Raw genomic sequence first — 57,671 nt, forward strand, 5'->3', positions numbered from 1 at the left:
CGGCTGCAATCCATGTCACGCCCGAGGCACTGGACAACGGGCCGATTGCACGGTTGAAAGACGGAGATATGATCCGGCTTGATGCCAATGACGGAACATTGACAATTCTTGTTGATGAAAAGGAATTCAACAATAGACCAATCAAACACCCTGATCTTTCAGCCAATGAATTCGGAACCGGACGCGAACTTTTCCGTGTCTTCCGTGAATTTGTCGGGCGGGCCGATCAAGGAGCAAGTGTTGTCGTCGGGCCTTTGAGCAAATAGCTGGTTCAAACTTTTCTATTCATAAAAAACGCTCCGGATTTGAACATTCCGGAGCGTTTTTCGTTTATTTCATGAACTGACATCCATCCAACAAATGTTGGAAAGGAAATGTTGCAATCACATCAGAACTTTGGCAATGGCAAATTGTTTGCTTTGCACGCAGCCTTCAACGTATTTGCCATTAACATTGCAATTGTCATCGGACCAACACCGCCCGGAACAGGGGTGATGAAGCCGGCCACTTTTTCTGCGGTTTTATATTCGACGTCACCGACGAGACGGGTTTTCCCCTGACCTTTTTCAGGTGCGGGAATGCGGTTGATGCCGACATCAATGACAGTTGCACCGGGTTTTATCCAGTCACCTTTGATCATTTCCGGTTTACCGACAGCGGCCACAAGAATATCGGCGCTACGGCAGACATCATCAATCTCGCGGGTGCGGCTATGGGCAATCGTTACTGTCGCATTGGCAGCAAGAAGGAGCGCTGCAACGGGTTTTCCAACAATATTCGAGCGGCCGACAACCACTGCATCAAGGCCTGAAAGATCTTTACCCAGTCCATGTTCAACCATCAGCATGATACCGGCGGGAGTGCAGGGAACGAATGCATCTTCGATTGCACCGGTCATAACTTTACCGGCATTGATATAGTGAAAACCGTCAACATCCTTATCCGGAGAAATTGTCTGTATCACATGATCGGCATTGATATGGGCTGGCAATGGCAATTGCACCAGAATACCGTGAATATTTTTGTCGGCATTCAATTCCTTGACGAGGGCAAGCAAATCCGCCTCGCTGGTTTTTTCATCCAGTTCATATTTGTTGGATAAAAAACCACATTCTTCAGCGCGCTTTTCCTTGGACGCGACATAAACTTTACTGGCAGAATCTTCCCCCACAATAATAACCGCAATTCCCGGTTGGATATCGTGTTGTTCACGTAAAACAGCTGTTTCCTGTTTTACCTTGGCAAGGATATCTTCAGAAAGCTTTTTCCCGTCAATCACATTGGCCATAAAGGAATCCTTTCACTAGGCTTTTTGTTCTGCTTTAGAGCATTTTCCTGAACTAGAACAGGTCATTGTGTCAAGATTGTACATGTTTGGCACAACGGAAGTGAAAAATAACCACTTCAAGCACAAGTGCAGCGCAAGTGCGGGAAAAACCGGTTCAGCTTTACCTGATGTCGTTCATTATCCGGAAGGCATAAAGGGCACCGGTTGCAATTTGAAAGAGTGGTCAAATTTTAAAGGAGCAAAAAATCCGTTTTTTATACGGAAAAATCTCCGGAATTGATTTGAAAGGAACAAACCTTGCTGGCCCGATAGAAATACAGCAAAGGCTGAATAGGAAGACAGCAACGGCTATTTTTAATGACAATTGGCGTTATGGGAGGTTTGTGTGAAAACGAATATCACTCAACAAACGAAGATATGCGATTTTTATAAAGAACCGCATATCTTTTGTTCTATTTCAAAAGCCACCCGAGAATCGGTGCCAACAAGACGTTGACAATACCGACCATCACCATAACGAGGCCGGCAATCGAACCTTCCTCGCGTCCCATCTGGTGGGCGCGGGCGACACCTGCACCATGCGCGCCCATGCCGAAAAGGGCACCGCGAGCAATTGAAGAGCGCAGCGGCAAATATTTGACAATAACCTCGCCTAACGCTGCTCCGAGAACGCCGGTCAACACAACAAATACTGCTGTCAAATCCGGAATGCCGCCAATGTCGCCCGAAACTTCCATGGCAAAAGGTGTACTGATCGAGCGCGGCATCAAACTTAGCCGCAAAGCAGGGTCCAATTGCATAAGTGTTGCAAGTCCCCATGCCGACATCATCGAGGCAAAAGAACCGACGATAATGCCAATAGCGAGAATGAACCAGTTTCTGGCAATGATGCGGCGTTGCTGCCAGATCGGAACTGCAAAGGCAACGGTAACCGGCCCCAGAATTGCAACCAACCAATGCGTTGCTTTAATGTAGTGGGCGTAATCGCCTTTAAGCAGAACAACAACAATCATCAGCAGCAGTGGCGTTACTGCCAATGGTGTCAGCCACCAGTAAGAAAAACGACGGTAAAAAGCTTTAGCCGCCATATAGAGGAGAATTGTAACGAGTGACCAGAAAACAGTTTTGAAAACCGGACTCGTATAAAGCTCGATATCCGCCATATAGCGTTCAAGGTCGGTTTCAATGTTTGACATGGCGCATTAACATCCAACGGTAACAAAGGTCTATGGTCAAGGCGGTAATGCTCATAACAACAAAGGTACCGCCCAAAATAACGACCAGAATTTTGATACCTAATAATCCGATAAATTCTTTGTGATTGAGAAGAGCCAGAACAGCCGGAACGAAAAACAAAAGCATTTCGGCAATAAGCCAATCGGCAGCACGTTTCATGCTTAATATGCTAAGTTTCCCGCTAGCCAGTGCAACGAGTGCCAGCACCATGCCGATAATTGCCCCCGGAATCGGTAGGTTAAATGCCCAGGTAATAATTTCGCCAATAACCCAGAACACGCAAATGAGCCCGATCTGGGCAAATATGTTGTGATGAAAAAGATGGCGCGTTTGAATTGCTAGACGATGTATCATTTTGTACTCCTGACGGAGCGTTAGATAAGTGATGAAGTGCCATTCGTAAAATGAATTGAATTCATGTTAACTATTCCTATATAGCATAGTCATGCAGATCAGAACCCTTGAAGCTTTTATAGAAATTATTCGGCAAAACGGCTTTTCCGCTGCGGCGAAAGTTTTGAATGCCACTCAATCAACAATTAGCAAATCTTTGGCCCAGCTTGAAAACCAGTATGGAACCAAATTAATCAATCGCAACAAGGGAAAAATGCAACTTACGGCTGCGGGTGAATATGTCTTTCGGCATGCCCAGCGGATACTTGCCGAAGAAACGGCGATAGAACGCGAGATTGCCGAATTGAAGGGCTTGAAACGCGGTGTGTTGAAAATCGGACTTCCGCCGATTGGCAGTTCGGAGCTTTTTGCTCCGGTTCTTGCGCGCTATACGTCTTCACACCCGCAAATCGACATCAATATTGTTGAACACGGAAGTAAAAAATTGGAGGAACTGGTGCGGACAGGAGAAATCGAACTTGCGGGTTCTCTGGTGCCGATTGCAAGTGGTTTCGATTATCAGGACGTGCGTAACGATCCGGTTGTTGCGTTAATGCCTGCAAGCCTTGCAGGAGATCGTAAAAAAATCACAGCCAAAGAGCTTGCCGAATATCCGTTTGTGCTTTTCGCAAGCCAGTTTGCTTTAACGCCGCTTGTGATGGAGGCATTTCACGAAAAGGGGCTGGAGCCGGTGGTCTCGGCACGCTCGAGCCAGATCGACTTTTTGTTCGGCCTTGTTGCAGCCGGTATGGGAGTGGGGTTTTTGCCAAGGATGATTGCAGAAAAACGCAATGTCAAAAATGTTAAAACCGTCGAAATCACCGATACAGCGATCGAATGGCATATGGCATTGATCTGGCGCAGTAACAATCACCTTTCCTATGCAGCTCGTGAATGGTTGCGTCTATCACGGCAATATCACGGCACGCCGTGATCAATATGCTCGAACGAAGTTTGTACGAAAATTCGACAAAAGGAGGGCTGTTTAATTACAAATATCGGGAAGTTGCTTTTAAAAATTTTTTAGAAAAGCTGTTATTATTTTGTTTTTCTTTTAATAAAAATGCCGTAATCCTTTGTTCTTTCCATGAAAAACGGTCACTATAAGCATTGATATCAATGCACTAAAAAAGAACGGGCGAAAACGTCATAATTGGGATCAGGCGTATGAAAACTCAAAAACGACGGTTTATTGTTGTAGGAAATGCCGATTTACCGCGAGATCTTTCTCGAGAAATAGACAGTGCCGACTATGTTTTACGCTTCAATCAGCCACGTTTGCTTGATGGTTGGAGCGGTTCGAAGACAAGTTGTTTGATGATGTGTAATTCTGGCAAACCGATGCAGGAAAAGCTGGAAGACCCGACTTTCCTTGAATGCAAGTTTTTCAAACAGGCAGAATTGATTACATTTGTCTACCATCCTTATATCATGAAAACTTATTTTTCCCGTCCGCGTTTGCTGTCGCAATTATTCAAACATCGTCGGGTCGATTGGACAAAGCAGGCAATTAAAGTCCTCGGTGAAGCGGGTAAGGATATTCTGATAAAATCTGCACAATTCTACCTTGATGCCTGTGCCGAAATTGGCATTAAAGACGAAAAGCTGAAGGAATGGTTTCCTTCAACCGGCTATCTCGGAATCTGGGATTTCCTACACCACTACGATTTGACCGAGTGGGAAATTTACATATGTGGCTTCACCTGGAAAGGTTGGAAACATCACGCCTGGTCAGCAGAAGAAAGATGGGTTCGCGAACGTGTCAATGAAGGAACATGCCATTTCCTTGAATGACAAATTTTAAGAGCAAGCGGTATAATTCACATTGTTTTCCTTTCCATTCGTCCCTAGTATGGAAGCCGGGCCTTAACCGCCCGTTTTTAAAACTTTCGGGTCGAATATGAACGGTTCAGAGAAAACCATCAAAGCGCTGATTATCCATCTTGATCGTGCGGATGAGCGACAGATACAAGTTGAATTACTCGAAAGAATGCTGCCTTGTCCTGCAATGGTGTTAGGAGCTGTTGATAGTCTTGACCTTGATGACAAGACGATTTTCCAATTTTACAGAAAACAGCTTTATCGTCCTTTTTATCCCTTTGCTTTGTCAAAAAACGAAATTGCGTGTTTTTTGTCGCATAGACGCGCCTGGCAAAAAATCGTCGACGAGGGAATGGATGCAGGATTTATCATTGAAGACGATGTTGCTCTGGACGAGCGATTTGACGAAGTTTTCCGGTTTGCTGTCGAGGAAGCCAATGAAGAAAGTTTCATCCGTTTTCCTTTTCGGGTGCGCGAAACAGGAAAAATAATCGCTGAAAAAGGCGATATTAAACTTATCAGGCCGACAGAAATCGGTTTGGGGCAGGTTGCCCAACTGGTGGGCCGTAGTGCTGCCCGAAAACTACTTGATGCGACAGCCACATTCGATCGTCCGGTTGATACGACCGAACAATTATATTGGAAAACCGGCGTCCATCCGGAGGTTATTCTACCTCCTGTGGTTCGCGAGATTTCTGCCGAACTTGGCGGCTCGACGATCAAAAGCAAACATTCTCTTTTTGCCCGCCTTTATCGAGAAATAGCCCGCCCGCTCTACCGGCATCGCATAAAGGTTCTATCGAAACGTCAGGAAGGTTGATATGGCTGTTCCCATACTTCTTTATCATCATTTAGGTACGCCGCCCAAGGCAGGTATTCCGGGGCGCTCCAATTATGTTACGGTTGAAAAATTTATAAGGCAAATGCATGTCCTGAAACGTATCGGCTTTCAAGGATTGTCACTCAAAGAAGCAATGCCTTATATTCGGGGCAGCAAAAAGGGGAAAGTGGCGGCGATAACTTTCGACGACGGTTTTTTATCTGTTTATCAGGATGCTATGCCTGTTCTTGATGAATTGGGGTTCAGTGCAACCAATTTTTTTGTCTCTTCGCGTATGGGGCTCGACAATTCATGGGATAATGAACGTTCACAGCGCGACAAGATAATGACATTCGACCAAATGAGAGATTGGACGGCGCATGGGCATGAAGTCGGTGGCCATACAAATGACCATCCGCATTTAAAAGATATTCCGATTGAGGAAGCAGAGCGCCAGATAATCGAAAACAAGGCAAAACTTGAAGAAGAACTTGGCTCGCCCATTATATCTTTTGCCTATCCCTTTGGTGACGAAAATGAAGCCATCCAAAAAATCGTAAAAAATGCCGGTTATCGTTATGCTGTTACAACAGTCAAATCGCGTGCACGGGGAAACGAGGGGGATTTTGAATTGCCTAGACACAGTATTCGCCGCAATGACACGATTTTGCATTTTTTAGCCAAGTGTCTTCTGCGCTAGCGGGGCATAAGTTACGCTTTCACAGCATTTTCATTGTTGTTGGAATAAAATTCGATTAAAAAAATGCCGGGCAATAAAACCCGGCAAAAATTTAAACAAGGGCATTTCAGAAACAAGCTTTCACTGGAAGCCGAAATGTAATTCGGTTTTAATCATTTATGGTTAATAAAAGGTAAAGGGACGAGGTGCACAGAAAAAACATAAAATATGTCGGCGCGCTGGTTGTACTGTTGGGAATTATCGTTGTGGCGATTTTCCTGCTGTTGCCGGCTCTCGTTTCGACCGATGCGATCCGCATCCGCCTTGCACAGGATTTAAGTGCATGGACGGGTTATAATGTGCAATTGCGAGAAGCGCCGAAACTTGATCTTTTCCCTTATCCTAAAGCATCGTTGGCCGGTGTGATACTCACGCCGACAAATGATGATACAGCACCACTTATGGAAGCAGAGCGCATTGAAGTCGATTTATCACTCATTGATGCTTTGTTCGGGCACATCACATTTTCGCAAACCCGCATTATCAATCCACATTTTGTTATGGAAGAGCCGGTCAAAACAGTTACCGATTTTTTTGACGCACTTTCAAGGTCGCAAGGTAGTTTCGGAGCAGCCGTTCGTGAAGCCCGCGAAATTGTTAACAAGAATCCTGATCATCCTGATATAAACCGCCTTCTTAATCAACCATTCGGGCGGATAGTGATTGACAATGGAGAGCTGCTCTATCGCAAAAACCTCGGAGGGATGGCAGAAAAAATTACGGCACTTAACGCTGTGCTTGAATGGCCGGAATCAACAAGAGCGGCAAGTTTTCGTGCCAATGCCATGTGGCACGGAAAAGCAACCGATTTGCGTATTGATGCGATGCAGGCGCTGATATTTTTTTCCGGCGGTACCAGCGAACTTAGGGCCAGCCTTAATTCTTCAAGCGGCGGTATCACTTTTGAAGGGAAAGGGCGCCTTTCCGAAAGCTATATTTTTGACGGACGAATTGCAGCCCGTTCTCCGGGCTGGAACAAGACCATGGATTGGCTCGGTTACCGTCAGGTGCTGGGTCAAGGATTGAAAGCGCCGGTTGTCTGGGAATCGGATTTTTCTGCCCAACCCGGTCATATGCAATTTAACAATGTCAATTTCAAACTAGGAAATGATAATGCCCGCGGCGCACTCGCCACCGGTTATCAGGATCACCTGCCTGTCATCAGCGGGTCACTTGCTTTTGACAAGCTCAATCTTGACACATTGGTTGCAACATTTTTCCCGGATGAGGAAAAAAACGAATTTCTTGATCTTTCGGTTCTTGACCTGATTGGTCTTGATATCCGCATGTCGGCACCAGAGGCGCGGCTTGGAACAATAACCCTCAATAATCTTGCAGCTGCCATACAGATCAGAAGCGGGCGGGGAATTTTCGATCTCGGCAATGCCAATGCATTTGGCGGAGCCATCCAATCCAATATCCAGATCAGTCGCGATAATGATAAAGCCAGCATTGAAGGCCGCGTTTCAGGAAATTCTCTCGACCTCCAATCAATAGCGCAGGCTTTCGGTCATCCTTCCTTTGTCAATGCAAAAACCGGTCTTATCCTGACAATGCATGCCCCGTTCAGCCGGTGGTCGGAAGTTGTTTCCAAAATGCAAGGCCATCTGACATTGAATATGTCGCAGGGCAATATCAAAGGCTATGATATTGAAAAGCTGCGGACAGCGATAGGCGGCGGTGATGAAGCGCAGATTGAAAATTCAGCGGATGCGTCGACGGATTTTGACAGATGGGATATCGAAACAACGATTACTGATGAAAATCTTGTTATCGATAAATCGGTCATTCAAATGGGCAATTGGCAACTTTTGACCAAAGGAACGGCAGATATTCAAACTGAAGACAATAAAAACAATGGTTACGAAATTAAACTTGATGCGGTCTTGAAAAAAGTGCCACGCTCCGACAAAGCTTGCTCCGATGTTACCTGTCTGATGAACAGTCTTGTCAAACCGTTAGGTTTTTCAATGTCTGGCAGACGATTTCCATATGGCATTGTCGATCTTCAGCGCAATAATGCGTCAGAAAGGAAACTGGACTAAAAGCAGTTTCGAGGCTTAACCACCAGCACCTATTATTATCGGTTTTAAAAAAATGGTAAAACTTTTAGCACTGTCAGTTGGTCCGATAAAAGCAATAGGACCAGAAAACTTGCCAAGCGGGATTGACAAAAAACCGGTTGACCTACCTCTGTTTCTTACCAAAACCGGTTTTATCGGTGACGAACAGGCAGACAAGAAACATCATGGTGGAGCGGAAAAGGCCGTTCATCACTATGATTTTGACCATTATGCTTTCTGGAAAAACGAGCTTGGGCATAAAGCGGTCTTTGATACGCCGACTGCCTTCGGGGAAAATCTGTCAACCTCCGGTTTGAGCGAGAAAGATATTGCTGTCGGGGATGTTTATCGTCTAGGGAAGGCTATCATAGAAGTTTCGCAAGGAAGACAGCCCTGTTTCCGGCTCAATGTAAGGTTCGGTGTCACCGATATGTCGGTGCGCACGCAAAAAAGCGGGCGAACGGGCTGGTATTATCGTGTGTTACAGGAGGGGGAAGTAGCTCTGCAAGACGAGCTTCAACTTATCGAACGGTTGCACGAAGAGTGGACGATTTATCGTTTATGGAAGGCTTTTTATGTGACCAGAACCGATTATGAAGAATTGTCGCATATTGCTTCATTGAACGAATTATCACCAAGCTGGCGCTCTCTTGCCCAAAAGCGGTTGGATAATCACGATATAGAAGACTGGACAAAGAGATTATATGGAGCAGCGAAATAATAATCCGGTATGCGCTTTTTCGCTTCAGTGCTTTATTGGTGATCATAGCTTTTACTTGTCTACACCTTCAGCCTTATTAACGTGGAAAATAACAAGAGTTTTCATGTTTCCTTGCGGGGTTTGATGTTGCTATCCGCAAAATAACGCGTTGCGGGTAAATTGGAATTTGATTCAGCGTTTGTCACCTGTTCGTCATATAAACATCGTGAAAAGCCAAGGGATCAAGGCATTTTGTTGCAACGGCTGAATAAACCGGTTTTCCAAAAAAATGCGAACCAAAAATGACATGTCAGGCGAAGCACCTGAATATCTAAAGGAGTCTGAAGGACGCATAATTTTAAAATTTTTTGAAAAATTAAAAATATAAAAGAATATTTTTTGAAGATGTTTTTATAAAATATAAAAATTCACTTAATTTAATCGAGATGAAAAATAGTCATGGAAAACAAAATATTCCGATTTGAATTTTAACGTTTAATTGTTGAATTTAATCGGAATAACATATTTCAAATAAGTTATGCGATGCACATCACTTTTTGTTTTTGAATTCTGTTTTTACCTTACTGTCAATTCAGGTGATTATGCATTATGATCTACTCCAATGAAAATCCATGAACGTCGCTGACGGGATGGAGTGTGGTTCATATTGCATAGGATAATCAAGGAGAATAGATGTCAGAACTTTCACAAAATAAATCGGTTCCCTTGCTTAAGATGAATGATGGCTTGTTCATTCCACAATTGGGCTTCGGGGTTTTTAAAATTCCCGAACGCGATACCAGAGACGCTGTTAAACAGGCAATAAAGACAGGCTACCGGCACATTGATACAGCCAAAGCTTATGATAACGAAGAAGGTGTCGGGCTTGGTGTTGCCGATTCAGGCATCGACCGCAAAAATATTTTTATTGCCACCAAAGTCTGGAATAGTGACCAAGGCTATGACAATACGATGCGCGCTTTTGAAGAAAGTGCAAAGCGGCTCCGCATGAACGCGGTTGATCTTTATCTTATCCATTGGCCCTTGCCAGCGCGTGATCTGTTTGTGGAAACGTGGAAAGCTTTGATCAGACTCAAACAGGAAAATCGTGTCCGGTCTATCGGCGTTTGCAATTTCCGTATTGTCGATCTTGAACGGCTTATCAAGGAAACAGGTGTTGCCCCCGCAGTCAATCAGGTGGAACTGCATCCGCATTTTCAACAAAAGCAATTACGCATTTTCCATGATAAAAACAATATATTGACCGAAGCATGGGCACCTCTCGGACGCGGCCAATTTTTTGATGATCCTGTGCTGAAAAAAATTGCAGATGAACATCATAAAACTGTCGCACAAATCATTTTGCGCTGGCATATGGAAATGGGCACGATTGCAATTCCAAAGTCCGGCTCTCCGGAACGTATGGCCGAGAATTTCAATATATTCGATTTTGCGCTTACCGCGGCAAATCATGACGCTATTGCCGCGCTTGATAAATTGGATGGACGTATGGGGCCGGACCCGTCCGAATTTCAGGCATGAATCTTATGAAAAATTCAGGCTGAAAGGTTTGAGAAAAACAGAATTTTAAAAGCGGAAGCTGTTTCAAGCTTTCGCTTTTTGTTTAGACATCCAATGTCCGATTTTTGGCGTGCTTGCTTATATTTTATTGCCAAATGATTTCCTCAATTTTTACAATCTTGTTTGATGAGAATGCCGTTGCCGATTGGTGATATGGTTATCTAAAATCCGATAATTGATGGCTTTGTTCCGATCACTGTAATAGGAGTGTGCCCCCGCGGAATTTGAAAATGCTTGGCGATAACAAAAGCAGCCATATTCGACTTTTTAATTCAGGAAAAATCGGGCTTTTCACATTTGTGAAGTTCGATTTGTTTACCGACAAAACGGATAATCAAAATTTAAGAAATTCCGCAAGCCGCCTTCAATCGGCGGAAAGAAGATTCCACAAAATTCAGCCGGTAAATTGAAACGGGAACAAATAGGCATATCGGAAACGGACGAAGAAATCATAAAAAGAAGGGGCCTGAAGGCCCCTTTTAAAGTTATGACTGCCGGCTTTCGTTTGACAAGGAAATCCGGTCAGATAATTCAAATATTAACGCATCGAGCTATGAACACCATAACCGTCTTTGCTCATAAACTCGTTATTTCCGGCACCGACCGAACCAATTCCGGCAGCAACTAGAATAAATGTGAAAAGAGCAGCAACAGTCACCAAGGTGGCTCTCTTGGCTGACATTTTATCTCTCCGATCAAATGTGATTATCAAGTTTTAATTTGTGTGTTGTCATATAGCGAAGTTTCTTTTTCGACAATGAATGAACAGCGCTTTATTCGGAGTTTTTGCCGATTAAAGTAAAAAAAAGTTAAATCTGTTGCACTTAGGTGACGAAAAAATTTTGACGAAAATCAACCGGTTATTTCTTGTTTTCTTCGATTGCGACACTGACAGTGCGTCCCGAAACAAGGTGGATATTGTCAGGTACCGGATCAAGTTTGATACGCACCGGTATACGTTGTGCAAGGCGAACCCAGTTGAATGTCGGTGCAACATTGGCAAGCAGGCTTGTGGTTTGCGTGCGCTCGCGATCTTCGATGCCTGCAGCAAAACCTTCAACAACGCCGGTCAACACAGTGCTTGATCCCATAATGTGGATGGTTGCACGACTGCCGATATGAATGCGGTCGAGTTTGTTTTCTTCAAAATAGCCGGATGCATAAAACGAATCGGTATCGACAAGCGCGGTAACTGGTTTGCCTTGCGTAACATATTCACCAGGTTCCAGAGAAAAATTGGTCAGTTTACCATTTACAGCAGCACGAACTGTCGAACGTTCAAGATCGAGTTTCGCCGTATCAAGTTGAACGATTGCCTTGCGCAATGTCGCTGCGGTTTGCAATTCCTGCATAGCGGCCGTCTCCAATTGTTGGCGGGTGATGGTTTTATCATCCAGTTTCTGGTCACGCTCGAGATCGCGTTTTGCCTGATCGTGAGCAGCTTTTGCATTGTCAACCATGGCTTGTGCATCTTCAAAAGCTAAAGAAAAACGTGCCTGATCAATCTTGAAAAGAACATCGCCCTTTTTGACATGTTGGTTATCGACGACATTGACCTCGGTTACAAAACCGGAAACATCAGGCGCGACACGAACAACATCGGCACTTATTTTACCGTCTCTTGTCCACGGGTCATTCATGTAATAGTTCCATAACTGCCAGAGGAGGAGGCCGGCCACCAGAGCCATGACAAGGGTGAAAAATATACGACCGGAATTGGCTATAAGCTTGTTCATATCCGTTAAATCCGAGTTACAATGAAAGAAAGAATACTCAAAATGATGAAATAGGTTGCCGCTGCAAAAAGCGCGTGGTGCCAGATGAAGCGTTCCAACCCTTTGCGCAAGATGAACCGCTGGAGAGCAACATTCAAAAAATAGCTGACAAGCGCCAGAATTCCGATTGTCGGAATATAGACACCATAAATATCAACCTCGGGGTTCATGAGTCATGTCCTTTGAAAATCGGAGGCAAGACCGCTTTGTAAGGCTTTGCATCACCAAACAAATTTTGCCGCAATCCGGTTAATGCAAACGAGATCTTCTGATGATCTTCCGAATCCGGAAGTGCAAGAGTCCAGTTGAGTGTTGTATCAATTGCTTCCAGCAATTCTTTGCCTTCGGGCACGTCGGTGCTATTTACTTTTACGCGATAGTAGAACGCCAGTTCCTCCAAAACATTGGCAAGATTTTGTCGATTGGTTGGCCCTTGTGAATCCTTCAAATGTTGCAATTCGATTGTATCAAGCCCCACACGGACATCTTTGAGAATATCGGTCTGGCGAACGCGTGAATGGATCGGGATCAAGGCATAACGTGGCGCAATCAAGCCATAGCGGTAAAGCATACGGTGTAACAATTCGTTATAGGCTTTGGTATTTGTCGGCCTTTCGGCAACTTCGATAATATCAAGCCAGCTTGCACGGATGAGGCGAAAAGCGCTCCATTCCGCACCGACGGAGCGTACGATGGAAGCCGTTGCTGCTGCAACAATAATTCCCAAAATCATTGCTGTATTGATATTGATGAAATTATAAAAATCACCACTCAATCGTGATTGCAGCAATAACAGATTGGGCAGGTTGACTGTCATTGTCATGCCCATGGCAAATTTTGAAGGGATGGCCATCATGATGCCGGCCGGTACCAGGACAAGTGCCAAACAAAGCATGAGCGGCAAATAGCCGTCCACAAGTGGTAAAATGCCGAATTGCAGGACAAATGCGATAACAAGAACCAAAAGAATTTGTTTCAGCATCCCGCGGATTGCCGGAACAGGATCGTCTTTGGTCGCAAAAAGGCTACTAAAAATACCGGTCATCATTGCAGCGGTAGCGCCTTGTGTCCATTCGGTCATACGCCACAAAGTCACAATAATGAAAATGGCAAGGATTGCAGAAAAGGCTGAAAGAAAGGCAATGCCGAAGTCATAGTGGATAGACCGGACTTCGCCCAGAAAATCGAAACGGTGCCAACGCAATTTGTGTTGGGTGCCGTTGACGATATCATTACGCAAATGCAGACAGTCGGAATAGATTTCCATAATATCAACAAGGCGTAATGTCAGATTGCGCGAAACAAGATCAAGCCATACTTTCGACCGGCCAATATCATCCAATATGGATTGCCTCAAAGCTTTGATGCGGGCGATGCCTTCCGGCTTCATTGGCTCGTGGGTTTTAAGCCAGGCAGCGGTTTCTTCAATCAATTCGTCAAGTTTGGTGCTGTTGCTTTTGCCGTCACATTGCTCTGTAATCAATTTGTTGCGCCGGTTGATAAGATCGTTGCAGCTCGCAACCATCGGTAATAAAGAAACCATGCGGCTTTGCAAAACGCGCATGGCATTGACAGTGGATGGCAATGTCGAAGAGTCATAAGTGACATGCGTGGTAAAGGCGCGCAAATCAACGGCATCAATTGCCAGTTTTTGGCGTCTTTTTAATGCGTCTTCGCTTTTGCCTTGTCCTCTAATGTACATAATTGCAAGATCGGCACTATTTCTGAGCCATTTATCAATACGCTCTGCCAGAACCGGCCCTGCATGACGGGGAAAAACAAGGCGGCCAACTAGCGCGGCAGAAATGATGCCGACGCCGATTTCTTCCACACGACTTGCCGAATAATCAAAGACTGTTTCCGGCTCGTCGACGATCATAAATCCGATAATGCAGATGCTATAGCCGGCAAGCATCGAGACGTAAGCGCGCGGCGACCGGTCCAATACGCTGATGAACAAACAACAGCCAAGCCAGAGGGCAAGCCCCAAAGTCGTAAGCTCGGGTGAGGGGATAAGCATGGGCAACATGATAACGGTTGCCATGCCGCCGATTACCGTTCCAAGAAGTCGATAAAATGCTTTGGAAGTCAAAGCCCCCGATAGCGGGTTGGCAACGATATAAACGGCTGTCATCGTCCAATAAGGGTTTGGAAGATCGCATAAAAAGGCGATATAAAGAGCCAAAGCCGCGGCTGCAAAAGTTTTCAGGGAAAAGACAACATCCCAAACAGTCGGTTGTTTAACGCTAACAGTCATAAATTTTCAAACAAACACAATAAGCGGGCAAAAAGACAATTCCCCTTTGTCCGGAATAACACAATAAAGCTGCTTTCCTACGAGATCACTAATCTGACAGCGTTGAGAGAAGGTAGTTTCTTCTCATATTTAGTTTTATTTTTTTAAAGTTTCTAGTCACCTTTATGTAAAAAGTAACTACGAATTTTGAAACATTCACTATATTGTTGAGCTTGATTTTTTTAAAAGGCTGGAAAACCGGCCTTAAGAGCCCCTATCGACCGGCATTTTGAAAAATTCCCGACGGGTGGATAAGTTGGTGGGTGATGGGGCATTCGGAAATTTTAAAAGCTTTTTTAAAAAAGCACGGGCAGAAAAGTGAGAAGCAATGCGCGCCAATTATAAATTACAGAGACTTTTTGTCGAAGAACCGTTGTCAGCCTGCGGGAAACTGGATCTTGATGAAACCCGTTCGCATTATCTTAAAAATGTACTGCGGATGAACGAAGGAAGCGAGCTTCTGCTTTTCAATGGAAAAGATGGCGAATGGCGTGCAAAAATTTATGAAATCAAAAAGAAAATTGTAGTGCTGGAGCTCGTTTCAAAAGAGCGTGGGCAGGCCGCACCTGCCGATCTCGTCTATTGTTTTGCGCCGCTTAAACACGCCCGCCTTGATTATATGGTGCAGAAGGCGGTGGAAATGGGGGCATCGGTTTTGCAACCGGTTATAACCCGTTTCACACAAGTGACGCGGCTGAACGAAGAGCGTATGCAAGCTAACATCATTGAAGCATGTGAACAATGTGGTGTTCTTTCTATCAGTTCTTGCCGCAGTCCGGTTTCACTTGGAGAGCTTTTGAAAAATTGGCAGCAGGAACGGCATCTTATTTTTTGTGATGAAGCTGCTGATACGCAAAATCCGCTTGAAATATTGAAAAAGATGCCGCGAGCTCCACTTGGTGTGCTTATCGGGCCGGAAGGTGGTTTCAGTGATGAAGAACGCTCTCAACTCAAGCAATTTCCGTTTGTTCATGCGATCCCCTTGGGACCCAGAATTTTGCGAGCGGATACCGCTGCGGTTGCGGCCCTTGCAGTTATTGATGCAACTTTGGGTGATTGGCGCGACGACGAGCGGTCTCTGATATGAGGGCAGTGGGACTTGAAATTGTGGTACTTGAAAGAGTGATGAAAACGATTAAAAGATAAGATAAATTACAAAAAATTGGAAATTGTGAGTTATGGCGCGCGACATTGAAGATGAAACAGCAATCAACGGTTTTGATGATCTGGTAAACTATCTTGCGGGTGGCGCGAAAACTTCCGATAAATGGCGAATTGGGACCGAACACGAAAAATTTCCGTTTTTTGTCGAGGGTAACCGCCCTGTCCCCTATGAAGGTAAAAGGAGCATTCGTGCCTTGCTTGAAGGCATGCAAGCCATGCTCGGCTGGGAACCGATCCTTGATGAAGGAAAAATTATCGGATTGTTAGAGCCGACGGGTGCTGGCGCCATTTCTCTTGAACCGGGTGGGCAATTCGAACTTTCGGGTGCACCAGTCAAAACAATTCACCAGACTTGCCGCGAAGTAAATGCCCATCTTGCACAAGTCAAGGAAATTGCAGCACCTCTTGGTATCGGCTTTCTGGGACTCGGCGGTAGCCCCAAATGGCGTCTTGACGAAACGCCCCAAATGCCCAAGTCACGTTACCATATTATGACCAACTATATGCCGAAAGTGGGCAAGCACGGTCTTGATATGATGTATCGGACCTGCACAATTCAGGTTAATCTGGACTTTTCATCGGAAACAGATATGCGCCGTAAAATGCAAGTTTCGATGAAATTGCAATCGATTGCCACAGCACTTTTTGCCACTTCGCCATTCACAGAAGGAAAGCCGAACGGCTTCATGTCATGGCGTTCGGAAATATGGCGTGATACCGATAACCGTCGCGCCGGCGTTCTGCCTTTTGTTTTTAACGAAAATTTCGGTTTTGCCGATTATGCCGCATGGGCCCTTGATGTGCCTATGTATTTTGTTGTTCGTGACGGACATTATCATGATTGCACCGACATCACATTCCGCCAATTCATGGAAGGTGCTTTAAAGGGAAAAGTTGACGATTATCGCGCCAATATGGGCGATTGGATCAACCATCTTTCAACATTGTTTCCGGAAGTTCGGCTCAAACGTTTTCTGGAAATGCGTGGTGCCGATGGTGGCCCGTGGCGTCGTATCTGTGCACTGCCGGCTTTCTGGGTTGGCTTACTCTATGATGAAGAGGCACTCGATAGCGCCTATGAGATGACAAAAGATTGGGGCTATGAGGAAGTTCTTGCTATGCGCAACCTTGTTCCCGTTGAAGGGTTGAAAACACCTTTCCGCAATACAACTATTCTGGAAATTGCCCGTCAGGCCCTTGATATTTCCCGAAAAGGTCTCGCCAACCGTAAAAAATTGAATGCCGATGGTGACGATGAAACATGTTTTCTCGATCCCCTCTTCGAGGTGGCAATGACCGGAAAATGCGATTCGGAAAGACTGATATCCAAATTCCATTCGGTTTGGGGGGGTTCGGTTGATCCGGTCTTTTTGGAATATGCATATTAAGCTTTCGGGTAAAGACTAAGCGGGCGGCATCAATCTATCTGGCTCTCGCTTTTGAACTGTGCTCGGTTTTGGTACTGCATCCGCTTTTGGAACTGTCTTCGCGTAATTTGAAAAGCCGGAACGGGGAAATTAGGCATTTTATCACCTCTATTTTGCGGTTTGTTGAAGGCAAAGCCGGCTTTAATCAACAGAGAATGTTGATTGTCCCGATTTATGAAGAAACGCTTTTCCGTTCCTGTAAAGTTTGCGGATTTTGAAAGTGATTAAAAGCATTATTATAGAAGTTATTTTTTAAAAAAATCCGGATTATTGCATTTTTAAGAAAAATAAAATCCTGATTGTCTTGTTTTTGGACATATCGAATGCCCATATCAATATTGAGTAAACAAGAGAGGAAAGGGATTTCTCAATGCAGCATGTCGATATTCCATCAATGACGGATTTTAACAAATTGCGAGAGGTGAGAGCTGATGCATGTGTATCAATATACTTGCCGACTACACCGATTACATCCGAAATTGGTGCCAGTAAAATTGAATATGCAAATCAAGTGAAGGAAGCGTTGGCGCAATCCCAGTCTTTGACTGACAAAAGACGTCTGTCAGCGATGGAAAACCTGTTGACCGGTCTTTCCGATTATGAGGAATTCTGGTTGAAGCAGGCACGCAGTCTTGCAGTTTTGGCAACCCCCGATCACATATGGACTTTCCGCCTTGCAAACCGGTTGAAGTCTTTTGTCGAAGTGGCTGACCGTTTTATGCTGAGCCCGCTTCTTCGTTCGATTACTTTTGCCCATACGGCTCATGTCGTGGTTATTTCTGAATCAACCGCGCGTCTTATTGAAATAGCAAATGATATCGAACCATTCGAAGTCAAGGTGCCGGATATGCCGAAAAATATGAATAGCGCAACCGGTACGGGAAACGAAAAAATCAGTTCCAATACGGCAGCCCGTTTGACCCAATATTGCCGTCTTGTTGATTCTGCTTTGCGTCGTTATTTGACGCGGTCGGACATTCCTTTGATTGTTGCCGGAAGTGATGCGGCAATCAATGCTTTCCGTTCCGTTTATAGCGGCAGCAACCTGATCGGAGAGATTGTGAATGCAGGGCTTGACCGCGCAAATCCGACAGAAATCGGTGATCTTGCCCGTCCGGTTCTTGATCGCTATTATGAACGGCAAGTTGCCGATATACGCTCTCGTTTCGAACATCTGACGAACGAGGGGCGTACCACAACCGATATTGCACTTGCTGCACGTGCAGCAACATTCGGCCAGATTGATACTCTGCTTGCCGATATGGATGAAATGGTTCACGGCACTGTTGACGAAAAAACCGGTGCGGTTACTTTCGGTAAGGAAGGGCCGGATACCTATAATGTGGTGGACGAGATAGCAAGCCGCGTTCTTGCCAATGGTGGCCATGTGCTTGCAGTGCGCAAGAGCGATATTCCCAATAACCAATCGCTTGCAGCGATTTTCCGTTTCAGAATGTAGGAAATACAATTTTTCTGGTGCCGCTCCTTCGTTGAAGGGGCGGCTTTTTCAAAGCTGTAAATTCTTTTAAAACACATTATCAATTCAGAGCCTGAAACAAATTTTTGTTTCAGGCTTTTTGATTTTTCCAAACAGGCTGTCATGTGCCCACCGATTGATTGAATTGGGGGCATAAATAGAACAGCAGTGACGGACTTGCTAACGAAGTCGGATAATCACCCGCGCGTACGGCGTTGTCCTTCCTTAGCCGGCTTGAAATTCGGATCAAGGGTGACTGCCTTTGTGTAGGACGCGTAGGCTTTCTTCTTCTCGCCGCGATGTTCATAAACCATTGCCTGGTTTGACCAACTTTCAGCAATGTTGCTATCAAGACGTATTGCTGCATTGAAATCATCAAAGGCATTATCCCAGTCGCCAAGTGCGGCATATGAAAGTCCGCGTCCGTTATAAGGGGCGGGTGCATTCGGCTGGCGCGACATGGCTGCACCAAAATCCGAGATTGCCTGCTGCTGATCACCACGAGCCTGTTCGATGAGCGCACGGTTGTGCCAAGCACGTCCATCGGTTGTGCCAGCCTGAATGGCACTGTTGAAATCGTTATAGGCAAGATCAAGCTTACCGCTTAAACGGTAGACATTTCCGCGTCCGATCAATGCAACGTCATAATTCGGATTGATTGCCAAAGCACGGTTATAATCGGCAATTGCAGCCGACATATTTCCCATATTGCGATAGATCAAAGCACGATTGGCATAGGCGTTATAGAAATTCGGGTTAAGTGAAATGGCCGAGGTAAAGTCGGCAATTGCTTCCTTGTTACGGCCGGCGCGCCCATAAGCCGAACCACGCACGTTATAGCCTGCTGGGTCACGCGGATTGGCCTTGATAACGGCAGTGAGCGAAGAAATATTCTCGTGCGAGCCTTGAGCAACATCATCAGGATCGAGGACGTTATTGGTCGAGCTGCATCCCGCAAAAACGACAGCACCTAAAAGAAAGAAAGCAGAAAGTTTCAATTTTTTCATCGGGTACGATCCTGTTCAAGACAAATTCACGGTTGTTAAATCACCCAAATTCAACAACTAAGATACAACAAAAAAGTGGAAATGCGTTCTGCATCTCCACTCGTATGAGGCGAAAATTCAACTTCGCAGAATCCATCTTTTGCCAAAACACTTTACACACCGCGAGAGAAACCCCACACGTTCGATAGAATATTTCAGCAACTTCTGAATATCAGTGAGCAGAACCGCGGCCGCTCACCAAACCTTCACGCTGTGCGCGTTTGCGTGCCAACTTACGGGCACGACGGATAGCTTCAGCCTTTTCACGGGCGCGCTTTTCCGACGGCTTTTCATAATGGCCGCGCATCTTCATTTCACGGAAGATACCTTCACGTTGCATTTTCTTTTTCAGCGCACGGAGCGCTTGGTCAACATTGTTATCGCGAACGAGTACTTGCACGTTTAATCCTGCTTTGTTTTCAATATCTCAGTTAAATGGGTAAAACCCAGACGTACCAAGCCAGCAAAGGCATGGTTTCAAATGATTGCGGTGCAAATACCACAAAAAAGGCGTGCTTGTCTATATTGCTTTTCCAAAAGCTGCGTTTTTTAAAAAATTTATTGGTCTTTATTCGCTTTGAGTGATGAAAACACGAAAAAAGAGCCAAAACAATCGATTATTTTACTCGATTTTCTATAGAAACGACCCAGTTTCAAAAAAACTTCAAACAAAAATATCGCAAAAATTGTTCCCGATGGAAAGGAAACATCAAAGAGCGACTCGCTTTTTAACAATTGCGATTTCGATGATATTTCCTGAAAAGAGGCGGTGAAAAGTGACCATTTTGATGAAATTCCGGAATCAGGATTAAATTGCCAGAATTAAATTGCCAGAATTAAACAGAATGAAATAACAAAAAGAAGGGGTGAAAAAATCGAATAAAAATCGGATGAAACTTGTAAACGCAATGCGACAACTGTTGCATGAAAATGTTGCTTTTATCGAAAAATGATATTGTCTTTACCTGCAATATATAAAAGGGGATCATCGGCATTAGTGCGGAATTTTCAAACGATACTGCCGATCTATCAAATATTGAAAAGCTCCGACCTCAAAACAATTTCCGATATCTCGCCTTTTTCAGACAATTCTCGAAAAAGCAGTCTTTAGCAAAAATTTCCGAATGACATGAAAATTATGAATTCCGGATGAGCTCACCCCGATCTTCAACAATTGTGAAGCTTGTTGGGGGAGCCCCATAAAATCGGCTAAAACTCAGGAAGCTTTTGTGGGAACCATAGCGATTGTAATCCAGTCGGCAGTCAAAGCCGGTTTTTTCACATTTTCGATTTCAAGGGTTACGCCATAATGAAAAACGATTCGGCCGGAAGGGCGAATTTCCGCATTGGTCAAAACAAAATGGGCACGAACCTTTGCACCGGTCTTGACGGGGCTCATCAACCGCACTTTGTCAAAACCGTAATTGATACCCATTGTTGTCCCCTCAAGCTCGGGAAGGGCCTCGTAGGCCAATGTCGACAACAGCGAAAGGGTTAGAAAGCCGTGGGCAATTGTGCCGCCAAAGGGCGTTTCTTTGGCTCGTTTTTCATCAACGTGGATCCATTGATGGTCATCGGTTGCATCGGCAAACTGGTTAATCATTTCCTGCGTGACAGTACGCCAATTCGAAACGCCTACTTCTTTGCCGATTGAAGCGGGAATATCATCAACAGTCACTTTGCCGGGCATGAATGTTTTCCTTATCAATATTTTGTCGCGGTCGCCTCTCATCGGCGAAAGACCGCTTATTTATGAGCTCAAGCTGCTTATACAGGCCAAATAATTTTCGCGCAAATTTTTGTTTGGAAAATGTGTGGGGGGTTATTCTGCTCTCTGCTCTCTGGACTTTGGCATCGACCAATCACGAGCCTTGCAATTTTTAACCGTTGTTATTAGACCTTTGAAGAAAAGATTATGCGCTGAACGAGTGGCAAAACCCGATTTTAGGAATATTTTATCGGGCTGATGAATGACCGTTTTTTACCGGAGAATTTTTTGAAATGACAAGCAATGTAGCCCTTATCGGTTTGGCCCGCGACCTTAAAAAACGCGAAGAAAGTGGCAAGCCCATCCGTATAGGGCTTGTCGGTTGCGGGGAAATGGGAACCGATCTGTTGACAGGTGTCGCCCATATGGATGGCATCGAGGTTGCAGCGGTTTCGACAAGGACACCTGAACGTGTGCTTGATGCGGCAAAAATTGCCTATGACGAAACGGGGCATGCAAAGGAAGTTTCCAATGCGTCGGAAATGACAGCAGCAATCGAAGAAGGAAAAATTGCCGCCACTGACGATCTTGATATGTTGCTAAAAAACGAGCTTGTCGATGTTATCGTCGATGCGACTGGCTATCCCGAAGCAGGCGCGGAAATCGGTTATAAAACGCTGCAAAACAACAAACACATTGTTATGATGAATGTCGAGGCCGATGTCACAATTGGTCCCTATCTTAAACATGAAGCCGAAAAACGTGGCCTTATCTACACACTTGGTGCCGGTGACGAGCCATCTTCCTGCATGGAGCTTATCGAATTTGTTTCGGCACTCGGGCACAACGTTGTTGCTGCCGGAAAGGGCAAAAACAACCCGCTCGATTTTGATGCAATTCCCGATCATTATGAAGAAGAGGCAAAGAAACGCAATATGAATGTGCGTATGCTTGTCGAATTCATTGACGGTTCAAAAACCATGGTCGAAATGACGGCCATTGCCAACGCAACCGGCCTTGTTCCCGATTGCCCCGGTATGCATGGCCCGAAAGCCGATATCGACCGGCTAAACAAAGTGCTTATTCCGGAAAAAGATGGTGGCGTTTTGTCAAAATCCGGCGTTGTCGATTATTCGATCGGGCGGGGTGTTTCACCGGGAGTTTTTGTGGTTGCAGAAATGCGTCATCCCCGTGTTTGGGAACGTATGGAAGATTTGAAAATCGGTGAAGGACCTTATTTTACATTCCATCGTCCTTATCATCTCACAGCAATGGAAGTGCCGCTCACCTGTGCACGCGTCATGCTTTACGGAAAGGCCGATATGGTACCACTTGATCGGCCGGTTGCAGAAGTTTGCGCCGTTGCCAAGAAAGATTTGAAACCCGGAGACAAGCTCGATTTTATCGGACTTTATACCTATCGTGCCTGGAATATGACAGTCGAGGATGCAAGGAAGCACCAGGCAATTCCTTGTGGTTTGCTTGAAGGGGCAACTGTTACCGCACCGATCAAGAAGAACGAACTCATCACTGTAAAAAATGCTGCGATCAATGAGAACCAGTGGATTGCACGCTTACGCAAAAAACAGGATAAACTCATTTACGGCTGATCGGGAGTTTTAAAACACCGCCGCTGATAAACGATAAAAATACAGTCATAACCACCATTGGATAAGGCTTTGTATTTGGCAAACAAGAAAGTCGATTTTTTGCCAAATGTGAAGCCAAGTGTTTGTTTTTTGCATCAGACAACGTCTCTCGTCGAAAGGGACCTATGCTATTGTGATTTTTAAAGCCCTTGATGCGTGACGTTGCCGGATAACAACTATCGAAAAGGGGAAACGGAAAGGCATAACCCGTCATCTACTTTCTGAAGTTCTCATGTGCCTTGGTCAACAAGACGGACTTCTCTTTATCAACGACACGCAACATCAAAGACCGGCAATTTTCCGTTTGTCCGCTTTACCTTCGATGATTCATGCGGCCGAGATTCCCATAGTTTCAAATTCTCGTTGGAATGAAAAAGGCCAAGAAGGAAGAAAAGGCGAACGAAGCGGGGCGTTCGAGAATAAGTGTAATTTGTTCTTCACGCCACAAGTTTATCACGCTGAGAGGTTATAGCTGCTACTGCGGTTTTTAAAGTAGACTTACGCGGCGGTTTAAGAACCGGATAAACAGAAATTCCGTCAACATGACTCAAAGGAAAAGGGATTCTTCAACAAGCGCGCTCACGAAAATCACGGCGAGAAGAAGCCCTACATAATCGTTTTATGAAATATCTATAGGAACCCGTCTCTTCGCATTTCGGAGCCAAAAATAGAGACAGACCGTTATTTTGGCTGTGAAAGCTTTTGAAGTTCAATCAGGCAAACCCTTTAAAGGGAAATTGCGTTTTGCTTATCCCGATAATGACCTTCAATTCGGAACGCGTGGTTTGCGTGGTTTGGTAAGGATATTCCAGTAAAGCACAACGAAACCCAAAAAAGCCAGAATCCATAAAGTTCCGGCAATGTGAAGCGTTGGCAGATTGTTATTGGCAATGCCGGCAAAAAGCCGCAGCCAGACCGATAGAAACAACGCAAGGTAAACCAGTACGACCGGCCAGGAAACTGTAAGTGGCCGACCGGCGTGACCAAGACTTGCGCGCGTCATCACGGCCATTGTCATCATGCCGATGCCACCGGCCATCCATAAATGTTGCACCGGTGCGCGTCCCCCCGGAATAATTCCGAACGTGCCAAGCGCCAAAGCGATAAACCCTAGCGGAATAAACAGAAAGCCGACATGAAGCACAAAAACCAGCGGTTCTCTTAAAGTTGCCAAACCACGCCAACGTTGAAGCCGGTAAAGATTGGCAATGCCACAAAGGCCGCACAATAGGGCGGTCAATTTTGTGTCGGGAAAGAGAATCCACATAACGAGGCAAATAGCCGTAAAAAACATGATGGTTTGGTCAACGCGCCCGTGTGGAGCCGGCAGTTTTGTGTTCCCGCGTTTGGCAAGCCAATTGCGTGTGAAACTTGGCACAATCCGTCCACCGATAATGGCAATAAGGAAAACCGCAATGGCAAGGGCAAGGCGAGCTCCATAACCGTCGGCAGCATAACCATCATTAAAGGCTTCACAATCGAAAATCAGATTGGCGCAGAAAAGCAGAACAAGCAAAATAAGCACTTTGAGATTACGCCAGTTTTTTCCATGTATAATTTCACGCCCGATAGCGATGGTGAAAAGTAGCGGAAACAGCAAATCAAGGCCGACTGTCACAGTCGCTGGCAAATCGGATGAAAGCACCATGGCAATGCGCCCGATAAGCCAAATGGATACGAGACCCAAAAGCGGCCAGCCGACAATTGGCAAACGACCGGTCCAATTGGGAACGGCAGTCATCAAAAAACCGGCAATGACGGCCCATAAATAACCGAAGAGAAAGCTGTGTGCGTGCCAGGAAAACGGATCAATTCCGATTGCCAGCACATCTTTGCCGGAAAAAAGGAAAATCCAGATAAACAGACTCAATACAGCCCAGATACTTGCGAACAAAAAAAATGGCCGATAACCGTAACTCAAAAGTGCCGGACCTTGCCACGCCCTCATCTGTTCGGCCGAACTTGCCATGATCATGTCCTCAAAAAAGATGCCGCCTTAGTGGCGGCATCTTAAGGTTTATTCCATGGCTTTGACAATGCTTTCGACCATTTTTTTGGCATCGCCAAAAAGCATCATGGTGTTGTCACGGAAAAACAGCTCGTTTTCAACGCCTGAATAGCCTGTTCCCATGCCACGTTTCAGAAACAGAACTGTTCCTGCTTTTGACACGTCGAGAATCGGCATGCCATAAATCGGCGAAGAAGGATCCGATTTGGCAGCAGGGTTGGTCACGTCATTGGCACCAATGACAAAAGCAACATCTGCTTCCGCAAATTCGGAATTAATATCGTCAAGCTCGAAAACTTCGTCATAGGGCACATTGGCTTCGGCAAGCAGCACATTCATGTGGCCGGGCATACGACCGGCAACCGGATGAATGGCATATTTGACTTCGACGCCGTTTTCCTTGAGCTTGTCGGCCATTTCACGCAGCGCGTGCTGAGCCTGTGCAACAGCCATGCCATATCCCGGTACGATAATGACCTTGTTGGCATTTTTCATAATGAACGCCGCATCGTCAGCCGACCCCTGTTTGACAGGACGGCGTTCGACTTCGTTATGTCCGGCAGGACCGGCACTTTCACCACCGAATCCGCCAAGGATCACGGAAATGAACGAGCGGTTCATGCCTTTACACATAATGTAGGAAAGGATGGCACCGGAAGATCCGACCAATGCACCGGTGATGATCAAAGCCATATTTCCGAGAGTAAAACCGATACCCGCGGCTGCCCATCCCGAATAGGAATTGAGCATGGAAACAACAACCGGCATATCAGCGCCACCGATCGGCACAATCAGTGTGACACCGATAACAAGCGACAAAAGAACAATAAGCCAGAAAACCAGATGGCTTTCGGTTCCGACAAGTGCGGCGATGAGAACAACGATTGCCGCTGCAAGAACAATGTTGATCAAGTGCCGGTTTGGCAAAATGATCGGCTTACCGGACATACGTCCATCAAGTTTTAAAAACGCAATGATGGAACCGGTAAAGGTTATCGCACCGATTGCGACACCGATTGCCATTTCAACAAGTGCCCGCCCGTGGATAGAGCCGATTTCGCCAATGCCGAATGAATGCGGCGAATAAAGTGCACCGGCGGCCACCATAACGGCAGCAAGACCGACGAGCGAATGGAAAGAGGCAACAAGTTGCGGCATTGCCGTCATGGCAATGCGGCGGGCAATGATAGCACCGATAGCGCCACCGATGGCAAGACCTATAATGATGAGGACAAGGCCACCGAAGCTTGGACGGGCAAGCAATAGTGTTGTGATGATGGCAACAGCCATGCCGACCATGCCATAGGCATTGCCCTTGCGGCTTGTTGTCGGATGGGAAAGCCCGCGTAGCGCCATGATGAACAGGACACCGGAAACGAGATAAAGAAAGGCGGCAAAATTAACACTCATAGTTTCAAGCCTCACTTATCTTTTTTCTTGTACATGGCAAGCATGCGTTGGGTAACGAGAAAGCCGCCGAAAATATTGACGCTTGCAAGTACCAGTGCGATGAAGCCGAAAGTGCTTGCAAGGCCTGAAGACGAAAGACCGACAGCAAGCAGCGCACCAACGACGATAACTGAAGAAATCGCATTGGTAACAGCCATCAGCGGTGTGTGGAGAGCCGGTGTGACTGCCCAAACAACATAATAGCCGACAAAAATCGCCAGTACGAAGATCGCGAACTGGAAAATGAACGGGTCAATAACACCGCCGGTCACATTGTGGACGGCATCAACGGCATTACTGGAGATTTGGCCGCCTGCTTCGCGCACAGCGGCAATGGCCTGATCCAGACCTTGAAGGGCTTTGTCGAGAGCCTCGTTAGACATTATCTGGCTCCTTTTTCATCTGTTTTTTTATCCGCTTTGGCGGCTGGTTCTTTATGTTTCGAGGATGTATGGTTTGCCGGTTTTTCAGCCTTTTCATCGGCTTTTTTTGCCGGAGCCGGTTTTTTATCGGCGGCTTTTTTCTCCGATTCTTCTGCAAAGCGGGGATGAACAACATGACCGTCGAAAGTGAGCAATGTCGCTTTGACGAGCTCGTCATTCCGGTCGATAGTAAACGCTTTTGTCTCCTTGTTTGTCATGATATCGACAAAGGCATAAAGATTGCGCGCATAAAGCTGGGAAGCGGTAGCGGCAATACGACCCGGAACATTGGTGAAGCCGATAATCTTCACCCCTTCGACTTCGACAATCTTATTAGCGACAGCGCCTTCGACATTGCCACCTCTTTCAACGGCAAGATCAACAACGACCGAACCTTGACGCATGGTTTTAAGCATCGCTTTAGTGATAAGGCGCGGTGCGGGACGACCGGGAATCAATGCGGTTGTAATGACGATATCCTGTTTGGCAATATGCTCGGCAGTCAAAGCAGCCTGTTTTTGCTGGTATTCCTTAGACATTTCCTTGGCATAGCCACCAGCCGTTTCAGCCGCTTTGAATTCATCATCCTCGACGGCGATAAATTTTGCACCAAGGGACGCGACCTGCTCTTTTGCCGCAGGGCGCACGTCATTTGCCGTGACCGATGCACCCAGACGCCGTGCAGTGGCAATGGCCTGAAGACCGGCAACACCCGCCCCCATGATGAAAACCTTGGCAGCCGGAACGGTTCCTGCCGCGGTCATCATCATGGGAAGGGCGCGGTCGTAATATTCGGCTGCATCAATCACTGCCTGATAACCGGCAAGATTTGCCTGTGATGACAGAACATCCATGACTTGCGCACGCGTAATGCGCGGCATGAATTCCATTGAAAAGGCATTCAATCCGGCTTTGGCCATGGCCTTGACATCATTCTCGTGGCCGAATGGATCGAGAATGCCGATAAGACTTGCACCCTTTTTATATTGCGACAGTTCCTTGGCATCCGGACGGCGCAATTTTAAAATGATGTCGGCTTTGCTTGCCTCGTTTGCACCAACGATTTTTGCACCGGCTTCCTTGTAGTCCTCGTCACTTATCAAGGACTGGAGACCGGCACCTTTCTCGACCGACACATCATAGCCGAGATTGATAAGCTTTTTGACAGTTTCAGGAGACGCGGCAACGCGTGTTTCCCCTTCGGCTGTTTCTTTGGCAACAAAAACTGTTTGACCCAAATGTTATCTCCTTGAGTTTCAGGGAAGACAAACTGTCTAACAACAGTCTCTTCTCCCCACCTATTCACAATGCCGGATTATTTCAGAAAAATTGAAACGATTTAGTAGTAACGATAAAACCACATTATTTCCAGTGGTTTTGCTAAAATTTCGTTTTTCACTCTTCTGATCGTGGATAGTTCAGAAAAAAATTTTTCAAATGTTCCTGTCTCAATGAAAACCGGTCGTTTGACAAAATCCCGTTTTCCCTGAATATTGACCGGATAATATATAAAGGGAACACAAATGGCTGATCGTTTAAAGCCGCTTATCGCGGTACCCTCCGATTGCCTCGGATTTGACGGTTATGTCTGGAATGGCGCGCCTGTACAATATCTTGAGGCCGCGTCAAAGGTCGCTGATGTTGCGCCTCTTATCGTGCCGTCACTTGGGCGAGATGCCGATATACAATCCATACTTGCGGTTGTGGACGGTGTTCTTATCACCGGAGCGAAATCCAATGTAAATCCCGCGCGCTATGGCGAAGCCGCCACGACAGATCATGAGCCGTTCGATTTTTCTCGTGATGAAACATCATTTTCCCTCATCCATGCGGCAATCAGGCTAGGTTTGCCGCTTCTTGCCATTTGCCGTGGCATACAGGAACTCAACGTCGCTCTTGGGGGAACATTGTCACCGGCGCTACAAAAAATCCCCGGGAAGCTTGACCATAGAGCCAATGATAAAAGTGACAGTGATAAAAAGTTTGCCATAAGACAACCGGTTCACGTGAGCGAGAATACGTCGCTTTCAAAAATTGTAGGCACCGGCGAAATCATGGTGAATTCAGTTCACCAGCAGGGAATCAATAAGCTCGCGCCACGTCTTGTTGCCGAAGCGACAGCCCCCGATGGCACGATTGAAGCAGTCAGTGTGAAGGATGCAAAAGATTTTTCCCTCGGGGTACAATGGCATCCCGAATATTGGGCAACAAGCGATATACCATCAAACAAGATATTTAAAGCATTTGGCGAAGCCGTTCATCATCATAATGATAAGCGGCTTGAGAAAACGGGTGCCGTAAAAAATAATCACCTTGAAAAAGGCAAGCCGTGAAAAAATAGGAAACACTTATTCCAAAAAATATCGGCTTTTGTGAAAGTACGCTATTCGGAAAAATTATGAAACCTTTTTCGAATTTATGTGCAAGATCTATTTTGTTATGGTTTTTGAGTGTACGGCTTTTTTGCTTTTGTTGCAGCGTTTTCAAAAATTGTTTTTATGAAGCTGGAGCAACCATTCCGGCTTTTTAAAACAGAGTAGAATCCGTTACTGTGTCCGGAGAGAATTGACGCACCAACCGGAAAAAGGTTTTGCTGTTTTTACACCCGAATTCCGCCCCATATTCTGTTTTAAAATTATGCATGGAACTGTCGGAAACGCGAAAAAACAACCGCATTTTATCATAAAGCGAAAGTCACTTTATGATGTCAGAATCATAGATTATCGGAAACGGATATCAGAAAATTAAAGTTTTCAGTCTTTTCGCGGTACCATGCGACCGGTTGATTGGCGAATGTGCAATTCCGGTTTGATAAGATCATGACCATTTTTGACTTCGATTCCGTTTAAAAGGTCAAGGAGCGCACGCGCTGCACGCCTTCCCACTTCCCTTTGTCCATTCCAGACTGTAGTGAGTGCGGGTGTGGCAATTGCAGCTTCCTCGAGATCATCATAACCGGTGACAGAAATATCCCGCCCTGCAACGAGGCCGGCACGGGCAATTCCGTTCATCAAACCGATTGCGGCAAGGTCATTGAAACAGACAGCGGCTGTCGGTTTATCTTTGAGTGCCAGAAATTGTGGTGCAATTTCGAAGCCTGCCTGTTTCGTTCGCGGTCCTTCAAGGCGCCATTCGGGTTTTGCTTCAAGGCCTGCAAGCTGCATGGCATGGCGATAGCCTTCATAACGGTCATGGCCTGTCGAGGTGTAATCGGTGCCGCCAACCATAGCGATGCATTTATGCCCGAGCGAAATAAGATGGTTGGTAGCAAGAGAAATACCATAAGTATCATCGCCACAAAAAACCGGAACATTTACACCTTCGACATGACGGGCGACAAACACAACAGGCAAACCGTTATTTTGCGCCATCTCGATGTCTTTTGCGGGAGTTCCGATTGCCGGTGACATGATGACGCCATCAGCTCCGAGCTGGAGTAACGTTTCCAGAAAATTGCGTTGCTTATCCAACTGGTCATAATGGTTGGAAAGAATGAAGGTTTGCCGCGACCGGTCGAGTTCCGTTTCGATCGAGCGCAATATTTCGGCAAAAAACGGATTCATGATGTCGTGAACAACGACACCGACAATGCCCGAGCGCGATGTGCGCAAGCTTGCTGCGCGCCGGTTATAAATATAACCGATATCACGAGCATAATCCTTGATTCTGTCACGCGTGTCATCTGCTACAAGCGGACTGTCACGCAGCGCAAGTGAAACCGTAGCTGTAGATACATTCAATGCATCGGCAATGGTAGAAAGCTTGATTTTTTGCGACAATGCCCCTCATCCTTATCAAAGATAAAACAACAGCAAGCTTCTGTTACCTTCAAGAAGATTGAATGAATAGCCCATTGGGAGGTTCCGGAAAAGCCTGAAACGTTATTTTCACCTGACAGGTGATAATAAATTTAAAAGGCTTGTCCAAACAAAACTGTGTTATTTCCGGTACCAGACCGCAAACATAAACAAGTTGCAAAGCATCATTGTACTTGAAAGAGCTCACGCCGAATGAAACAAATACGGAAAGCTTGATCGGATGGGAAAAACGGCCTTTTGATAAGCCGGTGGCTATGTTCTTTTTTTAGGAGTTTGGCTCCATCGTCAAACTAGAGAACGTCGTTTTCGCCATTAAGATAAAGGTTGGAAAGTTCCACTTGTTGATTCTGAACATTTTTTTGAATGCGCCCCAATAAAGCAAGCAACATCAGATGCTCTCCCTCGTCGAGCCCGCTTGTGATATCTTTTTCCGTATCGGCAATGGCCGACTTGATAAGCTTGACAATTTTATGACCATCTTTGGTCAGAAAAACATGAAGCTGGCGCTGATCTTTATGGGAACTGCGTTTTGTGACGAAACCTTGTTCCTGAAGTCGCGCAATTGTTTTGGTGATTGTGGGAGGTTTGACGCCCAGCTGTTTTGCAAGATTCCCGGGCGATTGCCCGTCTTTTAATGCCAACGAAAGAATGATTCTGTCCTGGCCTGCGTATAAGCCGAATTCATAAAGTCGGCGTGCCAATAATGTTTTCATCATTCTTGCAGTGGATTGAACAATATCCAATGCAGGTATCTGGTTTTTTTCGACCATTTAAGTTATGTCTCCCCGAAGACGTTTTAAATGAATTATCTGGTTTCTTGTAGTATTCCTGTATGATTCGTATTTTCACTTAGAATTTCATATTCTTCTATAGTGAAGAAAGATAACAAATTCTTGCATAGTGAAGATAGATAACAAAACTCTGTATAAAAAAGAAGAAAATATTTTATCGGGAATTTTAGCATTGAAAGAAAAAGATAAAATTATAGCCATTTTGCCTCTCGGATCGTATGAATATCATGGACAGCATCTGCCTCTTTCCACGGATGCTGTCATTGCAACAGCATTTTCGAAAAAACTTGAAAACAAAACTTGTATTGGAAAAAAGGTTGTTGTTCTCGATAGCGAAGATATTGGTTATTCTATTGAACATGGCGGTCGGGGGGGGACAAAAACACTTGGATATTCTCAAGCAATAGACAGGTGGATCGAAATCGGCGCTGACTGTTACAGAAATGGAATAGACAGATTTCTTATTCTCAATGCTCATGGCGGCAATTCACCATTGATGAACATTGTCATCACCGAATTGCGCAATCGCTTCAAAATGCTTGCTGTCGCAACAAGCTGGGGACGCTTCGGTCTTCCCGAAGGGATGATGACAGTTGAAGAAAAAGAGCTTGATATTCATGCCGGCTTTATCGAAACTTCGCTCATGCTTTACCTTGCACCTGAAGAAGTAAAAATGGGCAAAGCACAAAATTTTGCCAATTGGCAGAAAGAGCTCAAAGAAAAATTCAAATATTTAAGAGCCTATGGACCATTTCCTTTTGGCTGGCAAATGGCAGATCTCAACAGAAAGGGTGTTGCGGGAAATGCGCTTGCCGCGAATAAAGAGGCAGGAAAGGCAATTTTCGATCACGCCCTGAAAGGTTTTCGCGAGTTACTCGAAGATATGTTTGCGTTTGACGTTGATGATCTTTCCTAGAAAGCACCGGTTCAAAAGGTAGAAATCGGTATTGAGAAAGCCTATATCGACAACAGTAAAAATTCCCGTCATTTGAAAGGTCATGCTATGAGCGAGACTGAAAAAACACCCCGTAAAATTCCGGTAACTGTTCTGACCGGTTATCTGGGGGCTGGTAAAACCACGCTTCTTAACCGGATTTTGACAGAAAATCATGGCAAGCATTATGCTGTCATTGTTAATGAATTCGGCGAGATCGGTATTGACAATGATCTGATTGTCGAATCCGACGAAGAAATTTACGAGATGAATAATGGTTGTATCTGCTGCACAGTGCGCGGCGACCTGGTCCGTGTTGTTGATGGTTTGATGCGTCGTCCGGGTCGGTTTGACGGTATCATTATCGAAACAACCGGTCTTGCCGATCCGGTTCCTGTTGCACAGACATTTTTTATGGATGATGATGTCAGGGCAAAATCGCAACTTGATGCTGTTGTCGCGCTGGTTGACGCAAAACATTTGCCGTTGGAGTTGAAAGATAGCAGAGAAGCAGAAGACCAGATTGCTTTTGCCGACGTGGTCCTTTTGAACAAGACCGATCTTGTCAGCCCGCAGGAACTTGCCGATGTCGAAGCAACAATACGTGCAATCAATCCTTCTGCTTTTATCTTTCGCACTCAACGTTCCAATGTCGATTTGAACGAAGTGCTTGATCGCGGTGCGTTCGATTTGAGCCGTGCTCTAGAAAATGACCCTCATTTTCTTGATCATGACGAAGAAGAGGAAGAACATGTTTGTGGGCCAGAATGCGATCACGATCATGATCATCACCACCATCATCATGACCACGACCACGAACATCACCACCATGACGGGGAGGAGCATGTCCATGGGGCAGCGCTTCACGATGTAACAGTGAAATCCGTTTCCTTACGGGCGGGCGAGCTTGATCCGGGCAAGTTTTTCCCTTGGATCCAGCAAATCACCCAGACTCAAGGGCCGGATATTTTAAGACTGAAAGGCATTATCGCTTTCAAAGGTGATAAGGACCGTTATGTCGTACAAGGTGTCCATATGATTTTGGAAGGCGACAGCCAGAGACCGTGGAAAGAAGGCGAAAAGCATGAAAGCCGTCTGGTCTTTATCGGCCGCAAACTTGATGCCGAAAAGCTCAAAGCCGGCTTCGAAAATTGTGCCTGATTTTTGAGAGGATTCTATGCCGACAATTGCACATTGTGACCTCGACAGCTATTGCCTGTTGGCGGGGTTTTTAGATGACCAGCCGGTCTTTGTGACGGCAAGTGGTGAAATCACCCTGCTTGGCGACAAGCAAAAGGTAGTCGAGGCGCATGAAGGGATTGCCTCTGTTGCTTTATCGAGAGACAAGAAATCTGTTATTACCGGCGGTGAAGACGGCCGGATTTGCCGCACGAAGAGTGATCTTCAATGCAGCGAACTTGCCCATCACGAAAAAAAGTGGATCACTTCGGTTGCAGCCGGTCCCGACAATTCTTACGCCTTTGCTTTTTCACGCACGGCATGGGCCGATGGCGGCAAGGGGGCCGATGGAGGCAAGGGGCTTCAGGAGTTTGATCACGAGCGCAGCGTTGAAGATCTTGCTTTTGCACCAAAAGGCCTAAGATTTGCGGTGGCACGATATAATGGCGTGACATTGCATTGGCTTGGTGCTGACACCAAGCCTACCGACCTTACATGGAAAGGCGCACATTTTGCTGTTACATTTTCGCCCGATGGCCGCTATGTCATTTCGTCGATGCAGGAAAATGCCTTGCATGGCTGGCGGTTGAGTGATGACCAGCATTTGCGCATGAGCGGCTATCCGGCAAAGGTCAAAAGTTGGTCATGGAGTGCCAAAGGTAAGTGGCTTGCCACGTCCGGCGCTCCGGCTGCCATTGTCTGGCCGTTTCAGGCTAAAGATGGCCCGATGGGAAAAGCCCCCCTTGAACTCGGCACTCGTGCTGATGCCATGGTCACATGTGTGTGCTGCCATCCGGAAGAAGACATTGTTGCTGCCGGTTTCAATGACGGCATGATTTTGTTCATCCGCTTTGCCGATGCGAAAGAAGTGCTTTTGCGCCGTCCAGGAAAAGGTGCCATTTCAACCATGGCCTGGGATGATAAAGGCTATCGGCTGGCATTCGGCTCGGAAAGTGGTGAAGCAGGCATTATCGATATTTCTGCCTGAGAGCGGAAACGGAATTTTTTTAAATAAAATAAAACCACCTGCTTTACGCAGGTGGTTTTTTATTGGAAAGCTAAAACCTGTCACCCCAAAGTCGGGTAATCGGTATAGCCTTTTTCATTGCCGCCATAGAGCGTTGCCTGGTCCACCTCGTTCCATGGAGCATGCTCCTTGATACGACGGACAAGATCGGGATTGGCAATAAACGGACGGCCGAAAGACACAATATCGGCATAGCCGGACCCGACAGCTTTTTCAGCCATTTCGGCAGTATAGCCATTATTGACCATCCACGCACCATTGCCACCGGCATCGCGATAGACGTGTTTCAAACGCTTATAGTCGAATGCATAATCGGCTTCCGTATAATTGCGGTCGCCTCCTGTGGCGCCTTCTATCAAGTGAATGAAAGCAAGCTCATAGGCTGCCAAAGCATCGACATAAAAATCAAAAAGCGGCTGCGGATCCGGATCATGGGCATCATTGGCGGGCGTGACCGGAGAAATGCGGATACCTGTTCTGCCACCACCGATTTCTTTTGCAACGGCTTCCGCAACAAGGAGCGGAAAACGGCAACGGTTTTCAATCGACCCGCCGAATTCATCGGTGCGGTGGTTCGATTCGGAGCGCAAGAACTGGTCGAGCAAATAGCCATTGGCCGAGTGAATTTCCACGCCGTCAAAACCGGCAATATCGACAGCATTGCGTGCCGCTTTGCGATAATCATCAATAATACCGGGAATTTCTGATGCGTCCAATGCACGTGGTGTCGATGTTTGTACAAATTCACCCTGACCATTCTTGTCTTTAATATAGGTTCGGGCTTTTGCCTGAAGGGCAGAAGGGGCAACAGGCGGTTTTCCTGAAGGTTGGAGTGAACTGTGGGAAATACGTCCCGTGTGCCAAAGCTGGGCAACAATTTTGCCGCCTTCTTCATGAACGGCATCGGTTACTTTTTTCCAGCCGGCAAGCTGGGCTTTCTCGTAAAGGCCCGGAACGTCGATATTGCCTTGTCCCTGTTGTGAAATAGCCGTACCCTCCGAGACAATAAGGCCGGCGGACGAACGTTGGCGATAATAGACAACGTTCAAATCATTGGGTGTTGCATTGGGCGAACGAGCGCGAGTCAACGGCGCCATGGCAATGCGGTTTTTTAGAACAAGGTCTCCTGCCTTGATCGGGTCAAAAAGTGATGTCATGAAAAGCCCCTTTCATATTGGCTGCAAATTTAAACATAAGGTGAACCGGCCCGATTAAAAAGGGCTTGATTAATTTTTATGAGGGGAAGGATTATGGTTGCGTTCCGGTTTGCAATCCGTAATCTCTTCTTGAAATTGAAAGAATCTGGTAAATAGAATGACTACAATTGCGCAATCAATCTGCCAAACAATTGCTGGTGATATCAAGGCAAGTCAATCTCAGGTTGCTGCCGCTATCGGCCTCATTGACGAGGGGGCAACCATTCCCTTCATTGCCCGCTATCGCAAGGAAGTAACCGGTGGCCTTGATGATGGCCAATTGCGCCTGTTGTCGGAACGGCTCATTTATCTTCGTGAAATGGAAGCACGCCGTGAAGCGATTATTCAAGCTATTCGCGAACAGAACAAGCTTAGTCCGGAACTGGAAGAATCTTTAAGAAAAGCAAGCTCGAAGGCTGAATTGGAAGACCTTTATCTGCCGTTCAAGCCGAAGCGGCGCACCCGTGCCGAAATTGCCAAAGAAAACGGATTATTGCCGCTTGCCGAGGAAATTTTGAAAAATCGAAACGAAGAGCCGGAACTTCTTGCCAAAGATTATATCAATGACAAAATTGCCGATGTCAAAGCTGCTCTTGATGGTGTTCGCGATATTATTGCGGAAACCATGGCGGAAAATGCCGAACTCATCGGAAATTTACGCCACTATATGCAATCACATGCCTTTATCCATGCCAAGGTTATTGCCGGTAAAGAAGAGGAAGGTGCGAAATTTTCCGATTATTTCGACCATAGAGAAAAATGGTCAACTGTGCCAAGTCATCGCGCATTGGCAATGTTTCGAGGGCGTAATGAAGAAGTTCTGAATGTCGATATTGAAGTCGACGAAGATATTCCAAATGGCGAAAAACCGGTCATAAAGCTTATCAAACAGGCCTATCAAATCGGCGATCAGCTTCCCGGAGATATTTTTCTTGTGAGTGTCGCCTTATGGGCATGGCGCGTAAAGTTATCTTTACATCTTTCGCTTGATTTGATGCGCGATTTGCATGAGCGCGCCGATGAAGAAGCAATTTCAGTCTTTGCCCGTAACCTGAAAGCACTTTTATTGGCTGCACCGGCGGGTGAAAGGGCAACAATGGGACTTGATCCGGGTATTCGCACTGGTGTCAAGGTTGCAGTGGTCGATAAAACCGGAAAACTCAAGGAAACCGCAACTATCTATCCGTTCCCGCCCAAAAATGATGTTCGCGGTGCAGAGGCAGTGCTTGCAGCTCTCATTAAAAAACATCAGGTTGATCTCATCGCTATCGGTAACGGCACAGCAAGCCGCGAAACAGAAAAACTTGTTGGCGATTTGTTGAAACATATGACTGCACCCCGTCCGACAAAAGTCATTGTTTCGGAAGCCGGTGCTTCTGTCTATTCGGCGTCCGAACTTGCAGCCAACGAATTTCCCGAACTTGATGTATCACTGCGCGGGGCAGTGTCGATTGCACGGCGTTTGCAGGACCCGCTTGCCGAATTGGTTAAAATCGAACCGAAATCTATCGGTGTTGGGCAATATCAGCATGATGTCGACCAGTTCGAGTTGATGAGAGCGTTGGACGGTGTTGTCGAAGATGCGGTGAATGCCGTGGGGGTTGACCTCAACACCGCTTCGCCATCTCTGCTTGCCCGTGTTTCGGGGGTGGGGGCATCATTGGCCGATGCAATTGTTGCTTATCGTGATGAAAATGGCCCATTCAAAAATCGTAACGGGTTGAAGTCGGTACCACGCCTCGGTGCAAAAACATTCGAGCAATGTGCTGGTTTCTTACGTATCCGGAATGGCGATGAACCGCTTGATGCTTCGGCAGTACATCCGGAAGCCTATAGCGTTGCACGAAAAATTGTTGCTGCATGTGGCCGTGACTTGCGTTCATTGATGGGCGATAGTGCTGCATTGAAAAAACTCGACCCGAAAACATTTATTGACGAGCGATTCGGTTTGCCGACTGTTAAAGATATTTTGAGCGAATTGGAAAAACCCGGTCGTGATCCGCGACCGGAATTCAAAACAGCAACTTTTGCCGAAGGTGTTGACGAAATTTCGGACCTCAAACCGGGCATGAAACTTGAAGGAACCGTGACCAATGTTGCCAATTTTGGAGCATTTGTCGATATAGGCGTGCATCAGGACGGGCTTGTCCATATTTCGCAACTTGCCGACACTTATGTGAGTGATCCGCATAAAGTTGTGAAAGCCGGAGATATTGTTTCTGTGACAGTGCTTGATGTCGATAGCGCACGCAAACGCATCTCGCTAAGCATGAAAAAACATGCTGATGATCCGGATAGTCATGGAAAAGCCGCTTCTTCGGAAAATTCGCAACGTAATCACTCGCAACAGATGAAAAATAAAAAGTTAGCCTCTCAAGAGGGCAGTTTCGGTTCGGCTCTTGCTGAAGCATTGCGCAAACGCCATTAAAAAATACCGCCACGACTATTAAACTTCGAGGGGAAAACCGGATTTTTTAACATGCGCGCTTTGTTGAAGATAGAATAACAGCGTCTGATTTGCCGAACGAAGAATGATTGTGTTTTAAAAGACAAAAATTGCCTGTTTTAAAAACAGCAATGAAACATTATCGGGCAAGGCTTTTTATGATCGGACAAAGCCTTGCACTCAATCATCACAGGGAAAGAGTGACTTCCGGTTTTTATGCCGAACGGCATTTGTCTTGTTTATCAGGGCTTGTGAAGGTCTCCGTTAATCAAAACGTTCATGTTAAAGAGTTGCAAGCGCCAATCGGGATAAGTGCGAGAAAAACCGGAAACGCGGATAGGCGCGCGCTTAAGCGTGTCTCCGGCGCTTGTTCGCGCCCGCGAAAGTTTTTAAGCTATAATGAAACTGGACATCGTTTCAGGAAAGAGTGAATTTCTATTTATAAAGCCAGTGTTTGTTCTTTTGCCCGTTTTGTTGCATTCCGATAGCAAGCCATTATGGGCAATCATGAATAAATATGAGCGCAATAAAAACAAAAAGCCGGTTTAACCGGCCTTTTATTATAATCGATTCGTTTTTCGTTTATTTCTTTTGGGGCTTAGCCGCTTTTTGACTGTCAAGCTGTTTATAGGCTTCCGTCAATTCCGATTGCATGGGAGCACAATGTTTGGTGCGTGCAATGTCCTGCAATACGCCATTACGATTGCGCAATGCATCGATTTCTACTCTTTCCGGCGATTTCGGATCCATGAAAAACCATGCAGGAAAGAAGAAAATACCGGCTGCCCCCAATGCAACATTCTTTCCTTGTGCATTTGTGCGCTCATGGATGACTGCTTTAATCTGGCGTTCATTGGCGTGGAATTCTCGTGAAATACCTGCACAATCCATGACACTGTCGTTCGGATTGGTTAAAGCGACCGGATGGGCGTCGCGTCCACCACAGCCGGAAAGCAGCATGGAAGCGGCAATTAAAGTGGCAATCGGAGCCACAGACACGAAATTTGTCAACGGGCTTTTGTTATCTTTCATCATTGTTTCCCCCTTTAGGTGAAATGGCTAACGTTTCGAGCGGTCAAGCTTGCGGGCCAACCGGTCACCGCAGGATTGCACAACCAGATTCATGATAATCAGAACACCGATAACAATGTTCATAATCTCCGGATTATAGCGTTGATAGCCATAGCGGATCGCCATGTCACCAAGACCGCCACCCCCCAGAAAACCGGCAAGCGACGTTGCACTGATAATTGAAATAACCATCACAGTAAAGCCGGTCACGAGGCTTGAAAATGATTCCGGTACAATGACATTGGTAACAATTTGCATGCGTGAAGCGCCCATTGAGCGGATAGCTTCGACAAGTCCCTTGTCAACCCCACGAAATGACAGTTCTGCCAAACGCGCATAAAGTGGTGTTGCCGATAATATCAGCACAAAGATAACAGATTTGATGCCGACACCGGTGCCGACGACAATGCGCGTCACGGGAAGAAGGTAAAAAGCGAAAATGATAAACGGAATGGCGCGCACACAGTTGACAAGGAAGCTTAATAACCGGTTAAGATTTTCCTTGGGAAACAGGCTTCCCTTTGCCGTCATATAAAGGATGAGCCCGATCGGCAAACCCAGAATGAGCGCCATCAGCGAAGAACTCACCGTCATGATGATGGTGTCTATAATCGCTTTCGGCAATTCTTTTGAAAGTACATCATACATAACCGAGAACCTCGCAATAGCGGCCATGCTTGATAAGCCAGGAAACCGCCTTGTCAAGTTTGTCTTTGTCTTTCGCCGGAAGGCCTAGAAAGAAACGGCCGACCGGTTCTCCCTGAATCGTATCAATGCCGCCATGAAGAATGCGCGGGATCAATCCGCTTTCATATTCTATCAAATGCAGGAACGGTTCTCTTGCTACGTCACCGGCAATATTGAGCTCGATAACAGCTTCATCGCCTTCCGGCTTCAACCTTTTGGCAAATTCGGCCGGTAATTGTGGTGTCACAATGCGCAGCATCGCAATAGTGGTATCATCTTGGGGAGAAGCAAAAATATCTCTTACCAACCCCTCTTCAACAATTTTACCCTTGTTCAGCACGACAACGCGGTTGGCAATGGAACTTACGACTTCCATTTCATGCGTAATCAGAACCACTGTGAGATTGAGCCTTTTATTGATATCGGCAATCAATTCAAGGATGGATTGGGTTGTTTCCGGATCAAGTGCCGAAGTTGCCTCATCGGATAAGAGCACTTTCGGATTTGCAGCCAAGGCTCTCGCAATGCCGACGCGCTGTTTTTGCCCGCCGGAGAGCTCGGCCGGAAAATGTTGTTCTTTCCCTTTGAGGCTCACAAGCTCGATAAGTTCCATAGCCCGTTCACGGCGTTTTTCTTTCGGCACACCAGCAAGCTTTAATGGCAATGCAACATTGTCGATCACACGTTTCGATGACAACAGGTTGAAATGCTGGAAAATCATGCTGATGCGTTGACGATAGGGCGCCCATTCGCTTTCGCTTAAATGCGAAACGTCATGGCCTTCAAAGAAGATTTGTCCTTCATCAATGCATTCAAGACCATTGAGACAGCGAATAAGCGTGGATTTACCGGCGCCGCTGCGCCCGATAATTCCAAGAATTTCGCCTTTTTCAATATCAAGTGACAAATGGTCAACGGCCGCCGTTTGGGAAAAACGACGGCTGATATTTTTAAGTGATATGATTGGTTCGGATGCTGAACCCATTTTCGAATTTACCATAATGGCTGGGCAGTTACGCCAAACACTTCCTTGATTTTTGCGCGAACCGGTTCCGAATTATAGGCAGCAACGAGTTTTTTCACCCATGGTTCGTCTTTATCGGCGGTGCGTACGACAATAATATTGTTATAGGGATTATTTTCGGACTTTTCCCAAGCAATCGCATCTTTATCGGGTTTGAGGCCAGTGGTCAAAGCCCAGTTGGTATTGACAACGGCAATGTCGAAATCATCAATGGCACGACCGAGCATACCGGCATCAAGCTCGCGAATTTCAAGTTTTTTAGGGTTTTCGACAATATCAAGCTTGGAAGCAAGAACATTGTTCGGGTCTTTGAGTTTGATCAATCCCATATCATTTAATAGACGGAGCGCGCGGCCACCATTTGACGGGTCGTTGGGAACGCCGACGACAGCACCGTCACGAAGCTCTTTCAAGTCTTTGATTTTGTGGGAATAGACGCCCATCGGGAAAAGCACTGTATAGCCCACGACGGAAAGTTTGTAACCGCGCTGTTCGATTTGCGCGTCGAGGTAGGGTTTATGTTGAAATGAATTTGCGTCAATATCACCGGCATTGACGGCTTCATTCGGCAAGGCGTAATCGGAGAAAAAAACAAGGTCAATGTTGAGGCCTTGTTTTTTGGCTTCCTGAACAGCAACCTTCCAAACTTCCGATTCTTCACCTTCCATCGTTCCAAGCTTGATGCTGGTTTTATCTTCGGCATAAGCGAGAACCGGTGCCAAAGCTGAAACACTTGCAAAAGTGGCAAAAGAAAAAGCAAGCCCGAGAACTGTACGTCTTTTGATTTTATCAAGAAACATTATTGAAACCCTTCATATTCTTTTCAGGATGTTTCATCTCAAAACATAGGCTGAAAAATTTCCGTTCATTCATTGGTTTTAAAAATTCTGAATGCCGGTTCTAACAGGGCCCAAGATTTTCTAACCAATATGCCGATCAGTTTTACCGGAAGTGGTATAAAAACCAAGCAACATTTTCAATAGACATTAGTCATGTGGCAGGATGATTTTTTTATAAATAATCAAATAAAGGAAAATATTTTTTTGTGTATCAGTGAGAGTGCTTGCCGTTGTGAAAAAGTTGAGGAAGCAGCCAACACAAAATCGAAAAGAAAATCAGCATCATTAGTGCGACGCCCATGCGGATGAAGTCAAAATTCGTTGCGTCTTCAGGAATAAAAAGTGCGGTGATATAACCGGCACAATCTAATATAACCTGTGCAACAGCGCGTATCATTTTTGCCTCCACATATTACCGGAAGATTGACCGGTATTTCTGCATGGTTTTCTTGATTTAGTTTTATATACAATCATGAATGTTGCAAAGATAAAAAACTATCTTTTGGTAAAAAAGGCCGATTTGCAGCATTTTTGTTATTTAAAACGGTTTTAAATTATCTTTCAGGTGCTATTGACTCTCGAAAAACGCAGTTTCTCTGCAATTATCTCTCCAACTTCGTCAATCTTCATGAGTCGCTGGAATTTTCTCCGTTTGCCTTTTTGTTCGAAATCTATCATTCAATACTGAAAATGGTCAGAGTGTTTTAGAGAAAATTCAAAGACTTTTATGGGGGAAGAATTTACGGCGTTAGCCCCGTCGCTAAAGCCTGATCAAACTTTTCTGTAACTTATCCCTGTTTTGTTTTGCATATGTTTTCTTGCCAGACAGCCACGTTGTTATTTTAAAAATTCCGGTTTTAAAAAATCGCGCGGGAAAATAAAAGTTTTCGGAATTGAAATCTTTATTTCGCTTGAGGACCGACAGAAAAGCGGGAAGGCCGACAAAATGGGGAAAAGCCTACAAAAATGAGGGAATGCCGGAAAGGTAGGGGATGTTCGGAAAGGCGCGGCGAAAATAAGCTTAATTAAAACTGCCGCGTTTTTTTAAGGCTGGAAAAGCATATTTTCTTCTAAAAAAACTTGCAAAGAAAGAGTTTCCATTATCAACCCCGTTGCGGGTTTTGAACTTAGCTGTGATGGAGAGCAACTATAGAGAATAAAACTCTCCCATAAATATCGGAAGCACTTATCGGAAAGTGTTTCATTGGCTTTATAGGAATTGTGCACCAGCATTGATTCATGATGCGGTTTATTCCCGTTTTTTGTTCAAGATTGGAATAAAGCTGCCGTCATTAACGAATGATAGTTTCGAGATTAAAAAATACCCCTGCGAGAAAATCCCGTCAGGGGTATTTTTATCTTTTCAAAACGGCGTTGAAGCTCGTAAAGTCAAAATATGCTTTGACTAAGTTTTTATGCTTGGGCTTTTTTAGGTGTAATCAGATTACGGGCGATCAGAAGTTCGGCAATCTGCACCGCATTAAGCGCTGCACCTTTGCGCAAATTATCGGCAACAACCCAGAAAGACAGGCCGTTTTCAACAGTGATATCCTCGCGGATGCGGCTGACAAATGTGTCGTCTTCTCCGGCTGATTCATAAGGTGTCATATAGCCGCCGTCCTCATGCTTGTCGACAACCTGACAACCTGGAGCATTGCGCAGAATTTCACGGGCTTCATCGGCACTGATGGGCTTTTCAAACTCGACATTGACTGCCTCGCCATGACCGATGAAAACCGGAACACGAACAGCAGTAGCAGTAAGCTTGATTTTTGGATCAAGCATTTTTTTGGTTTCGGCAACCATTTTCCATTCTTCTTTGGTGTAGCCGTCTTCCATAAATACGTCGATATGGGGAATAACGTTGAAAGCAATACGCTTGGTAAATTTACGTACTGTAATAGGGTCTGCCACAAAAACCGCGCGCGATTGCTCGAAGAGCTCGTCCATTCCTGCCTTGCCGGCACCGGAAACAGATTGATAGGTTGAAACCACAACACGCTTAATGGTTGCAGCATCATGCAGAGGTTTTAGAGCAACCAGAAGCTGGGCTGTCGAGCAGTTCGGATTGGCGATAATATTATGTGTTTTAAAACCTTCGATTGCATCCGGATTGACTTCCGGAACAATGAGCGGAACATCAATATCATAACGCCAGGCAGAAGAATTATCGATAACGACAGCACCCGCAGCGCCGATCTTTGGTGCCCATTGTTTGGAAACATCGCCACCGGCAGACATCAGGCAAATATCGGTGTCAGAAAAATCGTAATTATCAAGAACTTTGGCCTTCAATGTTTTGTCACCGAAAGAAACTTCTGTTCCCAATGAACGATGCGAGGCGAGTGGTACAACTTCATCAGCCGGAAAACCACGCTCTTCAAGGATGTTGAGCATTTCTCGCCCAACATTTCCCGTAGCACCTACAACAGCAACCTTAAAACCCATTTAATCAGAACTCCTGTCTCTCTCCGTGTTTTGTGAAGAAGCCCGGCGGCCGTCAGGCTTACCCCCCGGGCCGCACCCGGGAGAGAGCAGGTTGGCCAAGGGACGTCAGATAATTTTCTTTGTCGTTTTTTTGTGGCCAATAATTGTCAAGGATGCGCAGCAGTCATCAAAGCCGCGATGGCAGCTCGGAAACCGATTGATATGGAACCCGTAAAAGCCCATTTTTAAACTCCTTGATTGCATTGGTTTTAGCGTATTTTCAACCTCTGTCAAGAAACACGATAGCAATCAACTATTTTTCATAGTGAATTCTTGTGGTCTTAACAGGTTGCATAAGAAAATCTTGCCATTTTATCAGAGGTCGAGACGAAGATTTGCACATCAGGAAAGCTTGAATTTCAAGCACTTGAAAGGAGAAGCAGTTAGCAGCAAAAATTTTTGAAAGTTTCAAGGCTGATGAAACCGGTTCTGAATATCTAAAAGCAATAAAGCTATTGAAAAACAGTCTAAAAATCGCAGCTTCCCGCCGTTTTCGGGGTTTATCTTTATTCAAAAAACAAAGTTTATTGATACTTGGCCGGCGCCATTTGAGCTTGACCGGAATTAATCCGGTCAAGTTTTTCACGAAAGTCCATTCATCAATCCCGTCAGGAAAGCAGGTTTCATGCAACCATGGTTTTGAATTTTTGCAAAATGGCATCCCCCATTTCACTGGTTGAAACTTTTTTCATGCCTTCCGAATAAATGTCGGCTGTGCGCACACCATCATCAAGAACGGCAGAAATCGCTTTTTCCAGCCGGTCGGCTTCTGCCCCCATGAGGAAAGAATAGCGCAGACACATAGCAAGTGACGCGATCATTGCGATAGGATTGGCAATGCCTTTTCCGGCAATGTCGGGAGCAGAGCCATGAACCGGTTCATAAAGCGCATGGCGCTTGCCGGTTTTCTTGTCTTCTTCTCCCAGCGAGGCAGAAGGCAACATGCCGAGCGAACCCGTGAGCATAGCTGCAATGTCGGAGAAAATGTCGCCGAAAAGATTGTCGGTCACAATAACATCGAACTGCTTGGGCGCGCGCACCAATTGCATGCCGCCGGAATCGGCCAGCATATGTTCAAGCGTTACATCCTTATAGTCCTTGTCATGGACTTCTGTAACGACTTCGTTCCAGAGAATGCCGGTTTTCATGACATTGTGTTTTTCAAGAGACGTCACTTTGTTTTTGCGGGTGCGCGCAAGGTCGAAAGCAACCCTTGCAATGCGGTCAATCTCGTAAGTGTCATAAATCTGGGTATCAATTGCGCGTTTTTGCCCATGATCGAGTTCGATAATTTCTTTCGGCTCGCCGAAATAGACGCCGCCCGTGAGCTCGCGTATTATCAAAATATCAAGTCCATCAACAAGTTCGCGTTTAAGCGACGAGGCAGAAGCAAGCGAGGGGTAGCAAATGGCCGGTCGCAAATTGGCAAACAGACCGAGATCCTTGCGCAGCCGCAACAACCCGGCTTCGGGTCTTACTTCATAAGGTACTTTTGCCCATTTTGGACCACCAACAGCGCCAAAAAGCACAGCATCGGCTGCCAAAGCCCGTTTCATATCGTCTTCGGAAATTGCCGTGCCATAAGCATCATAAGCGGCACCCCCGACAAGCCCTTCTTCACATTCGAAATCAAGCCCGAGTTCTTTATCCATATAAGCAATGATTTTTTTAACTTCGGCCATCGACTCAACGCCGATTCCGTCTCCGGGAAGAAGAAAGAGTTTTCTGGAAGCCATAATGATTGTGCCCTCTCAAATAATCAAAACGATTGGACAACAAAATTCCAGGCGGTCTCGATAACAATATAAAGGATCACCCGCCTTGAATGGAATAATGTGACCACAATTTACGTTATAGCATGCTCTTTCGAAAGCGAAACAAGGTTTTGGAAAAATTATATTTCGTTTTCTTCCAACGGGCGAGCCTCGGAGGCGAGCATAATCGGTATGCCGTCACGAATAGGAAAAGCGAGCCTCGCCTTTTTGGAAACAAGTTCCTGCCGTTCTTTGTCATAGTGAAGCTCGCCCCCTGTTACAGGGCATATGAGGAGTTCAAGCATTTTCGGGTCGGTCGTATATGTTACCATCAGTCCATGTCCAATTATTCAAACCGCTAATGGCATTCAATTGAGCGGTTTTTCATCACCACTGTGTTCCATAAGCGAGCGTTCTGTCAGAGCAACGAGGGTCGCCGCGCGGGCGACAATATCGGGTGCTTCAAGAAGTGCCTGCTTTTCGGCGGTTCCGAAAGGCGCCATGATAGAAAGCGCATTGACGAGTGATTCTGTTGGTGCCTGCATGATCGAATCCCAATCGGCTTCCATTTCGTGGGCATCAAGAAATTTTTCAAAAGTATCAAGAAGCTCTTCGCGATTGATTTTATCACCTGTATCCAGTTCTACAAGATCGCTCTCATCAATCGAAATTTTTGCAATCCGGTAAGGTTTGTCACTTGCAATTTCTTTTTGAAGTTTGAAACGACAAACACCCTGTAGGCCGATCATCAGCCGGCCGTCCCCCGTTTCGGCATAACTTGTGATGCGCCCGATACAGCCGGTTTTATAAAGCTCCGGCTTTTCGGGATTCTTTGATTCCGGTTCGGGCTGGATAATGCCGATCAACCGGTTTCCCTTCATTGCGTCTTCAACGAGTTCCAGATAACGCGGCTCGAAAATATTAAGCGGCAAATAGCCATTTGGCAAAAGAAGAACCCCTTCAAGCGGAAATAGACCGATTTCGTCGGGCAGGTCTTTCACCTGAATATAATGGGCATTTCCAGCTTTCATTGTTTTTTATCGTCCAGAGCCTTAAAGGTTTGTAAAATTTTTAAGGAGACGCATTTTCAACGTCCCGATAATGATAAAGTCTTGATGGGAACGCAAAAAGCACCTTATCAAGAAAACAACAAAGATGACAGTTTTCTGCGCGCGGTCAATGTCGCCGGATCCATGGCGCCCCAAGCTTCAAAAAACTGCAATAATTGTTTTCTTGCTCCGTCATCATTCCAAGCCCTATCCGCTTTCATGATGCCAAGCAACAGATCGGCCGCATCGTCGCGCTTGTTTTCGGCATTATAAACAAGAGCAAGATCATAAGCAGCCTGATAATCTTTAGGATTTTCAGCAATGCGTTTTTTCAAAGCTGTCGGGTCGCCCAATTTTGCGGTTTCCTCTTTAAGGGCGATTTTCGCTTCGACAGCGCGAATTGTCGGGTCGGACTTTTTAGCGTCCGGTACAGCTTTGAGAATGCCTTTGGCCTGATCAATTTCGTTATGCTCGACAAGCATATCGGCAAAAGCGGCGATAACTGTGACGTTATCGGGCGCCTGTTTTAAAACCTGCGCATAAAAAGTAGCCGCACCCGTCACATCGCCACTTTTGCGCAATTCATTGGCTGTCTCCAAAGCTTCGTCAATTGCTGCTTCTTTTTCGTTGCCCGTTAGTTTTGCAACAAATTTCTTGACTTCGCTTTCCGGCACCGCCCCCATGAAACCGTCAACAGGGTGCCCATCAACAAAGGCAATGACGGCAGGTACGGAACGTATTCCCATCTGTCCGGGAATAGCCGGATGTTTATCAATGTCGAGTTTGACGAGTTTGACAGCACCTTTTGCTTGCCGGACAACTTTTTCAAGAACAGGCCCCAATTGCTTGCACGGGTTGCACCATGTTGCCCAAAAATCGACGATAACAGGTTGCTTTTTTGATTCGACAAGGACATCCTTTGAAAAATCGGCCGTTGTTGTATCCTTGATGACAGAATTATCTGCTCCGCCTGTTTGATTGGCCAGATTTACATTTGCATTCATTTGCCCGCCTTGTGGCGCAAAGGGATTGTCACTCATTCTCAAGTCCTGTTTCTTACGAAATGTCTGTTCGTTCTATCCTCAAAATCGTGCCTGAGGGTGCGAATTTCAACCCTCTTCCTCTGAAACCTGAATAATAAGCGGTTCATGATTTGTGGCGCGGACAAATTTTACAAGATCTTCGCGCGCAATCGACGTTGTAGCTTCGTTGGTCATCGGGTGGCAATTGATAACGGGGTGATTGTAAAGGGCCTTATCAAGAATAAAGGTCACATGATTTTCCTTGTCATTTATCAGACCGAAAACGCTGACCGCACCCGGATAAAGGCCGAGATATTCGGAAAGTTTTTCAGGGCTGCCAAAGGAAAGGCGCCCCGATGCACCGATTTTATCATGAAGATGTTTAAGGTCGACAACCGAATGGGCACCCAATGTTACCAGAAAATAATGTCCCTTCTTGTCTTTCAGAAACAGATTCTTGGTATGGGCGCCGGCGATGCTTTTTTTAATATCCTCGCCGTCTTTGACTGTAAAAACAGCCGGATGGGTTGTTGTTTTGACATGAATGCCAAGTGTTTTTAGAAAATCCAATAATTCCTGTTTTCCCGCTGGCATTTTTAGTCCTTTATTTTGTTTTTTTGGGCATTCTGTTTTAAATCGTCATGCTAATTTACTGCATTTAATTTCCAATTCGGCATTTTATTTGATGCTGGAGTTGAAATATTTTCCCTTCCTTTAAGGAGATTATCCGATGACTGCAACATTATGGGTGGCTTTTGGCGGTGCACTGGGCACGGTTTTACGTTACTGGTTATCGCTCCTCATGGTTCCGGTCAGTAAAAATCTGCCATGGGGAACAATTCTTATCAATATTGTCGGGTCTTTTGTGATCGCATTTTTTGGCGTTATCACTCTTGCAGAGGCAAAATGGCCGGTGAGCGAGAATATCCGGCTCTTTGTCATGGTGGGGATTTGTGGTGGCTTTACGACCTTTTCTTCTTTCAGCTTGCAGAGCTTCGAACTTTTGAAAAAAGGTGCAGTCGGTGAGGCTTTTTTCAATATTATTATTTCTGTCGTCTTTTGTCTTTTCGCGACAGCTTTGGGATTTTACCTTGGCAGCAAGATCAATCATTAAGAGTTTGAAGAAAACTAAATTATTTTAGCTTTATTATCACAATAAATTGTCATGAACATATGGGGAATTGTTATGAACATATGGGTTAAATATCCCGACTTAGTCGGGGGAGATGATTTTTTGAGGATGACTTCACTTTGAAGATCGGCTAGAACCGGCTTTATGTCAGGGAGGGGTAAATTTAACCCTTTCTCATCTTTTTGCGGGAGAGTGTAAAAATACAGTCAACCGTGTTTTGGCCGCCGAAGGGGAAAACAGCCCGTAATCTCTCAGGCACAAGGAACCGTAAAAAGATCAAGACAGCTCTGGAAAGTCGGGTTTGTCCCGCGCCGAAGGTGTAAGTGGAGGGGAGAGCTTTCCACAAGTCTCTCAGGCTCAAGACAGAGGGGTGTGAAATAGATGCATTGTGTATCTATTGGCGCAACCTCGGAGCAATTTATGGGCAACTCTCAAGAAGACCTTAAAACTTTGCCGCTTTTTCATATGCATGAAAAAGCCGGAGCCAAATTCGGCAATTTTGCCGGATGGAACATGCCGCTCACTTACCCGCTCGGCGTTATGAAAGAGCATTTGCATACACGTGCCCATGCGGGTCTGTTCGATATTTCTCATATGAAACTGATACTGGTTGAAGGAAATGGTGCAGCCGACTTTTTGTCAAAAGCCCTGCCACTTGACGCCGAAGCACTGCAAATCGGCCAGTCACGTTATAACTACCTTTTGAATGAAGAGGCGGGCATCCTTGACGATCTCATTGTCACCCGTCTTGGCGAGAAACGTTTCATGGTTGTTGCCAATGCCGGCAATGCGCACGCCGATATTGCCGAACTTCAAAAACGCGCGCACGGGTTTGACTGCACAATCGAACCGCTTGAACGCGTGTTTCTGGCACTTCAGGGGCCGGAGGCTGCCGATGTTATCAAAAAAGCAGGCTTACCGGGAAATGAACTTCATTTCATGCATGGTTTCGAGCCGAAGAAAAACTGGTTTATGACACGTTCGGGCTATACCGGCGAGGATGGATTTGAAATCGGTCTGCCCGTCGGTGAAGCTGAAGCACTAGCCGAAAAATTGTTGAGCGACCCGCGCGTAACATGGATCGGCCTTGCCGCACGCGACAGTCTGCGACTTGAAGCGGGCTTGTGCCTTCATGGCAACGACATCACCGCAAAAACCAATCCGGTTGAAGCGGCAATTACCTGGGCGGTTACCAAACCGGTACGTGAGAAGGGCGATTTTTTCGGTGCCAAGGCTTTTCTCGAAGCATTGAAAAATGGTGCAACACGTCGCCGCGTTGGTTTGATGCCTGAAACACGCCAACCGGTGCGCGCCGGTGCAGAAATTTTTGACAAGACGGGCAAACTCGTCGGTCATGTTACATCAGGCGGTTTCGGCCCGTCATTCAATGGTCCGGTTGCAATGGGTTATGTTGCAATCGACCTAGCAAAAGCCGGAACCGAGCTTGAAACTGAAGTTCGCGGTAAGAAAATACCGCTTGTTGTCCACACACTTCCCTTTGTCGAACATCGTTATTTTAAAGGATAAAACACATGGTTAAACTGTATTTCACCGAAGATCATGAATGGATCAGTCTTGATGGTGATCTTGCAACGGTCGGCATCACAAACCATGCTCAGGAGCAGCTTGGCGACCTTGTTTTCGTCGAATTGCCGGAAGTCGGCAGCACGGTCAAAAAGGGCGATTCTGTCGCTGTTGTCGAATCGGTCAAGGCTGCATCAGACGTTTTTTCACCGGTTGATGGCACAATTAGCGAAGTCAATGAAGCTTTGAGCGACGGCCCGGCACTCGTTAACCAGAAGGCAGAAAAAGAAGGCTGGTTGTGGAAGATGAAAATTTCTGACGCAAGCCAGCTCGACAGCTTGATGGATGCGGCAGGTTATGTCGCAATGATTGGATAATAAAATGCAGGAACTTCCATTTTCATCACGCCATATCGGGCCGAGGCCCGAAGAGGCAAAGGCAATGCTGCATAAATTGGGACTCGGTTCTCTTGAAGAACTGGTCGAGCAGGCAGTGCCTAGCGCAATCCGTCTTCACCACCCGCTTCAATTGCCAAAAGCTGTGAGTGAGGGCGCTGCTCTTCACGAGCTTCACGCTATGATGGAACAGAACCGTCTCCATAAAAGCTTTATCGGACAGGGCTATTATGGCACTTTTGTTCCCTCGGTTATTTTACGCAATCTTTTTGAAAATCCGGCCTGGTACACCGCCTATACTCCCTATCAGGCAGAAATCAGTCAGGGGCGGCTTGAAATGTTGTTTAATTTCCAGACTCTTGTCTGTGAATTGACGGGCTTGCCGATTGCGGCAGCCTCGCTTCTTGATGAGGCAACATCGCTTGCCGAAGCGAACGCCGTTGCGGTGCGCTTTTCACGCAATAAAAAAACCGCGATTTCGGTGTTTGGCGAACTTCACCCGCAAACTTTGGCGGTAGCTCAAACAAGGGCTGAAACACAAGGTTACGAGATCGGGTTAGAGAGCGAGATTACCGATAAGACAGCGGCAATCGTTTTGCCATGGCCCGACACAAAGGGGCGTTTTATCGATTACAGCGATATCATCAAAAAGGCCAAAGCCAAAGGTGCATTGGTTATCGTTGTGGCTGATCCCCTGGCTTTGACAATCATGGAAGCGCCTGCCCTATGGGGAGCCGATATGGTTGTGGGCTCTATGCAGCGTTTCGGCGTGCCAATGGGATTTGGCGGTCCGCATGCCGGTTATCTGGCAGTCAGCGAAGCCCTGACACGCATGATTCCCGGACGCATTGTTGGACAGTCGATTGATACCAAAGGGCGGGTTGCCTATCGTCTTGCTTTGCAAACGCGTGAACAGCATATCCGCCGCGACAAAGCAACGTCGAATATTTGTACCGCTCAGGCACTCCTTGCCAATATGGCAACAGCTTTTGCTGTTTGGCATGGTCCGGAAGGTTTGCAGGCGATTGCCAATCGCGTTCATGATCTTGCAAGCCGGTTCGGTGACAGTGTCAAAGATGCGGGCTTTACTCTTGCCGGCGACCATTATTTCGATTGTGTAACCGTGAATGTTTCCGGCAAAGCTCATGAACTGCAGCAAAAAGCGGAAAGTGATGGCCGCCTCATACGCGTTATCGACAAGGATACCGTTTCCATCAATTTTGATGAACTTTCGGATGAAGAAGACGCAAAAGCACTTGCCAAGCTTTTCGGTGCAACACTCATTGATAAAGCTCCGTCAAAACTTTTCGGCAAAAAACGCGATGGTTCCTTTTTAAGCCAGCCGTTTTTCCATGCAGTGCAATCGGAAACCGAAATGATGCGCTTTTTGCGCCGCCTTTCCGATAAAGATCTGGCACTTGACCGCGCCATGATTCCGCTCGGCTCCTGCACCATGAAATTGAACGCTGCCGCCGAGATGATGCCTTTGAGCTGGCCGAAGGTTGCAAATCTTCATCCCTTTGCACCGAAGACCGATAGTCGCGGCTATCAGCAGCTTATTTCCGAACTTGAAAAATGGTTGTGTGAAATTACCGGCTTCAGCGCCATTTCATTCCAGCCCAATTCCGGCGCACAAGGTGAATATACCGGTCTTCTTGCTATTCGCCGCTATCACGACAAAAATGGCGAACATAATCGCAATATCTGTCTCATTCCGGCTTCTGCCCATGGCACAAATCCGGCTTCGGCGCATATGGCCGGTATGGAAGTGGTTGTGGTCGATTGTCTTGGCGACGGAGACGTTGATGTTGAAGACTTGCGCAAAAAAGCAGTCGAACACAAAGACAATCTTGCTGCTTTGATGATTACCTATCCGTCAACCCATGGGGTATACGAAGAAAGTATCAAAGAGATTTGCAAGATTATTCATGAAAATGGCGGGCAAGTCTATTTTGATGGCGCAAATCTCAATGCGCTGGTTGCTCTCGCCCGTCCGGCTGATGTCGGCGCGGATGTCTGCCACATGAATTTGCATAAAACTTTTGCTATTCCTCATGGCGGCGGTGGTCCGGGTGTCGGGCCGATCGGTGTTTCAAAGCATCTTCAACCATTCGTTCCCGGTCACGCGCTTTTTTCAACAAGCCATGCTGTTTCGGCAGCACCTTTCGGCAGCGCTTCAATCCTCACCATCACATGGATGTATATCCGTATGATGGGCGCCGAGGGGCTGAAACTTGCGACCGAAAATGCAATTTTGAATGCAAACTACATTGCAGAACAGCTTTCTGCGGCCTATCCGATCCTTTATAAAGGAAAAAGAGGGCGTGTTGCGCATGAATGTATTGTCGATACGCGTGTTCTCAAGGATAATTACGGCATCACCGTCGACGATGTAGCCAAACGTCTGATCGATTATGGTTTTCATGCTCCGACCATGTCGTTTCCGGTTCCCGGAACATTGATGATCGAACCGACAGAATCCGAACCGAAATCGGAAATTGACAGGTTGTGCAACGCCCTTCTTGCCATTTCCGAAGAAGCCAAAAAAGTAGGTGAGGGTGTCTGGCCGAAGGATGATAATCCGCTCGTCAATGCGCCGCATGTTCTGGCCGATACCATTGATGACAATTGGTCACATGCCTATTCGCGTAAAATTGCGGCACTTCCTGATCCTGCTCAGGATCCGGCAGATAAATATTGGCCGCCGGTTTCACGCATTGATAATGTGGCCGGTGACAGGCACCTCATTTGTTCCTGTCCTCCACTTTCCAACTATCGTTAAAAAAAACCGGCTTCGGCCGGTTTTTTATTCGCTTTTCTATTCGGATTTTTATTCGGACTTTTTTCGGTTTTTTGTTCGGATTTTTATTCTTTTTGGTTTTAGGGGCGCCTTCTTTGGCGCTGCCGCAATGATGTAGAACTATTGGTGACATGGCCAAAACGGAAAGATGAAAGCAGTGGCCTTTTCACCTCGTCTATCTCTGTTTATTTCTCATGAAATTTCTGGAAGTTTCGGAAGCGACAAAGAGTAAACTTTTAAAAGATAACGGATAGGCCAAGCGCTGAAAAAGAGTAAGCAAGCGGAGCAAAGAATCAACCGGACGGTCTGGAACAGAAAAGCGCATAACCGGCCGGAACAGAAAACCGAACGAACAATGAGCCCTCTAAAGACGTAACGAATAATCCGCAAAATGCAATTCATGGACTAGAAGAGGCAAACCGGATAGAGCGCACATGAAAGGCCGCAACAGGTTCCTTATTCGAGGTAAGGAGAGCTGTTGCAGCGCATCTAATGCTCAATTGATCGAAAAATTATTGATACCGGCTGATGTCCAGTCCTGTCGGGTCAATTTCGGGCTTATTGCCGCTGATAATATCGGCAATCAAATGGCCGCTTCCGGTTGACATTGTCCAACCCAAAGTACCATGTCCGGAATTGATAAACAGGTTTTCATATTTTGTTTTACCGATAATTGGAACACTATCAGGTGTCACCGGCCGTAAACCTGACCAGAGCTGAGGCTTGAAGGCTTTATCATAGGAGCCGGAAAACATCATTTCCAAAGCTTCTTGCAATGTTTTCAGGCGTGGTTCGCTGAGCTTAATTTCATAGCCTGAAACTTCTGCCATGCCGCCGACGCGGATACGTTTTCCCAGTCTTGTAACAGCAACCTTGTAAATATCGTCAATAACAGTTGAAACCGGTGCTTTCGCCTCGTCGGTAATCGGCACGGTGATGGAATAGCCTTTCACCGGATAGATTGGCGCATGAAGTCCGAGATCGCGAATAAGAAATGGCGTAAAAGACCCCATTGAGACGAGATAGGCATCGGCATGCATCAAGCCGCGTGACGTTTCAACGCCGGTAATTTTACCGCCTTCAACATCAAGTTTATTGATTATTGTATTATAGGAAAATTCAACCCCTTTATCGGCCGCGAGCTTTGCAAGTTTGGTTGTAAACATCTGGCAATCGCCGGTTTCATCTTCAGGGGTTTGCAATCCACCAACGATTTTATCTTTTAACGGCGCCAATCCGGGTTCTGCGGCAACGCAACCGGCACTATCAAGCATCTTATAGGCAATGCCATCGGCTTTGAGCACTTCGACATCCTTATTGGCCGCTTCAAGCTGATGAGGATCGCGGAAAAGCTGGATTGTGCCTTGCATGCGTTCGTCATAATGGATGGATGTTTCTTCGCGCAATTCCTGAAGACATTTTGCGGCATAGTCGGATACGCGCACCATCAGGGCTTTGTTTTTCTTGTAACGGTTTTCATTACAATTGATAAACATTGCAAAGAGCCACTTCATCTGGTTGAGGCTGAAAGTGGGATGAATAATAAGCGGCGGATTGGCCTGCCGCATCATTTTCAATGCTTTGAGGGTCAGCCCCGGTTGTGCCCATGGGGTTGTATATCCGAACGAAACCTGACCGGCATTGGCAAAGCTTGTTTCCAATGCAGGCCCTTCTTCACGATCAATGACCGTAACTTCGTGGCCTAATTTATTGAGATACCAAGCTGAAGTTACACCAACGACACCACTTCCCAGAACAAGCACTTTCATTTTTTGTTTCCCTCGCAATTTTTCACATAGATGCGTTCGTAACGATGACTGAGAGATGTTAGAATTTCATAAGGAATTGTGCCGGCATCGCGAGCAACATCGTCAAGCGATTGGTGCTTGCCGATGAGTTCGACAAGATCACCGGCTTTTGGTGCGTTTTCACCAAGATGCGTTGTATCAAGTGTGATGGAATCCATCGAAACACGGCCGACAATCGGCACGCGCTGCCCTTTGAAAAAAACCGAACCTTTATTGCCGAGTGCCCTTAACCAACCATCCGCATAGCCCATCGATATTGTTGTGATTGTGCTTGGCCGTTCGGTTATAAATGTTCCGCCATAGCCGATTGCCGAACCAGCGGGAACGTGGCGTGTCTGGATAACATGGGCGTCAAGGCTTACAACCGGTTTGATGACTGTCGGGCTTTTGCCAAGCGGGTCTACACCGTAAAGGGCAATGCCCGGGCGCACCATGTCGAAATGATAGTCGCTCTTCAAGAAAATTCCGCCAGAAGCGGCAAATGCAACTTTGGAAGCCGGAAGTTTGGCAAGTGCCGTTTTCATCGCTTCAAGCTGGGCAGGATTGGCAGGGCTATTTTCCTCGTCACTTTTAGCCAAATGGCTGATGACCAGTTTTATATCCGCGTCGTTAAAAATCGACGGATCGGCGACAAGGCGGTAAAGCTCGCTATGATCAAGCCCCAACCGGCACATGCCGGTGTCTATTTGGATGATTGCGGGAAAACGCTTTGCTTCACTCGCGCATAATTTTTGCCAGTCAAGAATAGCCTCCCAGGAATTGAGAACCGGAATTATACCGGCCTCCGACGTTATTTTTTCTGCACCCGGTAAAATGCCATTCAAAACAGCAATGGAAGCATCGGCCGGCAACTCGTCTTTGAGTCGGAATGCCTCGATAAGTTCTGCTACAAAGAAAAACCGGCATCCTGCTTCATAAAGCACAGGCGCTATTTTTTTTGCACCAAGGCCATAGGAGTCGGCTTTGACAATGGCAGAACTTTGTGCCGGAGCAACCATTTTTTTTATGGTGTTATAATTTTCGACAATGGCATCAAGATTGATTGTGAGAATTGCCCCATAGGCTAATGTCGGAATTTTATTGTCGTTTTGAATTTCACCCATTTCATTATTTCCCAGATAAATCCGGTTACAAATCCGGATGCCCGCATTGTTCCCTTATCATTGTTCCCTTATCATTGTTCCCGTGGCTTTCTGCCATTTTATTGTGCCTATCATATGTGAAGGGCATTCGAATGTTGTATCTATTTTTGAAACATTATAGATATTTATCGTTGAATATTGAGCGTAAATCCGACAAATTGAAATATTATGCAAAACCTTGATGCAATAGATCGTAATATCATCCGCCTGTTGCGTCGCGACGGGCGCATGAGTAATGCAAATCTCGCTGCCGAAGTGGGGCTTTCACCCTCGGCATGTTTGAGGCGTGTAAAATTATTGGAAGAAAGCGGCGTTATTCGCGGGTTTACCGCCATATTGGGAAGTGTCGAAGGAGAAGACCGCCTCATTGCCATTATCCAGATTACACTTGAAAAACAAACGGAAGAATATTTGAACCGTTTTGAGGCGGCCGTGCGCCGTCATCCGGAAATCAAAGAATGCTATTTGATGACGGGGGATGCAG

Annotated in this window: 52 protein-coding genes and 1 riboswitch (2 of these 53 cut by a window edge); of the genes, 22 read left to right on the forward strand and 30 right to left on the reverse strand. The window is 46.1% G+C overall.

The features are described from left to right. Positions 1 to 266, forward strand: the final stretch of a protein-coding gene (edd, locus tag H3V14_RS10355; protein ID WP_198228469.1) for a phosphogluconate dehydratase. The gene continues 1,570 nt to the left of window position 1, outside the view; the window shows 266 of its 1,836 coding nt (coding positions 1,571-1,836); its start codon lies off the left edge, out of view; the stop codon is at positions 264 to 266. 122 nt (positions 267 to 388) lie between these two features. Here the strand turns inward: edd and folD are convergent, their stop codons facing one another. The 3 genes from folD to H3V14_RS10370 all read right to left on the reverse strand — a co-directional run bounded on the left by folD (position 389) and on the right by H3V14_RS10370 (position 2,878). Then, positions 389 to 1,288 carry a bifunctional methylenetetrahydrofolate dehydrogenase/methenyltetrahydrofolate cyclohydrolase FolD gene (folD, locus tag H3V14_RS10360; protein ID WP_075915493.1) on the reverse strand — a complete coding sequence of 300 codons (900 nt, stop codon included), beginning with the start codon at positions 1,286 to 1,288 and terminating at the stop codon, positions 389 to 391. 452 nt (positions 1,289 to 1,740) lie between these two features. After that, a complete protein-coding gene (locus tag H3V14_RS10365; RefSeq protein WP_075869873.1) occupies positions 1,741 to 2,451 on the reverse strand; it encodes an LrgB family protein in 711 nt (236 codons plus the stop codon). A gap of 19 nt (positions 2,452 to 2,470) precedes the next feature. After that, complete coding sequence (locus H3V14_RS10370) at positions 2,471 to 2,878, reverse strand: CidA/LrgA family protein (protein WP_198214596.1); 408 nt, start codon at positions 2,876 to 2,878, stop codon at positions 2,471 to 2,473. 91 nt (positions 2,879 to 2,969) lie between these two features. Between H3V14_RS10370 and H3V14_RS10375 the strand changes: the two genes are divergently transcribed. From H3V14_RS10375 to H3V14_RS10405, 7 genes are all read left to right on the forward strand, one after another. After that, positions 2,970 to 3,851, forward strand: a complete 882-nt coding sequence (locus tag H3V14_RS10375) for a LysR family transcriptional regulator (RefSeq protein ID WP_198228471.1) — start codon at positions 2,970 to 2,972, stop codon at positions 3,849 to 3,851. Between the two features lie 233 nt (positions 3,852 to 4,084). Then, positions 4,085 to 4,711: a glycosyltransferase family 29 protein gene (locus tag H3V14_RS10380; protein ID WP_198228473.1), complete on the forward strand. Its 627-nt coding sequence runs from the start codon at positions 4,085 to 4,087 to the stop codon at positions 4,709 to 4,711. A gap of 106 nt (positions 4,712 to 4,817) precedes the next feature. Further along, the gene (locus H3V14_RS10385; RefSeq protein WP_198228475.1) at positions 4,818 to 5,558 is read left to right on the forward strand and encodes a glycosyltransferase family 25 protein; all 741 of its coding nucleotides are present in this window, start codon (positions 4,818 to 4,820) and stop codon (positions 5,556 to 5,558) included. A 1-nt stretch (position 5,559) separates the two neighbouring features. Continuing rightward, positions 5,560 to 6,258, forward strand: a complete 699-nt coding sequence (locus tag H3V14_RS10390; protein WP_198228477.1) for a polysaccharide deacetylase family protein — start codon at positions 5,560 to 5,562, stop codon at positions 6,256 to 6,258. Positions 6,259 to 6,443: 185 nt separating this feature from the next. Then, complete coding sequence (locus H3V14_RS11015; RefSeq protein WP_198228479.1) at positions 6,444 to 8,342, forward strand: AsmA family protein; 1,899 nt, start codon at positions 6,444 to 6,446, stop codon at positions 8,340 to 8,342. 52 nt (positions 8,343 to 8,394) lie between these two features. Beyond that, positions 8,395 to 9,081 (forward strand): MOSC domain-containing protein, encoded by a 687-nt coding sequence (locus H3V14_RS10400; protein WP_198228481.1) that lies wholly within the window; start codon positions 8,395 to 8,397, stop codon positions 9,079 to 9,081. A 672-nt stretch (positions 9,082 to 9,753) separates the two neighbouring features. Then, positions 9,754 to 10,602 (forward strand): aldo/keto reductase, encoded by an 849-nt coding sequence (locus H3V14_RS10405; protein WP_198228484.1) that lies wholly within the window; start codon positions 9,754 to 9,756, stop codon positions 10,600 to 10,602. Positions 10,603 to 11,179: 577 nt separating this feature from the next. Here H3V14_RS10405 and H3V14_RS10410 read toward each other — a convergent pair. The 4 genes from H3V14_RS10410 to H3V14_RS10425 all read right to left on the reverse strand — a co-directional run bounded on the left by H3V14_RS10410 (position 11,180) and on the right by H3V14_RS10425 (position 14,673). Then, positions 11,180 to 11,323, reverse strand: coding sequence for a hypothetical protein (locus H3V14_RS10410; protein WP_178391758.1), 144 nt, complete (start codon positions 11,321 to 11,323; stop codon positions 11,180 to 11,182). 178 nt (positions 11,324 to 11,501) lie between these two features. Continuing rightward, positions 11,502 to 12,377: an HlyD family secretion protein gene (locus H3V14_RS10415; RefSeq protein WP_075915034.1), complete on the reverse strand. Its 876-nt coding sequence runs from the start codon at positions 12,375 to 12,377 to the stop codon at positions 11,502 to 11,504. Between the two features lie 5 nt (positions 12,378 to 12,382). Further along, positions 12,383 to 12,586: a DUF1656 domain-containing protein gene (locus H3V14_RS10420; RefSeq protein WP_075869218.1), complete on the reverse strand. Its 204-nt coding sequence runs from the start codon at positions 12,584 to 12,586 to the stop codon at positions 12,383 to 12,385. Next, on the reverse strand, positions 12,583 to 14,673 hold the full coding sequence (locus H3V14_RS10425; RefSeq protein ID WP_198228486.1) for an FUSC family protein: 2,091 nt from the start codon (positions 14,671 to 14,673) through the stop codon (positions 12,583 to 12,585). Before H3V14_RS10425 ends, H3V14_RS10420 begins: the two co-directional genes overlap by 4 nt. A gap of 367 nt (positions 14,674 to 15,040) precedes the next feature. On the opposite strand from H3V14_RS10425, the gene H3V14_RS10430 reads away from it, so the two are divergent. The 3 genes from H3V14_RS10430 to H3V14_RS10440 all read left to right on the forward strand — a co-directional run bounded on the left by H3V14_RS10430 (position 15,041) and on the right by H3V14_RS10440 (position 18,762). Next, complete coding sequence (locus tag H3V14_RS10430) at positions 15,041 to 15,799, forward strand: 16S rRNA (uracil(1498)-N(3))-methyltransferase (RefSeq protein ID WP_198228488.1); 759 nt, start codon at positions 15,041 to 15,043, stop codon at positions 15,797 to 15,799. 91 nt (positions 15,800 to 15,890) lie between these two features. Continuing rightward, on the forward strand, positions 15,891 to 17,264 hold the full coding sequence (locus H3V14_RS10435; RefSeq protein ID WP_198228490.1) for a glutamate--cysteine ligase: 1,374 nt from the start codon (positions 15,891 to 15,893) through the stop codon (positions 17,262 to 17,264). A 409-nt stretch (positions 17,265 to 17,673) separates the two neighbouring features. After that, positions 17,674 to 18,762 (forward strand): hypothetical protein, encoded by a 1,089-nt coding sequence (locus H3V14_RS10440; RefSeq protein ID WP_198228492.1) that lies wholly within the window; start codon positions 17,674 to 17,676, stop codon positions 18,760 to 18,762. A gap of 215 nt (positions 18,763 to 18,977) precedes the next feature. Here H3V14_RS10440 and H3V14_RS10445 read toward each other — a convergent pair whose 3' ends face one another. From H3V14_RS10445 to H3V14_RS10455, 3 genes are all read right to left on the reverse strand, one after another. Then, positions 18,978 to 19,787 (reverse strand): tetratricopeptide repeat protein, encoded by an 810-nt coding sequence (locus H3V14_RS10445; RefSeq protein WP_075869213.1) that lies wholly within the window; start codon positions 19,785 to 19,787, stop codon positions 18,978 to 18,980. Positions 19,788 to 19,998: 211 nt separating this feature from the next. Beyond that, positions 19,999 to 20,226 carry a 30S ribosomal protein S21 gene (rpsU, locus tag H3V14_RS10450; RefSeq protein ID WP_075869212.1) on the reverse strand — a complete coding sequence of 76 codons (228 nt, stop codon included), beginning with the start codon at positions 20,224 to 20,226 and terminating at the stop codon, positions 19,999 to 20,001. Positions 20,227 to 21,042: 816 nt separating this feature from the next. Beyond that, positions 21,043 to 21,516, reverse strand: coding sequence for a MaoC family dehydratase (locus H3V14_RS10455; protein ID WP_198228494.1), 474 nt, complete (start codon positions 21,514 to 21,516; stop codon positions 21,043 to 21,045). 311 nt (positions 21,517 to 21,827) lie between these two features. On the opposite strand from H3V14_RS10455, the gene H3V14_RS10460 reads away from it, so the two are divergent. Further along, positions 21,828 to 23,144 (forward strand): NAD(P)H-dependent oxidoreductase, encoded by a 1,317-nt coding sequence (locus H3V14_RS10460; protein WP_198223194.1) that lies wholly within the window; start codon positions 21,828 to 21,830, stop codon positions 23,142 to 23,144. Positions 23,145 to 23,949: 805 nt separating this feature from the next. Here the strand turns inward: H3V14_RS10460 and H3V14_RS10465 are convergent. Genes H3V14_RS10465 through H3V14_RS10480 form a run of 4 tightly spaced genes read right to left on the reverse strand, consistent with a single transcriptional unit; the run spans position 23,950 to position 28,300 of the window. Next, positions 23,950 to 25,152, reverse strand: coding sequence for an NnrS family protein (locus tag H3V14_RS10465; protein ID WP_198228496.1), 1,203 nt, complete (start codon positions 25,150 to 25,152; stop codon positions 23,950 to 23,952). 48 nt (positions 25,153 to 25,200) lie between these two features. Further along, the gene (locus H3V14_RS10470) at positions 25,201 to 26,601 is read right to left on the reverse strand and encodes an NAD(P)(+) transhydrogenase (Re/Si-specific) subunit beta (RefSeq protein ID WP_075869206.1); all 1,401 of its coding nucleotides are present in this window, start codon (positions 26,599 to 26,601) and stop codon (positions 25,201 to 25,203) included. Between the two features lie 11 nt (positions 26,602 to 26,612). Continuing rightward, positions 26,613 to 27,023 carry a proton-translocating transhydrogenase family protein gene (locus H3V14_RS10475; RefSeq protein WP_198214612.1) on the reverse strand — a complete coding sequence of 137 codons (411 nt, stop codon included), beginning with the start codon at positions 27,021 to 27,023 and terminating at the stop codon, positions 26,613 to 26,615. Continuing rightward, a complete protein-coding gene (locus tag H3V14_RS10480) occupies positions 27,023 to 28,300 on the reverse strand; it encodes a Re/Si-specific NAD(P)(+) transhydrogenase subunit alpha (RefSeq protein ID WP_198228498.1) in 1,278 nt (425 codons plus the stop codon). The genes H3V14_RS10475 and H3V14_RS10480 overlap by 1 nt, the downstream gene beginning before the upstream one ends. A gap of 285 nt (positions 28,301 to 28,585) precedes the next feature. Here H3V14_RS10480 and H3V14_RS10485 point away from each other — a divergent pair, with 285 nt between their 5' ends. After that, the gene (locus H3V14_RS10485) at positions 28,586 to 29,395 is read left to right on the forward strand and encodes a gamma-glutamyl-gamma-aminobutyrate hydrolase family protein (RefSeq protein WP_198228500.1); all 810 of its coding nucleotides are present in this window, start codon (positions 28,586 to 28,588) and stop codon (positions 29,393 to 29,395) included. Between the two features lie 420 nt (positions 29,396 to 29,815). Here H3V14_RS10485 and H3V14_RS10490 read toward each other — a convergent pair whose 3' ends face one another. Both H3V14_RS10490 and H3V14_RS10495 read right to left on the reverse strand, forming a co-directional pair. Then, the gene (locus tag H3V14_RS10490) at positions 29,816 to 30,841 is read right to left on the reverse strand and encodes a LacI family DNA-binding transcriptional regulator (RefSeq protein WP_075915506.1); all 1,026 of its coding nucleotides are present in this window, start codon (positions 30,839 to 30,841) and stop codon (positions 29,816 to 29,818) included. Between the two features lie 329 nt (positions 30,842 to 31,170). After that, entirely contained in the window at positions 31,171 to 31,650 is a 480-nt protein-coding gene (locus H3V14_RS10495; protein ID WP_198228502.1) for a MarR family winged helix-turn-helix transcriptional regulator, read from the reverse strand. A gap of 193 nt (positions 31,651 to 31,843) precedes the next feature. Here H3V14_RS10495 and H3V14_RS10500 point away from each other — a divergent pair, with 193 nt between their 5' ends. The 3 genes from H3V14_RS10500 to H3V14_RS10510 all read left to right on the forward strand — a co-directional run bounded on the left by H3V14_RS10500 (position 31,844) and on the right by H3V14_RS10510 (position 34,772). Further along, entirely contained in the window at positions 31,844 to 32,587 is a 744-nt protein-coding gene (locus H3V14_RS10500) for a creatininase family protein (RefSeq protein WP_198214617.1), read from the forward strand. Positions 32,588 to 32,674: 87 nt separating this feature from the next. Beyond that, positions 32,675 to 33,766 (forward strand): GTP-binding protein, encoded by a 1,092-nt coding sequence (locus tag H3V14_RS10505; protein ID WP_198228504.1) that lies wholly within the window; start codon positions 32,675 to 32,677, stop codon positions 33,764 to 33,766. 16 nt (positions 33,767 to 33,782) lie between these two features. Further along, positions 33,783 to 34,772, forward strand: coding sequence for a WD40 repeat domain-containing protein (locus H3V14_RS10510; RefSeq protein WP_198214618.1), 990 nt, complete (start codon positions 33,783 to 33,785; stop codon positions 34,770 to 34,772). Positions 34,773 to 34,852: 80 nt separating this feature from the next. Here the strand turns inward: H3V14_RS10510 and H3V14_RS10515 are convergent, their stop codons facing one another. Beyond that, entirely contained in the window at positions 34,853 to 35,968 is a 1,116-nt protein-coding gene (locus H3V14_RS10515; protein WP_198228506.1) for an alkene reductase, read from the reverse strand. A 157-nt stretch (positions 35,969 to 36,125) separates the two neighbouring features. On the opposite strand from H3V14_RS10515, the gene H3V14_RS10520 reads away from it, so the two are divergent. After that, the gene (locus tag H3V14_RS10520; protein ID WP_198228508.1) at positions 36,126 to 38,435 is read left to right on the forward strand and encodes a Tex family protein; all 2,310 of its coding nucleotides are present in this window, start codon (positions 36,126 to 36,128) and stop codon (positions 38,433 to 38,435) included. A gap of 600 nt (positions 38,436 to 39,035) precedes the next feature. Here H3V14_RS10520 and H3V14_RS10525 read toward each other — a convergent pair. From H3V14_RS10525 to H3V14_RS10575, 11 genes are all read right to left on the reverse strand, one after another. Further along, entirely contained in the window at positions 39,036 to 39,488 is a 453-nt protein-coding gene (locus tag H3V14_RS10525) for a hypothetical protein (protein ID WP_198228510.1), read from the reverse strand. A gap of 24 nt (positions 39,489 to 39,512) precedes the next feature. Further along, complete coding sequence (locus tag H3V14_RS10530) at positions 39,513 to 40,172, reverse strand: methionine ABC transporter permease (protein WP_198223207.1); 660 nt, start codon at positions 40,170 to 40,172, stop codon at positions 39,513 to 39,515. Beyond that, on the reverse strand, positions 40,165 to 41,211 hold the full coding sequence (locus H3V14_RS10535) for a methionine ABC transporter ATP-binding protein (RefSeq protein WP_371809468.1): 1,047 nt from the start codon (positions 41,209 to 41,211) through the stop codon (positions 40,165 to 40,167). The genes H3V14_RS10530 and H3V14_RS10535 overlap by 8 nt, the downstream gene beginning before the upstream one ends. Then, positions 41,205 to 42,035: a MetQ/NlpA family ABC transporter substrate-binding protein gene (locus H3V14_RS10540; RefSeq protein WP_075869193.1), complete on the reverse strand. Its 831-nt coding sequence runs from the start codon at positions 42,033 to 42,035 to the stop codon at positions 41,205 to 41,207. Before H3V14_RS10540 ends, H3V14_RS10535 begins: the two co-directional genes overlap by 7 nt. Positions 42,036 to 42,285: 250 nt before the next feature. Next, positions 42,286 to 42,471 (reverse strand): hypothetical protein, encoded by a 186-nt coding sequence (locus H3V14_RS10545; protein ID WP_198223209.1) that lies wholly within the window; start codon positions 42,469 to 42,471, stop codon positions 42,286 to 42,288. Positions 42,472 to 43,487: 1,016 nt separating this feature from the next. Further along, positions 43,488 to 44,522 carry an aspartate-semialdehyde dehydrogenase gene (locus H3V14_RS10550; protein ID WP_198228520.1) on the reverse strand — a complete coding sequence of 345 codons (1,035 nt, stop codon included), beginning with the start codon at positions 44,520 to 44,522 and terminating at the stop codon, positions 43,488 to 43,490. Between the two features lie 662 nt (positions 44,523 to 45,184). Beyond that, on the reverse strand, positions 45,185 to 46,297 hold the full coding sequence (gene leuB / locus H3V14_RS10555; RefSeq protein ID WP_198228522.1) for a 3-isopropylmalate dehydrogenase: 1,113 nt from the start codon (positions 46,295 to 46,297) through the stop codon (positions 45,185 to 45,187). A gap of 158 nt (positions 46,298 to 46,455) precedes the next feature. Further along, positions 46,456 to 46,647, reverse strand: a complete 192-nt coding sequence (locus H3V14_RS10560) for a Trm112 family protein (RefSeq protein WP_075915009.1) — start codon at positions 46,645 to 46,647, stop codon at positions 46,456 to 46,458. A gap of 36 nt (positions 46,648 to 46,683) precedes the next feature. Then, positions 46,684 to 47,346: an LON peptidase substrate-binding domain-containing protein gene (locus H3V14_RS10565; RefSeq protein WP_198228524.1), complete on the reverse strand. Its 663-nt coding sequence runs from the start codon at positions 47,344 to 47,346 to the stop codon at positions 46,684 to 46,686. Between the two features lie 107 nt (positions 47,347 to 47,453). Beyond that, positions 47,454 to 48,404 (reverse strand): thioredoxin, encoded by a 951-nt coding sequence (gene trxA, locus H3V14_RS10570; protein WP_198228526.1) that lies wholly within the window; start codon positions 48,402 to 48,404, stop codon positions 47,454 to 47,456. A gap of 69 nt (positions 48,405 to 48,473) precedes the next feature. Continuing rightward, positions 48,474 to 48,980 carry a prolyl-tRNA synthetase associated domain-containing protein gene (locus tag H3V14_RS10575; RefSeq protein WP_198228528.1) on the reverse strand — a complete coding sequence of 169 codons (507 nt, stop codon included), beginning with the start codon at positions 48,978 to 48,980 and terminating at the stop codon, positions 48,474 to 48,476. Between the two features lie 136 nt (positions 48,981 to 49,116). Here H3V14_RS10575 and crcB point away from each other — a divergent pair, with 136 nt between their 5' ends. The 4 genes from crcB (at position 49,117) to gcvP (ending at position 54,219) form a co-directional block, all read left to right on the forward strand. Next, a complete protein-coding gene (crcB, locus tag H3V14_RS10580; RefSeq protein ID WP_198214629.1) occupies positions 49,117 to 49,500 on the forward strand; it encodes a fluoride efflux transporter CrcB in 384 nt (127 codons plus the stop codon). A gap of 295 nt (positions 49,501 to 49,795) precedes the next feature. Further along, positions 49,796 to 49,894: riboswitch (glycine riboswitch) on the forward strand. A gap of 44 nt (positions 49,895 to 49,938) precedes the next feature. Further along, positions 49,939 to 51,045 (forward strand): glycine cleavage system aminomethyltransferase GcvT, encoded by a 1,107-nt coding sequence (gene gcvT / locus H3V14_RS10585; protein ID WP_198228530.1) that lies wholly within the window; start codon positions 49,939 to 49,941, stop codon positions 51,043 to 51,045. Positions 51,046 to 51,050: 5 nt separating this feature from the next. After that, positions 51,051 to 51,419, forward strand: a complete 369-nt coding sequence (gcvH, locus tag H3V14_RS10590) for a glycine cleavage system protein GcvH (RefSeq protein ID WP_198228532.1) — start codon at positions 51,051 to 51,053, stop codon at positions 51,417 to 51,419. 4 nt (positions 51,420 to 51,423) lie between these two features. Further along, positions 51,424 to 54,219, forward strand: a complete 2,796-nt coding sequence (gene gcvP, locus H3V14_RS10595) for an aminomethyl-transferring glycine dehydrogenase (RefSeq protein WP_198228534.1) — start codon at positions 51,424 to 51,426, stop codon at positions 54,217 to 54,219. A 530-nt stretch (positions 54,220 to 54,749) separates the two neighbouring features. Here gcvP and H3V14_RS10600 read toward each other — a convergent pair. Both H3V14_RS10600 and alr read right to left on the reverse strand, forming a co-directional pair. Further along, a complete protein-coding gene (locus tag H3V14_RS10600) occupies positions 54,750 to 56,006 on the reverse strand; it encodes a D-amino acid dehydrogenase (RefSeq protein WP_198228537.1) in 1,257 nt (418 codons plus the stop codon). After that, positions 56,003 to 57,148 (reverse strand): alanine racemase, encoded by a 1,146-nt coding sequence (alr, locus tag H3V14_RS10605; RefSeq protein WP_198228539.1) that lies wholly within the window; start codon positions 57,146 to 57,148, stop codon positions 56,003 to 56,005. The genes H3V14_RS10600 and alr overlap by 4 nt, the downstream gene beginning before the upstream one ends. 207 nt (positions 57,149 to 57,355) lie before the next feature. Here alr and H3V14_RS10610 point away from each other — a divergent pair, with 207 nt between their 5' ends. Next, positions 57,356 to 57,671 carry the 5' portion of an Lrp/AsnC family transcriptional regulator gene (locus H3V14_RS10610; RefSeq protein ID WP_075869179.1) on the forward strand. Its footprint extends 134 nt past the window's final position, so only the first 316 of its 450 coding nucleotides appear in the window; the start codon lies at positions 57,356 to 57,358; its stop codon lies beyond the right edge, outside the window.

Origin of the sequence: Bartonella sp. W8151 (assembly GCF_016100385.1) — a bacterium.
Classification (GTDB): Bacteria; Pseudomonadota; Alphaproteobacteria; order Rhizobiales; family Rhizobiaceae; genus Bartonella; species Bartonella apis.

Bases quoted from the DNA above. Each gene is read 5' to 3' on its own strand.
- H3V14_RS10560 (WP_075915009.1), bottom strand. From the start codon at position 46,647: ATGGTAACATATACGACCGACCCGAAAATGCTTGAACTCCTCATATGC.
- H3V14_RS10425 (WP_198228486.1), bottom strand. From the start codon at position 14,673: ATGACTGTTAGCGTTAAACAACCGACTGTTTGGGATGTTGTCTTTTCC.
- H3V14_RS10565 (WP_198228524.1), bottom strand. From the start codon at position 47,346: ATGAAAGCTGGAAATGCCCATTATATTCAGGTGAAAGACCTGCCCGAC.
- H3V14_RS10415 (WP_075915034.1), bottom strand. From the start codon at position 12,377: ATGAACAAGCTTATAGCCAATTCCGGTCGTATATTTTTCACCCTTGTC.
- gcvH (WP_198228532.1), top strand. From the start codon at position 51,051: ATGGTTAAACTGTATTTCACCGAAGATCATGAATGGATCAGTCTTGAT.
- H3V14_RS10390 (WP_198228477.1), top strand. From the start codon at position 5,560: ATGGCTGTTCCCATACTTCTTTATCATCATTTAGGTACGCCGCCCAAG.
- H3V14_RS10410 (WP_178391758.1), bottom strand. From the start codon at position 11,323: ATGTCAGCCAAGAGAGCCACCTTGGTGACTGTTGCTGCTCTTTTCACA.
- H3V14_RS10545 (WP_198223209.1), bottom strand. From the start codon at position 42,471: ATGATACGCGCTGTTGCACAGGTTATATTAGATTGTGCCGGTTATATC.
- H3V14_RS10455 (WP_198228494.1), bottom strand. From the start codon at position 21,516: ATGCCCGGCAAAGTGACTGTTGATGATATTCCCGCTTCAATCGGCAAA.
- H3V14_RS10550 (WP_198228520.1), bottom strand. From the start codon at position 44,522: ATGGGTTTTAAGGTTGCTGTTGTAGGTGCTACGGGAAATGTTGGGCGA.
- H3V14_RS10495 (WP_198228502.1), bottom strand. From the start codon at position 31,650: ATGGTCGAAAAAAACCAGATACCTGCATTGGATATTGTTCAATCCACT.
- folD (WP_075915493.1), bottom strand. From the start codon at position 1,288: ATGGCCAATGTGATTGACGGGAAAAAGCTTTCTGAAGATATCCTTGCC.
- H3V14_RS10435 (WP_198228490.1), top strand. From the start codon at position 15,891: ATGGCGCGCGACATTGAAGATGAAACAGCAATCAACGGTTTTGATGAT.
- gcvT (WP_198228530.1), top strand. From the start codon at position 49,939: ATGGGCAACTCTCAAGAAGACCTTAAAACTTTGCCGCTTTTTCATATG.
- H3V14_RS10510 (WP_198214618.1), top strand. From the start codon at position 33,783: ATGCCGACAATTGCACATTGTGACCTCGACAGCTATTGCCTGTTGGCG.
- H3V14_RS10445 (WP_075869213.1), bottom strand. From the start codon at position 19,787: ATGAAAAAATTGAAACTTTCTGCTTTCTTTCTTTTAGGTGCTGTCGTT.
- H3V14_RS10420 (WP_075869218.1), bottom strand. From the start codon at position 12,586: ATGAACCCCGAGGTTGATATTTATGGTGTCTATATTCCGACAATCGGA.
- crcB (WP_198214629.1), top strand. From the start codon at position 49,117: ATGACTGCAACATTATGGGTGGCTTTTGGCGGTGCACTGGGCACGGTT.
- H3V14_RS10380 (WP_198228473.1), top strand. From the start codon at position 4,085: ATGAAAACTCAAAAACGACGGTTTATTGTTGTAGGAAATGCCGATTTA.
- gcvP (WP_198228534.1), top strand. From the start codon at position 51,424: ATGCAGGAACTTCCATTTTCATCACGCCATATCGGGCCGAGGCCCGAA.
- H3V14_RS10460 (WP_198223194.1), top strand. From the start codon at position 21,828: ATGACAAGCAATGTAGCCCTTATCGGTTTGGCCCGCGACCTTAAAAAA.
- H3V14_RS10525 (WP_198228510.1), bottom strand. From the start codon at position 39,488: ATGATGAAAGATAACAAAAGCCCGTTGACAAATTTCGTGTCTGTGGCT.
- trxA (WP_198228526.1), bottom strand. From the start codon at position 48,404: ATGAGTGACAATCCCTTTGCGCCACAAGGCGGGCAAATGAATGCAAAT.
- H3V14_RS10475 (WP_198214612.1), bottom strand. From the start codon at position 27,023: ATGTCTAACGAGGCTCTCGACAAAGCCCTTCAAGGTCTGGATCAGGCC.
- alr (WP_198228539.1), bottom strand. From the start codon at position 57,148: ATGGGTGAAATTCAAAACGACAATAAAATTCCGACATTAGCCTATGGG.
- H3V14_RS10540 (WP_075869193.1), bottom strand. From the start codon at position 42,035: ATGTTTCTTGATAAAATCAAAAGACGTACAGTTCTCGGGCTTGCTTTT.
- H3V14_RS10530 (WP_198223207.1), bottom strand. From the start codon at position 40,172: ATGTATGATGTACTTTCAAAAGAATTGCCGAAAGCGATTATAGACACC.
- H3V14_RS10470 (WP_075869206.1), bottom strand. From the start codon at position 26,601: ATGAGTGTTAATTTTGCCGCCTTTCTTTATCTCGTTTCCGGTGTCCTG.
- leuB (WP_198228522.1), bottom strand. From the start codon at position 46,297: ATGGCTTCCAGAAAACTCTTTCTTCTTCCCGGAGACGGAATCGGCGTT.
- H3V14_RS10515 (WP_198228506.1), bottom strand. From the start codon at position 35,968: ATGACATCACTTTTTGACCCGATCAAGGCAGGAGACCTTGTTCTAAAA.
- H3V14_RS10465 (WP_198228496.1), bottom strand. From the start codon at position 25,152: ATGGCAAGTTCGGCCGAACAGATGAGGGCGTGGCAAGGTCCGGCACTT.
- H3V14_RS10535 (WP_371809468.1), bottom strand. From the start codon at position 41,211: ATGGTAAATTCGAAAATGGGTTCAGCATCCGAACCAATCATATCACTT.
- H3V14_RS10405 (WP_198228484.1), top strand. From the start codon at position 9,754: ATGTCAGAACTTTCACAAAATAAATCGGTTCCCTTGCTTAAGATGAAT.
- H3V14_RS10375 (WP_198228471.1), top strand. From the start codon at position 2,970: ATGCAGATCAGAACCCTTGAAGCTTTTATAGAAATTATTCGGCAAAAC.
- H3V14_RS10575 (WP_198228528.1), bottom strand. From the start codon at position 48,980: ATGCCAGCGGGAAAACAGGAATTATTGGATTTTCTAAAAACACTTGGC.
- H3V14_RS10385 (WP_198228475.1), top strand. From the start codon at position 4,818: ATGAACGGTTCAGAGAAAACCATCAAAGCGCTGATTATCCATCTTGAT.
- H3V14_RS10370 (WP_198214596.1), bottom strand. From the start codon at position 2,878: ATGATACATCGTCTAGCAATTCAAACGCGCCATCTTTTTCATCACAAC.
- H3V14_RS10430 (WP_198228488.1), top strand. From the start codon at position 15,041: ATGCGCGCCAATTATAAATTACAGAGACTTTTTGTCGAAGAACCGTTG.
- H3V14_RS10485 (WP_198228500.1), top strand. From the start codon at position 28,586: ATGGCTGATCGTTTAAAGCCGCTTATCGCGGTACCCTCCGATTGCCTC.
- H3V14_RS10505 (WP_198228504.1), top strand. From the start codon at position 32,675: ATGAGCGAGACTGAAAAAACACCCCGTAAAATTCCGGTAACTGTTCTG.
- H3V14_RS10520 (WP_198228508.1), top strand. From the start codon at position 36,126: ATGACTACAATTGCGCAATCAATCTGCCAAACAATTGCTGGTGATATC.
- H3V14_RS10440 (WP_198228492.1), top strand. From the start codon at position 17,674: ATGCAGCATGTCGATATTCCATCAATGACGGATTTTAACAAATTGCGA.
- H3V14_RS10365 (WP_075869873.1), bottom strand. From the start codon at position 2,451: ATGGCGGATATCGAGCTTTATACGAGTCCGGTTTTCAAAACTGTTTTC.
- H3V14_RS10600 (WP_198228537.1), bottom strand. From the start codon at position 56,006: ATGAAAGTGCTTGTTCTGGGAAGTGGTGTCGTTGGTGTAACTTCAGCT.
- H3V14_RS10400 (WP_198228481.1), top strand. From the start codon at position 8,395: ATGGTAAAACTTTTAGCACTGTCAGTTGGTCCGATAAAAGCAATAGGA.